The organism is Pseudomonas gingeri (genome assembly GCF_013385425.1).
Lineage (GTDB): Bacteria > Pseudomonadota > Gammaproteobacteria > Pseudomonadales > Pseudomonadaceae > Aquipseudomonas > Aquipseudomonas gingeri_D.
In genome coordinates, this window is record NZ_JACAQA010000002.1 from 288,176 (window position 1) to 345,846 (window position 57,671).

Annotated in this window: 44 protein-coding genes (2 of these 44 running past the window's edge); 20 read left to right on the forward strand and 24 right to left on the reverse strand. The window is 62.2% G+C overall.

Translation table 11 applies throughout. The annotated features are described in order from the left end of the window. The 8 genes in view from HX830_RS01860 to phnC are tightly spaced (at most 59 nt apart) and all read right to left on the reverse strand, a layout consistent with a single transcriptional unit that may run on beyond the window. Positions 1-132 carry the beginning of an alpha-D-ribose 1-methylphosphonate 5-phosphate C-P-lyase PhnJ gene (locus HX830_RS01860; protein ID WP_177098792.1) on the reverse strand. 741 nt of this gene lie to the left of the window's left edge, so only the first 132 of its 873 coding nucleotides appear in the window; the start codon lies at positions 130-132; the stop codon falls past the left edge of the window. Then, positions 125-1,201, reverse strand: a complete 1,077-nt coding sequence (locus tag HX830_RS01865; protein ID WP_177098793.1) for a carbon-phosphorus lyase complex subunit PhnI — start codon at positions 1,199-1,201, stop codon at positions 125-127. Before HX830_RS01865 ends, HX830_RS01860 begins: the two co-directional genes overlap by 8 nt. Then, positions 1,201-1,800 (reverse strand): phosphonate C-P lyase system protein PhnH, encoded by a 600-nt coding sequence (gene phnH, locus HX830_RS01870; protein ID WP_177098794.1) that lies wholly within the window; start codon positions 1,798-1,800, stop codon positions 1,201-1,203. The genes HX830_RS01865 and phnH overlap by 1 nt, the downstream gene beginning before the upstream one ends. Further along, complete coding sequence (gene phnG, locus HX830_RS01875) at positions 1,800-2,237, reverse strand: phosphonate C-P lyase system protein PhnG (RefSeq protein WP_177098795.1); 438 nt, start codon at positions 2,235-2,237, stop codon at positions 1,800-1,802. The genes phnH and phnG overlap by 1 nt, the downstream gene beginning before the upstream one ends. 14 nt (positions 2,238-2,251) lie before the next feature. Next, positions 2,252-2,956, reverse strand: a complete 705-nt coding sequence (gene phnF, locus HX830_RS01880; protein ID WP_177098796.1) for a phosphonate metabolism transcriptional regulator PhnF — start codon at positions 2,954-2,956, stop codon at positions 2,252-2,254. Between the two features lie 35 nt (positions 2,957-2,991). After that, positions 2,992-3,774: a phosphonate ABC transporter, permease protein PhnE gene (gene phnE, locus HX830_RS01885; protein ID WP_177098797.1), complete on the reverse strand. Its 783-nt coding sequence runs from the start codon at positions 3,772-3,774 to the stop codon at positions 2,992-2,994. Between the two features lie 59 nt (positions 3,775-3,833). After that, positions 3,834-4,838 carry a phosphonate ABC transporter substrate-binding protein gene (gene phnD / locus HX830_RS01890; RefSeq protein WP_177098798.1) on the reverse strand — a complete coding sequence of 335 codons (1,005 nt, stop codon included), beginning with the start codon at positions 4,836-4,838 and terminating at the stop codon, positions 3,834-3,836. Positions 4,839-4,883: 45 nt separating this feature from the next. Continuing rightward, positions 4,884-5,717: a phosphonate ABC transporter ATP-binding protein gene (gene phnC, locus HX830_RS01895; RefSeq protein WP_177098799.1), complete on the reverse strand. Its 834-nt coding sequence runs from the start codon at positions 5,715-5,717 to the stop codon at positions 4,884-4,886. Between the two features lie 315 nt (positions 5,718-6,032). On the opposite strand from phnC, the gene idi reads away from it, so the two are divergent. Continuing rightward, positions 6,033-6,632, forward strand: a complete 600-nt coding sequence (gene idi / locus HX830_RS01900) for an isopentenyl-diphosphate Delta-isomerase (protein WP_177098800.1) — start codon at positions 6,033-6,035, stop codon at positions 6,630-6,632. On the opposite strand, the gene HX830_RS01905 is transcribed toward idi, so the two are convergent. The 5 genes from HX830_RS01905 to HX830_RS01925 all read right to left on the reverse strand — a co-directional run bounded on the left by HX830_RS01905 (position 6,606) and on the right by HX830_RS01925 (position 15,220). After that, a complete protein-coding gene (locus HX830_RS01905) occupies positions 6,606-8,855 on the reverse strand; it encodes an ATP-dependent DNA helicase (RefSeq protein ID WP_177098801.1) in 2,250 nt (749 codons plus the stop codon). The two genes, idi and HX830_RS01905, sit on opposite strands and share 27 nt — an antisense overlap. Continuing rightward, positions 8,852-10,501 (reverse strand): VRR-NUC domain-containing protein, encoded by a 1,650-nt coding sequence (locus HX830_RS01910; protein WP_177098802.1) that lies wholly within the window; start codon positions 10,499-10,501, stop codon positions 8,852-8,854. Before HX830_RS01910 ends, HX830_RS01905 begins: the two co-directional genes overlap by 4 nt. 92 nt (positions 10,502-10,593) lie before the next feature. Further along, positions 10,594-12,012, reverse strand: coding sequence for an aminotransferase-like domain-containing protein (locus tag HX830_RS01915; RefSeq protein ID WP_152739519.1), 1,419 nt, complete (start codon positions 12,010-12,012; stop codon positions 10,594-10,596). A gap of 66 nt (positions 12,013-12,078) precedes the next feature. After that, positions 12,079-13,578, reverse strand: coding sequence for a hypothetical protein (locus HX830_RS01920; RefSeq protein ID WP_177098803.1), 1,500 nt, complete (start codon positions 13,576-13,578; stop codon positions 12,079-12,081). 619 nt (positions 13,579-14,197) lie between these two features. Next, positions 14,198-15,220, reverse strand: coding sequence for a zinc-dependent alcohol dehydrogenase family protein (locus HX830_RS01925; RefSeq protein ID WP_103494852.1), 1,023 nt, complete (start codon positions 15,218-15,220; stop codon positions 14,198-14,200). Between the two features lie 201 nt (positions 15,221-15,421). Here HX830_RS01925 and HX830_RS01930 point away from each other — a divergent pair, with 201 nt between their 5' ends. After that, positions 15,422-16,336, forward strand: a complete 915-nt coding sequence (locus tag HX830_RS01930; RefSeq protein WP_103494851.1) for a LysR family transcriptional regulator — start codon at positions 15,422-15,424, stop codon at positions 16,334-16,336. 34 nt (positions 16,337-16,370) lie between these two features. On the opposite strand, the gene HX830_RS01935 is transcribed toward HX830_RS01930, so the two are convergent. Continuing rightward, on the reverse strand, positions 16,371-16,796 hold the full coding sequence (locus HX830_RS01935; protein ID WP_177098804.1) for a hypothetical protein: 426 nt from the start codon (positions 16,794-16,796) through the stop codon (positions 16,371-16,373). Between the two features lie 315 nt (positions 16,797-17,111). Here HX830_RS01935 and mexE point away from each other — a divergent pair, with 315 nt between their 5' ends. The 9 genes from mexE to HX830_RS01980 all read left to right on the forward strand — a co-directional run bounded on the left by mexE (position 17,112) and on the right by HX830_RS01980 (position 31,473). After that, a complete protein-coding gene (gene mexE / locus HX830_RS01940; RefSeq protein WP_177098805.1) occupies positions 17,112-18,368 on the forward strand; it encodes a multidrug efflux RND transporter periplasmic adaptor subunit MexE in 1,257 nt (418 codons plus the stop codon). A 12-nt stretch (positions 18,369-18,380) separates the two neighbouring features. Continuing rightward, complete coding sequence (locus HX830_RS01945; protein WP_177098806.1) at positions 18,381-21,560, forward strand: efflux RND transporter permease subunit; 3,180 nt, start codon at positions 18,381-18,383, stop codon at positions 21,558-21,560. After that, a complete protein-coding gene (locus HX830_RS01950) occupies positions 21,557-22,984 on the forward strand; it encodes an efflux transporter outer membrane subunit (RefSeq protein ID WP_103494847.1) in 1,428 nt (475 codons plus the stop codon). The genes HX830_RS01945 and HX830_RS01950 overlap by 4 nt, the downstream gene beginning before the upstream one ends. A gap of 237 nt (positions 22,985-23,221) precedes the next feature. Then, on the forward strand, positions 23,222-23,365 hold the full coding sequence (locus HX830_RS01955) for a hypothetical protein (RefSeq protein WP_177098807.1): 144 nt from the start codon (positions 23,222-23,224) through the stop codon (positions 23,363-23,365). Between the two features lie 402 nt (positions 23,366-23,767). After that, a complete protein-coding gene (locus HX830_RS01960; protein ID WP_177098808.1) occupies positions 23,768-25,867 on the forward strand; it encodes a PTS sugar transporter subunit IIC/EAL domain-containing protein in 2,100 nt (699 codons plus the stop codon). Between the two features lie 112 nt (positions 25,868-25,979). Beyond that, complete coding sequence (locus tag HX830_RS01965) at positions 25,980-26,879, forward strand: bestrophin family protein (protein ID WP_152739526.1); 900 nt, start codon at positions 25,980-25,982, stop codon at positions 26,877-26,879. 88 nt (positions 26,880-26,967) lie between these two features. After that, a complete protein-coding gene (locus HX830_RS01970) occupies positions 26,968-28,020 on the forward strand; it encodes a tetratricopeptide repeat protein (RefSeq protein ID WP_177098809.1) in 1,053 nt (350 codons plus the stop codon). Between the two features lie 280 nt (positions 28,021-28,300). Next, complete coding sequence (locus HX830_RS01975; protein ID WP_177098810.1) at positions 28,301-29,803, forward strand: ATPase domain-containing protein; 1,503 nt, start codon at positions 28,301-28,303, stop codon at positions 29,801-29,803. After that, positions 29,800-31,473 (forward strand): ATP-binding protein, encoded by a 1,674-nt coding sequence (locus HX830_RS01980; protein WP_103494841.1) that lies wholly within the window; start codon positions 29,800-29,802, stop codon positions 31,471-31,473. Before HX830_RS01975 ends, HX830_RS01980 begins: the two co-directional genes overlap by 4 nt. Before the next feature lie 6 nt (positions 31,474-31,479). On the opposite strand, the gene HX830_RS01985 is transcribed toward HX830_RS01980, so the two are convergent. The 5 genes from HX830_RS01985 to HX830_RS02005 all read right to left on the reverse strand — a co-directional run bounded on the left by HX830_RS01985 (position 31,480) and on the right by HX830_RS02005 (position 38,024). Then, on the reverse strand, positions 31,480-31,857 hold the full coding sequence (locus HX830_RS01985) for a response regulator (protein ID WP_103494840.1): 378 nt from the start codon (positions 31,855-31,857) through the stop codon (positions 31,480-31,482). 77 nt (positions 31,858-31,934) lie between these two features. Then, complete coding sequence (locus HX830_RS01990; protein ID WP_103494839.1) at positions 31,935-33,116, reverse strand: hybrid sensor histidine kinase/response regulator; 1,182 nt, start codon at positions 33,114-33,116, stop codon at positions 31,935-31,937. Then, on the reverse strand, positions 33,110-33,715 hold the full coding sequence (locus HX830_RS01995) for a chemotaxis protein CheB (RefSeq protein WP_103494838.1): 606 nt from the start codon (positions 33,713-33,715) through the stop codon (positions 33,110-33,112). The genes HX830_RS01990 and HX830_RS01995 overlap by 7 nt, the downstream gene beginning before the upstream one ends. Then, positions 33,712-34,527, reverse strand: coding sequence for a CheR family methyltransferase (locus HX830_RS02000; protein ID WP_177098811.1), 816 nt, complete (start codon positions 34,525-34,527; stop codon positions 33,712-33,714). Before HX830_RS02000 ends, HX830_RS01995 begins: the two co-directional genes overlap by 4 nt. Further along, the gene (locus HX830_RS02005; protein WP_177098812.1) at positions 34,527-38,024 is read right to left on the reverse strand and encodes a response regulator; all 3,498 of its coding nucleotides are present in this window, start codon (positions 38,022-38,024) and stop codon (positions 34,527-34,529) included. The genes HX830_RS02000 and HX830_RS02005 overlap by 1 nt, the downstream gene beginning before the upstream one ends. 261 nt (positions 38,025-38,285) lie before the next feature. Between HX830_RS02005 and HX830_RS02010 the strand changes: the two genes are divergently transcribed. From HX830_RS02010 to HX830_RS02025, 4 genes are all read left to right on the forward strand, one after another. Then, a complete protein-coding gene (locus HX830_RS02010) occupies positions 38,286-38,642 on the forward strand; it encodes a response regulator (RefSeq protein ID WP_103494835.1) in 357 nt (118 codons plus the stop codon). 37 nt (positions 38,643-38,679) lie between these two features. Next, positions 38,680-39,105: a cobalamin biosynthesis protein gene (locus HX830_RS02015; RefSeq protein WP_152739530.1), complete on the forward strand. Its 426-nt coding sequence runs from the start codon at positions 38,680-38,682 to the stop codon at positions 39,103-39,105. A 62-nt stretch (positions 39,106-39,167) separates the two neighbouring features. Continuing rightward, a complete protein-coding gene (cobM, locus tag HX830_RS02020; RefSeq protein ID WP_152739531.1) occupies positions 39,168-39,914 on the forward strand; it encodes a precorrin-4 C(11)-methyltransferase in 747 nt (248 codons plus the stop codon). A 19-nt stretch (positions 39,915-39,933) separates the two neighbouring features. After that, the gene (locus HX830_RS02025; protein WP_103494832.1) at positions 39,934-40,359 is read left to right on the forward strand and encodes an NUDIX hydrolase; all 426 of its coding nucleotides are present in this window, start codon (positions 39,934-39,936) and stop codon (positions 40,357-40,359) included. 79 nt (positions 40,360-40,438) lie between these two features. Here HX830_RS02025 and nfuA read toward each other — a convergent pair whose 3' ends face one another. Continuing rightward, complete coding sequence (nfuA, locus tag HX830_RS02030; protein ID WP_100943656.1) at positions 40,439-41,023, reverse strand: Fe-S biogenesis protein NfuA; 585 nt, start codon at positions 41,021-41,023, stop codon at positions 40,439-40,441. Positions 41,024-41,080: 57 nt separating this feature from the next. Further along, positions 41,081-41,959: an EamA family transporter gene (locus HX830_RS02035; protein ID WP_177098813.1), complete on the reverse strand. Its 879-nt coding sequence runs from the start codon at positions 41,957-41,959 to the stop codon at positions 41,081-41,083. 116 nt (positions 41,960-42,075) lie between these two features. Between HX830_RS02035 and HX830_RS02040 the strand changes: the two genes are divergently transcribed. Next, the gene (locus tag HX830_RS02040) at positions 42,076-42,840 is read left to right on the forward strand and encodes an AraC family transcriptional regulator (protein WP_177098814.1); all 765 of its coding nucleotides are present in this window, start codon (positions 42,076-42,078) and stop codon (positions 42,838-42,840) included. A gap of 9 nt (positions 42,841-42,849) precedes the next feature. Here HX830_RS02040 and HX830_RS02045 read toward each other — a convergent pair whose 3' ends face one another. Further along, a complete protein-coding gene (locus HX830_RS02045) occupies positions 42,850-45,141 on the reverse strand; it encodes a fatty acid cis/trans isomerase (RefSeq protein ID WP_177098815.1) in 2,292 nt (763 codons plus the stop codon). Between the two features lie 154 nt (positions 45,142-45,295). Here HX830_RS02045 and metH point away from each other — a divergent pair, with 154 nt between their 5' ends. Together metH and HX830_RS02055 are read left to right on the forward strand one after the other, a co-directional pair. Then, on the forward strand, positions 45,296-49,006 hold the full coding sequence (metH, locus tag HX830_RS02050; RefSeq protein ID WP_177098816.1) for a methionine synthase: 3,711 nt from the start codon (positions 45,296-45,298) through the stop codon (positions 49,004-49,006). A 51-nt stretch (positions 49,007-49,057) separates the two neighbouring features. After that, on the forward strand, positions 49,058-49,276 hold the full coding sequence (locus tag HX830_RS02055; RefSeq protein WP_103494827.1) for a DUF2970 domain-containing protein: 219 nt from the start codon (positions 49,058-49,060) through the stop codon (positions 49,274-49,276). 7 nt (positions 49,277-49,283) lie between these two features. Here HX830_RS02055 and HX830_RS02060 read toward each other — a convergent pair whose 3' ends face one another. Then, positions 49,284-50,357, reverse strand: a complete 1,074-nt coding sequence (locus HX830_RS02060; RefSeq protein ID WP_177098817.1) for an ABC transporter substrate-binding protein — start codon at positions 50,355-50,357, stop codon at positions 49,284-49,286. Positions 50,358-50,997: 640 nt separating this feature from the next. On the opposite strand from HX830_RS02060, the gene HX830_RS02065 reads away from it, so the two are divergent. After that, positions 50,998-52,656 (forward strand): nitrite/sulfite reductase, encoded by a 1,659-nt coding sequence (locus HX830_RS02065; RefSeq protein ID WP_177098818.1) that lies wholly within the window; start codon positions 50,998-51,000, stop codon positions 52,654-52,656. Further along, positions 52,640-53,134, forward strand: coding sequence for a DUF934 domain-containing protein (locus HX830_RS02070; protein WP_100943648.1), 495 nt, complete (start codon positions 52,640-52,642; stop codon positions 53,132-53,134). Before HX830_RS02065 ends, HX830_RS02070 begins: the two co-directional genes overlap by 17 nt. A 41-nt stretch (positions 53,135-53,175) precedes the next feature. Here the strand turns inward: HX830_RS02070 and HX830_RS02075 are convergent, their stop codons facing one another. Then, positions 53,176-57,671, reverse strand: the 3' portion of a protein-coding gene (locus HX830_RS02075) for an NEL-type E3 ubiquitin ligase domain-containing protein (protein WP_256350370.1). The gene runs 358 nt beyond the window's last position; the window shows 4,496 of its 4,854 coding nt (coding positions 359-4,854); its start codon lies beyond the right edge, outside the window — the gene reads right to left on this strand; the stop codon is at positions 53,176-53,178.

Here is a 57,671-nt window from a genome sequence, read left to right on the forward strand (position 1 = left end):
AAAGGGCACCTGGTAACCGGGAATCGCCACGGCCTTGAGCAAGGCGCGGCGGATCATCCGTTTGGTCTGCTCGTCGAGGTAGGCGAAGTTGTACGCCGGGTCGCGCGCGGGCGCTTGGCTCAGGTCATTCATGGCGTTTCCCCTCGGCCGGTTGGCGCAGTTTGCGGATCAGTTCCAGTTCGGACTGGAAGTCCACGTAGTGAGGCAATTTGAGGTGCGAGACAAAGCCCGCCGCTTCGACGTTGTCGCAATGCATCAGCACGAACTCTTCCTGCTGCGCCGGCGACTGGATCTCTTCGTTGAACTCTTCAGCGCGCAGTGCACGATCCACCAGGGCCATGCCCATGGCCTTGCGCTCGGCATGCCCGAACGCCAGGCCGTAGCCGCGAGTGAACTGCGCCAGCTCCGTGGCCGAACCGACGAACTGGTTGACCATCTCGCACTCGGTCACTTCGATACTGCCCAGGCAGATGGGGAAACCCAATTCTTCCGGGTCGATCCACACCTCCACGTCACCGATCCGAATTTCCCCGGCGAACGGGTGGTTGCGGCCGTAACCACGCTGGGTCGAGTAACCCAGGGCCAGCAGGAAACCCTCATCGCCACGGGCCAGGGCCTGCAAGCGCTGGGCACGGCTGGCCGGAAACTCCAGGGGATCACGGGTGATGTCGGCGACGCTGTCGCTGTTGTCGGCCTCGTTCTTGATCAAGCCTTCCTTGGCCAGCAAACCCAGTACCCGTGGGCACGGTTCAAGACGAGCATCAGGCGTGACCCGGGGCCCCGGGTATTCGCCCTCGGCCAATAATGCAAAGTCCAGCAGGCGATGGGTGTAGTCGAAGGTCGGCCCCAGCAGTTGGCCGCCGGGCACATCCTTGAAGGTCGCGGACAAACGCCGACTGAGGAGCATCTGCGAGGTGTCGATCGGCAGGCTCGGACTGAAGCGCGGCAACGTGGTGCGGTAGGCCCGCAACAGGAAGATCGCTTCCACCAGGTCCCCCGCCGCCTGCTTGATCGCCAGTGCGGCCAGCTCTTCGTCGTACAGCGAGCCTTCGCTCATGACCCGGGCCACGGCCAGGGGCAGTTGCTGGCGGATCTGCTCGACACTCAGCTCGGTGATAGCGGTATCGCCCCGGCGCTTTTTCGCCAGCAGACGGTGGGCATTGTCGATGGCCTGTTCGCCACCCTTGACGGCTACGTACATCAGGCAAGCTCCTCTGCGATATGGGCGACCCGGGTGCTGCGGGGCAAGCCGATCAACTGCTCGCCGGCGGCAAACAGCACATCCAGACCTCGGGGAAAAACCTCACGGCGCTGGCGTTCCAGCCAGAAGCCTGGAGGCAACGGCAGACTGACCCGACGTGTGCTCTCGATGCCCGGGCCGCGCCAGTTCAACTCGCGGCCGGACTCCAGAGCGGGCAACTGGATCAGCAAGGTGCAGGACTGGTCCGGGTAACGATCATTGCCGTGGTCGAAACCGCCCAGGTCCAGCAGATCCGCTTCGCCGAGCAAGGCGAACGCGGCCTCCTCCCGGCGGCGGGTCAACGGACAGCCGCAGTGGAACGCCAGGTTGGCGCGGATCAACGGCGTATCGAAGGCCGGCGCCAGCCACAACGGCGTATCCACATCCAGCAGCGCCAGGCACAGCGCATAGGTGGCCGGCGCCAGGCCTTCCAGGCTTGGCGCGGTGGCCAGGGACTGGACCAGACCGGGCTCGGCCAGCGCCTTGAGGGCGGCGCGAAAGCCGCGCTGGGCATCCAGTACCGGGTCGACAAACGCCGGTTGCAACAACTGTGGATTCATCAGTTTTCTCCTCGAACCAGGGTGAAGAACTCCACCTTGGTGGCAGCGGTGTCCGCCTCTTTTTCCGCGCGGCGGGCGGCCTGGGCATCAGCCAGGGGGGTGATCAAGTCGCTGAGCCACTGGCTCCCTTGCGCACCCTGCAAATGCGCGTCGGCCAAGGCCGCCAGCTCGGCGTGCGCCTTGTCGCGACCGGCCAGATAGCTGTAACCGGTACGGCCATCCGCCAGGCGCACCACGCAACGGGTCACACTCATTTCGCCGACGTTGAACGGCGCACCGTTGCCGCCCATACGGCCACGGACCAGGGTCATGCCGATCTCCGGGGCTCGGATCAACTGGTAATCAACGTCGCGCAAGGCGGCTTCATGGGGGAGCAATTCACTGCGTCGGGCACGGGCAAGCACACCGATCCAGTGCTGACGTTGGGATGGGTTCATCAACGGGTTCTCCATCAGGTGACGACCTGGTACTGAAAGCGATCCGAACGACTGGTGGACTGGGCCAGCTCCACCGGGCGGCCGTCGCGATCGCGGGAAAGGGTAAACACGGTCAGGGCCGGCAAATGCCGGGGCATCATCAACAGCGCGGCTTCGTCGCGGTTGGGCAGACGGGCACCGATCAAGCTCTGGGTCCGCGTCAAAGGCAGGTCCCGCTCACGCAGGTACTGGCGCAGGGAACCGCCGTTGTAGTCCGCCAGCAGCGGCGCATGGCTGGCGCAGTAGCGATGGCGGATCAGGCTGACGGGCTGGTGGTCGAGTTTGCGCAGGGTCTGCAATTCGATCATCGGCGCCATCTCGGCAATGCCCAGTTGTTGCGCTTCGTCGCGACTGGCGTAGCAGTAGCGGCGTTTGAGCAGTATCGCCTCCACCCCGACACCCTGGGCCGACAATGACTGGCTGTAAGAGGTCTCGGCGCCCATCGGGTAGATCAGCGGTCGCTCCAACACCTGGGTGCCCTTGCCCTGCAAGCGCAGCAGGCTGCCTTCGAACACCAGCTCATCGATGGCCCGGCGCAGGGTGTGGCGGTTGACACCGAAGCGTTCGGCCAATTGCACTTCGCCCGGCAGGAAGTCGCCGGCCTGATAACTGCTCAGTTCGCGGCGCAGGATATCGGCCAGTTCGCGGTACACCGGCTCATCTTGTCTAGACAACTGCATCGTTAAAAAAAGCGCCCAGGGGCACCCCTCCGAAATCAGATGAACTGCTTGCGCAGGCGTTGGGAAAAGACATCGATCAGGCTGACGACGACGATGATCACCAGCAGCACCGCGCAGGTCTGGACGAACATGAAGGCACGGATGTTTTCCCAGAGGATCACTCCGATCCCGCCCGCCCCGACCATCCCCACCACCGTCGCCGAGCGCACGTTGGCTTCGAAACGGTAAAGCGCGTAGGAGACCCACAGCGGCATCACTTGCGGGATCACGCCGTAGATCACTTCCTGCAAGGCGCTGGCACCGGTGGCGCGAACGCCCTCCACCGGGCCCGGATCGATGGCTTCGACCGCTTCGGCGAACAGCTTGGCGAGTACGCCGGTGGTGCTGATCCACAGGGCCAGGACCCCGGCAAACGGACCCAGGCCGACCGCCACCACGAACAACATGGCGAAGACCATTTCGTTGATCGACCGGAACGCATCCATCACCCGGCGCAGGGGCTGGTGGACCCACCACGGTGTGATGTTGTCGGCGCAGAGAATCCCCAGCGGCACCGAACAGACAATCGCCAGCACCGTGCCCCAGAGGGCGATCTGCACGGTGACGATCATCTCCTTGAGGTAGGAGCGCCAGTCATGGAAATCCGGCGGGAAAAAGTCGGCGGCGAAGGTCGCCATGTTTCCCGAATCGCGGTACAGCGCCAGCGGGTTCATCTCGGCGCCGCGCCAGGCCCAGGCCAGCAGGACCAGGAACAGGCCCCAACCGACGTATTGCGGCCAGGTGTGCTTGCCGACAGCTTCAGCGTGCAGCGTGGTCATGATCGACTCTCATCAAGGCAGCTCAGAAAAGGCGCGGCGTGCTAGCGCCGCGCCGAGGATCAACCGGCGTTGGCCGCGGTCTTCTTGTCCAGCTCGGTGAGGCGCTGTTGCAACTTGGCCAGGTCGGCGTCGATAGCCGCCAGTTTCCTGGCCTTGTCGGCCGCCTCCAGGTGGTCGTCGGCGCTGACGATGGTGCGTTGCTTGAACAGTTCCAGTTGGCGGATCGGCAGCAATTGGTCATCGCTGGACACAAGGAACTTGCCCAGTTGCATGCCCTTGAGCACCGCCTTCTCTTCATCGGTGTTGCCGTAGCCGAGGATAAAATCGCGAATCCTGGCCTTCTCGCTGTCACCCAGGTTCTTGCTCCAGACCATCGGGTCGGCGGGAATCAGCGGCGACTTCCAGATCACCTTGAGCATGGCGGCCTTGTCCGGTTGGGTGACTTCCAGGCGTTCCCAGCTTTCGGTGTTGAAGGTGGCGACATCCAACTGCCCCTTGGCCACGCTCAAGGCGTTGACCTCATGGCTGGAGTTGAGCGTGCGCTTGAAGGCGGTGGCCGCGTCGACATGGTTCTTGGCGAACACGTAGTAGCCCGGCACCAGGTAGCCCGAGGTGGAGTTCGGATCACCGTTGCCGAAGGTCAGGTTCTTGGCGTTCTTGAGCATGTCCTCCACGGAATTGATCGGGCTGTTCTTGTTCACGATCAGCACGCTCCAGTAACCGGCCGCGCCGTTGGCGGCGGAGGTCTGGGCGAAGATTTCACCGTTGGAACGGTCCACCGCTTCCATGGCCGCCTTGTTGCCCAGCCAGGCCACGTCGACCTTGTTGAAGCGCATGCCCTGGATCAGGCCGGCATAGTCGGAGGCAAAGGTGGCGTTGATGGTCAGGCCGGTTTTCTTGTGCATGTCATCCAGGAACGGCTGCCAGATGCTCCGCAAGTTCTGCGAAGACTCGGTGGACATGATGCCGAAGCTGATGATCTTGTCGGCGGCCTGGGCGTGACCCATGACACCGGCGGCCAACAAGACGGCGGACAGACACACATGACGGATACGGTTCAACATTGAAGGATTCCTGTGGGTGGAATACTGCCGGGGGAACAAGGGTATTCAGAGGCTCGCCAACACCAGTCGGGGCGTGACTTCGGGGCGGCGGCTCTGGTCGGAAAACATCAGGCTGGTGTCGAGGTCGGCACCGTACAAATCGTTGAGGAACTGGCTGCTGAGATCACTGCCGCGCCCGTCGTAATGAATCCGCCCGCCTTTCAGCGCCACCGCACGGGGGCAATAACGCATGGCGTAATCGACTTGATGCAGGGTGACGACTACGGTCTTGCCGTCGCGGCGGTTGATATCGGCGAGGATTTCCATGACCTTGCGCGCCGACTCCGGATCGAGGGAGGCGATGGGTTCGTCGGCCAGAATCACCTCGGCGCGCTGGGTCAGGGCCCGGGCAATCGCTACACGCTGCTGCTGGCCACCGGACAAGGTCGAGGCGCGCTGCGCCGCGAGATCGGCAAGACCGACACGGGCCAGGGACTCCATGGCGAATTGCTTTTCCTCGGCATTGAACAGGCCGAGGCTACCGCGCCAGCGTGGCATCCGGCCCAGACAACCGAGCAGCACGTTGTCGAGCACGCTGAGGCGATTGACCAGGTTGAACTGCTGGAAGATATAACCGATGTCGGCGCGCAAACGCCGTACCTTGCCGTTCAAACGCCCGGACACCTGCACATCCCGCCCGAGCACCTTGACGCTGCCACCGTTGCTTTTGTCGCAACAGGCCAGGCCCGTGAGGTGACGCAACAAGGTCGACTTGCCGGAGCCGGAAGCGCCAATCAGCGCGACCATTTCACCGACCGCGATGGTGAGGTCGAGATCGACCAAGGCGCTCTTTCGCGCAAAGGTCTTGTTCAGATGTTCGACACAGATCGCTGGATGCATGGGCCGCTCTGTCTGGTTGAGCAGCCATCCCTGGCCACGTTTGAGTTCAAACGACTCTAGGCAGGCGGGGTGTCAGGTAGATGACCTGAACAAAACGTGGGAATAAACGTTTGATGAAGGTTTGATGAAAGGTTGAGCGGGGACGCCCGAAGGGCACACGCCAGCTTTAGACGAACGGCCAAGCCGAATGCCCGCAGCTCCTTGCACTTGGGCAAACGCGACCTATTGTCTCCCAATATCACTCAAGAAAACCTGAGCCCCCTATTCTGGTCGGCAGTACCGTCCAGTGACAACGACACCTCGGAGTCCGAGTCGATGGAAGAAACCCTCATTCTGGTGGATGAGGATGATTGCGAAACCGGCAGTGCGCACAAACTGTTCATCCATCAACAGGGCCTGCGCCATCGGGCTTTCTCGATCTTCATTTTCGACGAGCAAGGCCGCTTGCTGCTGCAGCAGCGCGCCCTCGGCAAATACCATTCGCAAGGCCTATGGACGAATAGTTGCTGCGGCCATCCACGCCTGGGTGAACAGACCCTCGCCGCCGCGCAACGGCGTTTACTCGAAGAAATGGGCTTGACCTGCCCCCTGAAGAACGTTGCCTCCCTGCTCTATCGGGAGCAGGTTTCGAACGACCTGATCGAGCATGAATTCGATCACCTGTTCGTCGGTACCAGCGACACCCCACCCGTCGCCAATCCCGATGAAGCCCTGGCCTGGGCCTGGTTGCCGCTGTCCGACATCCAGCGGCGCATTGCCGCCGAGCCGGAAAAGTACACGGTCTGGTTTCAAAAGATCTTCGACACCTACACCCTCGCGGGTCTGCGCGCCTGGCAAAAAATCGCTCTCGCGGCATCCTCGACCGGCCACGCCAGGGCCACGCAGTTGTCAGGCCAGCCACCAACGCGGCAATAGCTGCCGGACCTTGGCTTCGGCAAAACGATCGTCGATCAGCATCACCACGCCGCGATCCTGCTCGCTGCGAATCACCCGCCCCGCCGCCTGCACGACTTTCTGCACGCCCGGGTACAGGTAGGTGTAGTCGTACCCCGCGCCGAACAGCACGGCCATACGCTGCTTGATCTGCTCATTGACCGGGTTCAATTGCGGCAACCCAAGGGTCGCGATAAACGCGCCGATCAGTCGCTGACCAGGCAGGTCGATGCCCTCGCCAAAGGCCCCGCCGAGGACCGCGAAGCCAATGCCCTGGCTGTGCTCGGTGAACTGCCCGAGAAAGGCCTGGCGCTGGCTTTCCTCCATGCGTCGCGATTGCAGCCATAGCGGGATCTGTGGATGAGTCTCGGCCAACAGCCGCGCCACCTGCTGCAGATAGTCGAAGCTGCTGAAGAACGCCAGGTAGTTGCCGGGACGCCCGGTGAACTGTTCGGCCAGCAACTCGACAATAGGCGCCAACGAGGCCTGGCGATGGACGTAGCGGGTGGAAATCTGGCTGATGATCCGCAGGTCCAGCTGCTCGCGCTTGAAGGGCGACTCGACATCGATCCACGCGGTGTCCGCCGGCAGGCCCAGCAGGTCGGTGTAGTAGCGCCGGGGACTCAGGGTCGCGGAAAACAGCACGCTGCTGCGGGACGCCGTCAGTCGTGGACGGAGGAAGCCGGCCGGCACCACATTGCGCAGGCACAATTGCGAACTGCGGCGCTGGCCGTTCTCGCGCAGGCTGATGTCGAACAGGTAATGCTCGTCGAACAGCTCCCCTACCCGTGAGAACTGCAGCAGCTCGAAATAGAAGCCCTGGAGTTCGCCATCGACACCTTGCGGGTGTTCATTGAGGTAGTCGCCGATGGCCGACACGCACAAGCCAATGGCGTTCAGCAGCTTGGCGGGCGCCTGCCCATAAGCCTGATAGGGGCCGGCCTGCTCCTTGTGCAAGGCATTCCACTCACGGTTCAAACGCTGGAACGACTTTTTCAAAGCCTCGGGGATGTTGCGTCGGACGCTGCTCAGCACCTGCTGGTCGAGGCTGGCGCTGTACATCTGCCGTCCGCGCTCCACCAGGTTGTGGGCTTCATCCACCAGCGTCGCCACCCGCCACTGGTTGGCCTGGGCCAGGCCGAACAGCAGCGCGCTGAAGTCGAAGTAGTAGTTGTAGTCGGCGACCACCCAATCGCTCCAGCGGGCCATTTCCTGGCTCAGGTAATAGGGGCAGATATCATGGGCCAGGGCGACGCTTCGCAGCGCCTGCTGGTTGAGCAAGGGCACGCCGACCGCGGCCTGTCTCGCTGCGGGCAGCCGGTCGTAAAAGCCTCGGGCCAAGGGGCAGGACTCGCCGTGACAGGCCTTGTCCAGGTGTTCGCAGGCCTTGTCCCGGGCCACCAACTCCAGCACCCGCAGCGGCAACTCGGGTGAGCGCCCATAGAGGACCTGCGCCGCATCCAGGGCCAACTGACGACCCGGGGTCTTGGCCGTCAGGAAAAACACCTTGTCCAGTTGCTGCGGCGCCAGGGCCTTGAGCATCGGGAACAGCGTGCCGAGGGTCTTGCCGATCCCGGTCGGCGCCTGGGCCATCAGGCAGCGACCGGTGCTGACGGCCTTGTACACCGTCTCGGCCAGGGTTCGTTGGCCGGGGCGAAAAGCGTCGTGGGGAAAGGCCAGGTCCCGGGCTGCCTGGTCGCGGGCCTGGCGATGGCCGGCCTCCTGCTCGGCCCAATGCAGGAAACGTTCGCACTGCTGCACGAAGAACGCCTCAAGCTGCGCGGCGCTCCAGGTTTCCCGCAGCACGGTTTCCTTTTCGCTGACGATATCGAAGTAGACCAATGCCAGGTTCATTTCCGGCAGTTGCAACTGCTGGCAGAGCAGCCAGGCGTAGATCCGAGCCTGGGCCCAGTGCAGTTGGCGATGATTGGCCGGCTGGGCGGCAAGGTCGCCGCGATAGGTCTTGATTTCCTCCAGCAGGTTTTGCCCCGGGTCATAGCCATCCGCCCGGCCCTGGACCTTGAGGTGACGGTAATGCCCTTCCACCGCCAGTTCCGCCTGGTAACCCTCGGCCCGCCGCGAAGCCACGGTGCGATGGCCGAGCATGCCCTCCTGGGCCGTCGGCGACGGCGTGAAGCGCAGGTCCAGGTCGCCGACCTTGGCGGTGAACTCGCACAAGGCGCGCACGGCAACGCGGTAGGTCAAGGTTCCTCCACTGTCCATTGCACATAGCAGACGGCAATCGGCATCTGGTGCTGGCGGCAGAACTCCAGCCAACGCAGCTGGTTGTCCTGCAAGCGGTCACCCGGGCCTTTGACTTCGATCATCCGGTAGCGCTTATCCGCCGGCCAGAACTGGATCAGGTCGGGCATGCCGGCGCGGTTGGCGCGGATATCCAGCAGCAGGCGCTCGAACCAGTGTTGCAGATGTTCGGCGGGCAGGCAGTCGAGGGCCTGCTCCAACAACTCCGGGGTGAGGATATTCCAGAACACAAAGGGTGATTGCAGGCCCCATTTGGCGTTGAAGGTAGCGCGGATGCTGTCCCGGTAGCGACCGTCCTCCAGTTGTCCCAGGCACTCGGCGAACAGCTCGGCACGACGGGCGTGGAAGTCTTCGTCATGGAGGTCCGCCGGACCGCTCTGGAACGGGTGGAAAAAAGCCCCCGGCAGCGGCGCGAAGATCGCCGGCCAGCACAACAGGCCGAACAGCGAATTGACCAGGGTGTTTTCCACATAGTGCACCGGGGCCTGCGGTTCGTGCAGGTACCGGGCGACGCCTTCCTCGACGGACAGGGCCGGGTCATTGACCAGTACCAGGTCCAGCCGGGTAATCGCCACCGGCGCTATCGGGGCAATCGCCGGCAGGCCGAGCTTGCGCCGCAGCCGTGGCAGGATACGCAGCAGATGCTGTTGCTCTTCGGCGCTGCGGGGCGCGTCCTGTGCCTGCGACGCCAGGTCCATGGCCGACTGGAACTCGCCCAGGCGTTCGAGCACGCGGATCCGCCGCAAACGTGCCGGCGGGTGGCTGCAGCCGCTATAGATCGCCAGTGCGCCGGGCCAGTCCTGCAAGCGCTCGCTCTGCTGCCCGAGCTGGAACAGCAGTTTGCCCCGACGCCGTTCCAGCCAGGGGTTGTCGGTGTCCAACCGGTTGACGTGCTGGTGTATCAGGCCTGGCTCCTCGCCGGCCTCCAGGGCCTCGCGGGCTGCATGCAGATGCAGATAGCCATCGAGGTCGGCGCGGCTGCGCAGGCCGCGGGACGACGCTTGGAGTTCGACCTTTTCATAGGTAAAGATGCCCAGGTCCGCCAATACGAATTCGGACCAGTCCTGGTACAGGTTGCCAAAAAACATCAGCCGCAGGCGGTCGCACAGGGGCATCACCTGCAGGCTGTAAAGCGGTTCGGGAATGCTCGGGCACCATCGGGCAAACGACCGGTTCTCGTCGAAGCGCAGGGCCAGTTGCCCATAAAGCTCCGGTTTGTTGGCCCTGGGCTGGGTGATATCGGCCTTGAAACTGCTCAGCACCTCGGCCTTTTGCAGGACCGCGAACAACTGCGCCAGGCTCAGCGGCGCGTCATCACGTACCCAGCCCAGGACCAGCAACGGCCGCGCCGCCTGCTCGGGGTCGCCGATTTCGGCATAGTTCAGCTTGCCGGCGCGAAAGTGCTCGCCCTTGCGCATCACCATTCTTACCAGCAAGGCCCGGGAGGCCTTGGGCAAGCCGGCAAAATCGCGGATAAAGGCCTGCTCCCGAGCGTCCAACAGGTCGGCATAACGCGCGGCCAGCCAGTCGAGCACTTGCTGGAAGTTGTTCAGGTAGTAGAACGGATCGTCGAGGGGCTGGGTTGTCACAGGCGGGAAGGACCACGGTTATCGAATGCTGGTTATGCATACAGATAACAGGCCCTCCCGCCCCTGGCAAATACAAACGGACAAAGGGCGCCTCAGTCGAGCTGTTCCAGGCGCAAGGCATCGGCCAGCACACCCAGGGCCTGGTCCAGATGACGGTGGGCATTGGCGGTGCTGCACAGACGCAGGTGCTGCTGATGCAAGCCATGCAGGCTGAAGAGTTCGCCGGGGGCGATGACGATCTTCTGCTCCAGCAGTCGCTCGAACACCTTGCGCATGTCCACTGGCCGGGTCGCCTGCGCCCATACCGTCGCGCCCCCCTCTGGCGGCACGAACGCCAGGCTGTCGGCCAGACGTTCGCGTAGCAGACCGCCCATATGCGCCATGCGCTCCTGCAACAAACGGCGCAAGGTCGCCAGGTGCTGATCAATCCGACCGCTGCTGTAGAGCCGGGCAATCGCCTTCTGCCGGGTCGGCGACATGCGGAACGAACGCAACAGGAAATGCCGCTGCAACTCCGCCCCCAGGTGCCGGGACAGCAGGTAGCCGAAAGGCGCCTCGGCACCCATGATCCGCTCGAAGCTGGCGAACACCAGCAGGCGATCCGGGTCCACCAGGTCGCGCATCCGCGGTCCGCCAGGCTCGAAGGCGAACTCGCCATGGCTGTCGTTTTCCAGTAACCAGACGCCGAAATGCTCCAGCAACCGTGCCAGGTGCTCGCGCTGTACCAGGGGCATCAGGCTGCCACGGGGCACACTGAGCCCGGAAGACATCAGCAACAGCTTGACCGGCTGGGTCTGCAGCAAGTGCTCCAGGGCCATCAGGTCAAAGCCACCGTCGTCCAGTAGCGGCAACTCGACGATATTGACTCCGCCGGCCTGCAACAGCCGCAGAATCACCCAATCGCAGGGCGACTCCACCAGCACCGTGGCCTGTTTCAGGCTCATAGCGGCCATCAGGGTTTCCAGCACGCTGCGCAGGTCCGCGCCGATATAGACATCGTCGGCATGCCAGTAACGCTGGGCCGAGGTGGTGTAGCGCACGGCCAGGGCGGTGCGCAGCTCCAACTCGCCAAACGGCTGGAACTGTGGCGCCTGTTGGCGCGGGTACTGGCGCACCAGCTCGCGTTCGAGCAACAACAACGGATTGTCCAGCGACAACAGCAGCGCCGGCTCATCGCTGCTCAGCACCAGGGTACCGGGCCGCCGCGAATGCACATACAGGCGCTCCAGCACATCGGCGCTGCCACTGACAAACGACGCCCCGGAGACCGGTAGCGCGTAGTAACCCGACTTGGCGAGCGAGTACACCCGCCCCTCCTTTTCCAGCAGGGAATAGGCGTACTGGATGGTCGAAATCGAAACATTCAGGCGCTCGGCCAACTGACGCAGGGACGGCAACTTGACCCGGGCATCGGTCTCGACTTCGCTGATCAGGCTGACCAGATAACGGTAGACCGCCTGGTAGGCGAAGTCCGAGTGTTTACGCCCCTTGTCAGGTAAGGGTTGAGTCATGTCCTGGGGTACGGACGAATCCGCACCCGGCTTGGGAGTGTCTGAAACTATCAATACCAATCCTTTTTAACGTCCCGACAAGACTTCTTTGAATACTTCACCGTTGTCGGGATTGACGATGTCGATGCGGTACTTGTCCGGGTCGCTGGCGCGAACCCGGGCAATCAGCGAACTGACGCCGGAAAAGTCCACCTGGGCCTTGGTGTAGAGATCACCAAGCAAGGTCGGGGTCAGGCCGCTGACTTCGCTCAGCCATTGCCAGATCTGCTCGGGCACCCCCTGCCCCGACAGCGCCTTGTGCAAGTCCGGCAGCGCCACCAGCATGCCGGGGTGGCAACTGCGCAGGAACAGCTCGAGCCCATGGCCACGGTTGACGAAGGGCGCGAACAACAAACAGGTCAGTTGCACTTCGCTCAGGCCAAAGGCCTCTTGCGCGTAGGCACTGGCCAGCGCCCGTCGATCGAGGATCTTCTCGTCGCTGTCATAGGCCCCCATGGCCTGCTCCACCAACCGCGTCGGCATGCGCTTGCGGCGCATCATGGCGGCGGCCAGTTGCAGGTACTCGCCGATGCCACCCTCGTAGCTCAAACCCCGCACGTACTGCGCCTGCAAACCACGCATATGGGCCATCAGCAAGGGATTGGCGCAATCGGATTCGCTGAAGTGGAACGCCAGGTCATCGAACTGGAAACCGAGAAACTCGGTCAGCAACGGCCAGCGCTCCTCAAGGTCGCGACCGACCAGGTCATAGACGCTGACCAGCATCGGCGCCGAGGCCCGACTGGAACGACTGATGGCCGGGCCTTCGGGCTCCACCAGGGCCTCGCCATACAGCTCGCGGTAATAATCCAGGCCGAGGTCGTGACAGGTCTTGACCGCCTCGTCGAACTCCAGCGCCCGCCCTCCGGCCCAGGTTCGCTCCGGCGTCTCGGTCGCCCGCAGCAACCAGGTCATGTACTGCTTCTGCTCCCGGGGCGACTCGCCGCTGACCAGGGCATCGACGCCTTTATCCCAAGCACTGGAGCGCTCGTAGAAATCGGCCATGGACAGATAACAGCCATTGCAGAAGGTCGCGCGCCCGTCACCCGCGGTCAGGTGGCCGCTCATCAGCAGATTGCGACGGTTGATATCGCGATTGAGTTCCGACATCGGCAGGCGATGATTGAACGGTCGGACATGTTTGTTATCCACCATCAACAACTCGACCCGGGGGTCGTCATAGACAAACAAGGCACTGTAACTGCGGTGGATATTGTGCATGACCGTAGCCGTCACACCGGCATGGCGCAACGTGGCGACCCGCAGGTTGAAAGTGGCCGGCGAACGTCCGGCAATACTCAACTGCGCCGCCCGCAAGAACGCCAGCGTATAACTGCTGTCCTTGCCGCCGCCGTGGGCCACCATGACCTTGAATTCGCCAATACGCTCAATACCGCCCGCCGCTACGATCAGACGTTGAATCAACAACTGCAGTGCAATACGTTCAGCGCGCGTAAAGTAACTCATCAGACGCTGCAACACCTGCTGATAAACATAATTCATTGCCTGCTCATGAATGGAGCTCATAGCCTTTATACACCTGGTTTGAGTTCAGTGTCGGGCAAACAGCGCTCGCATTACCGGCAGCGGCCGGATCAGACGGAAGATTGCCTGCCCCATATAATCCTGAATGCGGACAAGCAACACCCGAAGTATTGCACAGGCCTGAAACACCCACGGCAAGAGCTTTCGAGCATGACCGACGTCACGGATTGCCAGTTAGCGCTGGGAGTCTGCGTGCCAATAAAAATATCTTAGGAATATTCTTACAATGACCTACAACTATTAACTACCCGCAAGAATTTAACGACATAAGGAAACCATCTTCGCCCGAGACCCTGAAGACGAGACATCCCACACGTTGCATTCAAAAGAGTTCGACCTGAAACTTCGAAAAACAACGAGACTCCGATACGGCGGCTGGTAGTGAACCATAACTCATTCCTTGAGCTGTAAGTGACGCTTCAATTATCAGCACTTAACCGGCGATTAACAGATACAGAATCCGGCAAAAAACCGGTTCAGTTGATGGTATTTTTCGGCGCGAGTAAACGCCTGGAAAGTTGTTAGAAAATATTTCAAGGCATTAATAAAAAACCCCGTATCGCAGAACGATACGGGGTTATGTCAAACCGCTTCAGTCAGCTCAACTGGGCTCAACTTGCAGCGCGACCCGACCGCGGCACGGGCAACCATCCATGAAACGGTGCGCCTCGACAAACTCGTCGAACGGGAAAGTCCGGATTTCCAGCGGCGGCAACACCCGGTCGGCCGTCAACTGGTTGATATCGCGCAAGGCCCTTTGCAGCGCCGCCTGATCCTGGACGATGCCCAGTTCCGGCTTGCCGGTGAAGTTGCCGATGCAGTGGACGAAGAACTGGATGTTCTTCTGGAACGCCGCACACGCCGGGAACGGGGTCTGGTTGCCGCCCTGCAGGCCGTAGAGCACCAGGCTGCCACGGGGCGCCAGGACATCGCCGAGCATCGACATCTGTGGGCCACCAAGGCCGTCGAAGACCATGTCGACGCCACGTCCATCGGTGTATTTGTTGACCTGCATCAGCAGGTCCTGCTCTTCGGTGACAATCACCTTGTCGGCACCCAGGGACAACAGGTACTCGCGCTCTTCCGGGATCTTGGTCGCGGCAATCACCTTGGCGCCCAGGGCCTTGCCCAGTTGCACGAAGGACGGCCCGGCACAGTGGCTGGCATCGGTGACCAGGGCGAACTGCCCCGGCTTGACCCGCGCCAGGTCCACATAAGCGAAATAGGCGATCAATAGCGGCGTGTAGTGCACGCTGGCCTGGACCGGGGTCAACACATCCGGGTAACGGGTCAGGGCCGAGCGTGGCAGGACGATCTGCTCGCCATAGACCGGGTAATCGTTGGGGCTCTGGGCCGGGAAGCTGGCGACCTTGTCGCCGACGGCCAGGTCATCGACGCCATCGCCGATGGCGGTGACCACACCGGCCATCTCATGACCGATACCGGCCGGCAGGCGGGCCTGGGACGACGCCAGGTTCTGCCGCCAGAGAACGTCATACCAACTGATGCCAATGGCCTCGACACGCACCTGCACTTCGCCCGGCGCAGGCAGGGTGGCCGTATGCTCTTCGCATTTGAGCACCTCGGCCGGGCCAAACTTGTGAAAACGGATCGTGCGGGACATCGCAAACCTCGTCAAATGAACCTCTAATGCCACGAACTCTATCCGGGCTTTTCGTGCAAGACCATCAGTGGCTATTAATAGTCGACATGCCTGTCATTGATTGGCGACCATTGTACACAGTTCAAATTTCCGTGCGAATCAACCACTTTTGCCCGTAAGATTGACCTTCCCCGCCAGTGAATATCCTGTGAAGCGAGCCCGATGAACCGTAACGACTTGCGTCGCGTCGATCTGAACCTGCTGATCGTATTCGAAACCCTGATGCACGAGCGGAGCGTGACCCGGGCCGCCGAAAAGCTGTTCCTAGGCCAGCCGGCCATCAGCGCGGCGTTGTCGCGCCTGCGCAGCCTGTTCGATGACCCGCTGTTCGTGCGCACCGGCCGCAGCATGGAGCCGTCGGCCCGTGCCGTGGAGATCTTCGCCCTGCTCTCCCCGGCCCTGGACTCGATTTCCACCGCGGTCAGCCGCGCCTCGGAGTTCGACCCGGCCACCAGCACCTCGGTGTTTCGCATCGGCCTGTCCGATGACGTCGAGTTCGCCTTGCTGCCGCAGTTGCTCAAGCGCCTGCGCGCCGAGGCGCCCGGCATCGTCCTGGTGATCCGCCGTGTCAACTATCTGCTGATTCCGGCCAAGCTGGGCTCCGGCGAGATTTCCATCGGCGTGTGCTACACCACCGACCTGCCGGCCAACGCCAAGCGCAAGGTGCTACGCCGCAGTTCGCCGAAATTGCTGCGGGCCGACACCATGCCCGGCCCGATGTCGCTGGATGACTTCTGCGCGCGGCCCCATGCCCTGGTGTCGTTCGCCGGCGACTTGAGTGGCTTTATCGATACCGAGCTGGAAAAACTCGGGCGCAAGCGCCACGTGGTGCTCGCGGTGCCGCAGTTCAACGGCCTGAGCACCCTGATCTCCGGCACCGACATCATTGCCACCGTGCCGGACTACACCGCCGATGCGCTGACGGCAGCCGGTGGCGTGCGGGCCGAGAACCCGCCGCTAGACACCCAGACCTTCGAACTGCACATGGCCTGGCGCGGTTCCCAGGACAACGACCCGGGCGAACGCTGGCTACGCTCGCGAATCCAGATGTTCTGCGGGGACCCTGACAGTCTCTGAAATCGATCCCGATGTTCTCAGCGTCAGGGCATCATCACGCGCTTCGACTCACTGACGAAAAGCCTTTCAGCAAGGCTGTCGCCGCAGTGTTGGCGCCCTCTGCTTTCGTGGAAAACCTGGGCACCTCAAGCAGCCGCACCTTGTTACCGCCGCCCTGGGCAGACCGAAACCGCGCCTTCATCTGCTGCGCGACCCTGAAGATGTCCTGCACGCACTGCCGATCAAAGGGACCGTGAAGCTCAAGGTGTTGGCCGCTCTTATCGTGGTAGATCTGCAACGAGTAATGGCGTGACCCCGACTGCCCGCCAATACCCAGCAATACGCAGGTAAACCCGCGTCCCAGGTAGCCGCGCAACTGATCCTGCAAGGCGTCTTGAATGTCGATGGGTGTTTCTTCGGCCCAACGCTGGGCGCTAAAAAAGGGAAATAGCGAATCCACTTCTCGTATGATGCTTTTCATCAATCACCTCGATGCGCACTCAGCGCTGTCGAGACAAGCTTACCCGGGTGTCGGACGCACGACCGTCAAGGCCCTGTAATCTTACGTAAAGATTGCCTGACACGGCGCTGACACGCGCAACGCTTTTTGCATTCCCAGCAACAGTGATTTGTCATTTCCGGAATAGATAGCAACCTAACGGAAAGCGCATGCTAGAGGGCTCGAGTCGGATTGATATCATTCCGAATGATAGTTACCTTCGCTTCATTCGATTCGTGCGCAACCACCCCGCCACAGCATGATCCGCCCATCTCAATAGATTGGCGGACTCCCCCCATGGAACAGTCACTTAAACTTTTGCGCTTCCCTCTGGCTGCCCTGGCGGTCGTGGTGATGAGCGCCTGCGGTAAAGCGCCCGTGGCGGCAGGTGGCGCGATGCCGGCAGCCAAGGTCAGCGTGGCCAAGGTCATCGAGCAGCCCGTCAATGAATGGGACGAGTTCACCGGTCGCCTCGAAGCCCCGGAAACCGTCGAGATCCGTCCGCGCGTCTCTGGGCAGATCGACTCGGTCGCCTTCACCGAAGGCGCCCTGGTGAAGAAAGGCGATCTGCTGTTCCAGATCGACCCACGTCCTTACCAGGCTGAGGTCCATCGCCTCGAAGCCCAATTGCAACAAGCCCGCGCCAGCGCCAGCCGCAGCGCCAACGAGGCCGAGCGCGGCAAGCGCCTGCTGACCAGCAACGCGATTTCCGCCGAACTGGCCGACACCCGCAGCAGCTCCGCCCAGGAATCCAAGGCCGCGGTCGACGCCACCCAGGCGCAGTTGGACCTGGCGAAACTGAACCTGAGTTTCACCCGCGTCACCGCCCCGATCAGCGGCCGCGTCAGCCGTGCCGAAATCACCGCCGGCAACATCGTCACCGCCGATGTCACCCCGCTGACCAGCGTGGTTTCCACCGACAAGGTCTACGCCTACTTCGACGCCGACGAGCGGGTCTACCTCAAGTACACCCAACTCGCGCGCCAGGGCAAACGTGGCCAGACCACCCCGGTCTACCTCGGCCTGTCCAATGAAACCGGCAACCCGCACCAGGGCGTGATGAACTTCGTCGACAACCAGGTCAACCCCAAGACCGGCACCATTCGCGGTCGCGCGGTGTTCGACAACGCCGACGGCGCCTTCACCCCGGGCCTGTATGCACGCCTGAAGCTGGTCGGCAGCGGCACCTACGCCGCCGTGCTGATCAACGACGAAGCCGTGGGTACCGACCTTGGCAAGAAGTTCGTGCTGGTCATGGACGCCGACAAGAAGACCGTTTACCGCTCGGTCGAGCTGGGTCCGAAAATCGAAGGGTTGCGCATCGTGCGCAATGGCCTGAGCAAGGACGACACCATCATCGTCAAGGGCCTGCAACGCGTTCGCCCTGGCTCGCCCGTGGATCCGGAAGTGATCCCGATGGCGTCCAAGGAAACCCTCGCGGCCCTGGCCCTACAAAAACAAGCCCTGGAAGCCAGCAACCTGCCCCAGGTCACGCCCGCCAAGAGCGCACCGGCACCGGCTACCAAGCTGGCCGTAGCGACTCCACGCGGTTAAGGGATACACACGATGAATTTTTCCCAGTTCTTCATATCAAGACCGATCTTCGCGGCGGTGCTTTCGCTGCTGATCCTGATCGCGGGCGCCATCTCGCTGTTCCAATTGCCCATCAGTGAATACCCGGGAGTGGTACCGCCGACTGTGGTCGTGCGTGCCAACTTCCCTGGCGCCAACCCCAAGGTCATCGGTGAAACCGTGGCCGCGCCGCTGGAACAGGCGATCACCGGCGTCGAGAACATGCTCTACATGTCCTCGCAATCCACCGCCGACGGCAAGCTGACCCTGACCATCACCTTCGCCCTGGGTACCGACCTGGACAACGCGCAGGTGCAGGTGCAGAACCGTGTGACCCGTACTGAGCCGAAACTTCCGGTGGAAGTGACGCGGATCGGTATCACTGTCGACAAGGCCTCGCCCGACCTGACCATGGTTGTGCACTTGACCTCGCCGGACAAACGCTACGACATGCTCTACCTGTCCAACTACGCCTTGCTCAATATCAAGGACGAGTTGGCGCGCCTCGGCGGCGTGGGTGACGTGCAACTGTTCGGCATGGGCGACTATTCCCTGCGGGTCTGGCTCGACCCGAACAAGACCGCTTCGCGCAACCTGACCGCCACCGATGTGGTCAACGCCATTCGCGAGCAGAACCGCCAGGTCGCGGCCGGCCAATTGGGTGCGCCCCCCGCCCCCAACGCCACCAGCTTCCAGCTGTCGGTCAATGCCCAGGGGCGCCTGGTCTCCGAGGAAGAATTCGAGAACATCGTGATTCGAGCCGGCGACGACGGCGAGATCACCCGCCTGAAAGATATCGCCCGGGTCGAGCTCGGCTCCAGCCAGTACGCGCTGCGCTCGTTGCTGGACAACCAGCCGGCGGTGGCGATCCCGATCTTCCAGCGTCCGGGCTCCAACGCCATCGATATCTCCAACGAAGTCCGCGCCAAGATGACCGAGTTGAAGAAGGACTTCCCCGAAGGCATGGACTTCAGCATCGTCTATGACCCGACGATCTTCGTCCGCGGTTCCATCGAAGCGGTGGTTCACACCCTGTTCGAAGCCCTGATCCTCGTGGTCCTGGTGGTGATCCTGTTCCTGCAGACCTGGCGTGCCTCGATCATCCCGCTGGTAGCAGTACCGGTGTCGCTGATCGGTACCTTCGCGGTCATGCACCTGTTCGGCTTCTCGCTCAACGCCCTGTCGCTGTTCGGCCTGGTACTGGCCATCGGTATCGTGGTGGACGACGCCATCGTGGTGGTGGAGAACGTCGAACGAAATATCGGCCTCGGCCTCAATCCGGTGGAAGCCACCAAGCGCGCCATGCGTGAAGTGACCGGTCCGATCGTGGCCACGGCGCTGGTGCTGTGTGCGGTGTTTATCCCGGCGGCCTTTATTTCCGGGTTGACCGGGCAGTTCTACAAGCAGTTCGCCCTGACCATCGCCATCTCCACCGTGATCTCGGCATTCAACTCGCTGACCCTGTCGCCGGCACTGGCGGCCGTACTGCTTAAAAGTCACGACGCACCGAAGGATGGTTTCTCCAAGGTCCTCGACAAACTGCTGGGCGGCTGGTTGTTCCGTCCGTTCAACCGCTTCTTCGACCGCGCCAGCCATGGTTATGTCGGTACCGTGACCCGCGTTATCCGTGCCAGCGGCATCGCCCTGGTGCTGTACGCCGGCCTGATGGTCCTGACCTGGTTCGGTTTCGCCAGCACCCCGACCGGTTTCGTCCCGGCCCAGGACAAGCAATACCTGGTGGCCTTCGCCCAACTGCCGGATGCGGCGAGCCTGGACCGTACCGAAGACGTGATCAAGCGCATGTCCGACCTGGCCCTGAAACAGCCTGGCGTGGAAAGCGCGGTGGCCTTCCCTGGCCTGTCGATCAACGGTTTCACCAACAGCCCGAACGCCGGTATCGTGTTCGTGACCCTGAAGCCTTTCGACCAGCGCAAGGACCCGAGCCAGTCCGCCGGTGCCATTGCCGGTGCCCTGAACGGCAAGTTCGCCGGGATCCAGGAAGCCTACATGGCGATCTTCCCGCCTCCGCCGGTACAAGGCCTGGGCACCATCGGCGGCTTCCGCCTGCAGATCGAAGACCGTGGCAACCTGGGTTACGACGAGCTGTACAAGGAAACCATGAACATCATCGGCAAGAGCCGAAGCGTGCCGGAACTGGCCGGATTGTTCACCAGCTACACGGTCAACGTGCCGCAGGTCGATGCCGCTATCGATCGGGAAAAGGCCAAGACCCACGGCGTGGCCGTCAGCGACATCTTCGACACCCTGCAGATCTACCTGGGTTCGCTGTATGCCAACGACTTCAACCGCTTCGGTCGCACCTATCAGGTCAACGTCCAGGCCGAACAGCAGTTCCGCCTCGAGTCCGACCAGATCGGCCAGCTGAAAGTGCGTAACAACAAAGGCGAGATGATCCCCCTGGCGACCTTTATCAAGGTCAGCGACACCTCGGGTCCGGACCGCGTCATGCACTACAACGGCTTTATCACCGCGGAAATCAACGGCGCCGCCGCACCGGGCTACAGCTCCGGCCAGGCCCAGCTGGCGGTCGAGAAACTGCTCAAGGACGAACTGCCCAACGGCATGACCTACGAGTGGACCGACCTGACCTACCAGCAGATCCTCTCGGGCAATACCGCGCTGTTCGTGTTCCCGCTCTGCGTACTGCTGGCGTTCCTGGTACTGGCCGCCCAATACGAAAGCTGGAGCCTGCCGCTGGCGGTGATCCTGATCGTACCGATGACCCTGCTGTCGGCGATTACCGGGGTGATTGCTTCCGGTGGCGACAACAACATCTTCACCCAGATCGGCCTGATCGTACTGGTGGGCCTGGCGTGCAAGAACGCGATTCTGATCGTCGAGTTTGCCAAGGATAAACAGCAGGAAGGCCTCGATCCGCTGAGCGCGGTACTGGAAGCCTGCCGCCTGCGTCTGCGGCCGATCCTGATGACTTCCTTCGCCTTCATCATGGGTGTGGTGCCCCTGGTGTTCTCCAGCGGTGCCGGTGCCGAGATGCGTCATGCCATGGGTGTGGCGGTGTTCTCCGGGATGCTCGGGGTGACCTTCTTCGGTCTGCTGCTGACGCCAGTGTTCTACGTATTGATTCGCCGCTTTGTCGAGCGCAGCGATGCTCGCAAAGCCGCCCGGGCCCTCAAGCTGGAGGCGCAACAATGAGCAGTCTGAAGGCCTTTCTACCGAGCCTGCTGGTGCTGGCGCTGGGCGCCTGCACCGTCGGCCCGGACTACAAGACCCCGGCCACGGAGAAGGCGAACATCACCGCCGCCACCGATGGCAGCGCCGGTCAGAAGAACTATGACCGTGCGCACTTCCAGGGTATCTGGTGGCAGCAGTTCGACGATCCGACCCTGAACCAGCTGGTGACCCAGTCACTGGCCGGCAACCGTGAATTGCGCGTGGCCTTCGCCCGCCTGAAAGCGTCGCGGGCGATCCGCGACGATGTCAGCACCGAAACCATGCCGACCATCACCAGCCGTGCCAGCGCCGACCTCGGCAAGGGCCAGGTGCCGGGCACCACCGAGCAGCGGGTCAATAGCGAACGCTATGACCTGGGCCTGGACATGGCCTGGGAAGTCGACCTGTTCGGCCGTATCCGCCGCAACCTGGAAGCCGCCGATGCCGACCAGCAGGTGGCCGAAGCCGACCTCTACCAACTGCAAGTCACCATGATTGCCGAACTGGTGGATGCCTACGGTCAACTGCGTGGCGCGCAACTGCGGGAAAAGATCGCCCTGGCCAACCTGAAGAACCAACAGGAATCCAAGGGCATCACCGAAAGCCTGCGTGACGCCGGTGTCGGCGATCAGCTCGACGTGGTCCGTGCCGACGCCCGCCTCGCGGCGGTCGAAGCCACGGTGCCGCAATTGCAGGCCGAACAGGCCCGTGAGCGCAACCGTATCGCGACCTTGCTCGGCGAGCGTCCGGACACTTTGACAGTGGACCTGGGTCCGAAAGACCTGCCGGCGATTTCCAAGGCCCTGGCCATTGGCAATCCGGGCGACCTGCTGCAACGCCGTCCGGATATCGTCAGCGCCGAACGCAAGCTGGCCGCCGCCACCGCGCGGATCGGCGTGGCCAAGGCCGACCTGTTCCCCCGGGTCAGCCTCAGCGGCTTCCTCGGCTTTACCGCCGGGCGCGGTTCGCAGATCGGCTCGCCGGCCGCCAATGCCTGGGCCCTCGGCCCAAGTATTACCTGGCCGGCGTTCAACCTCGGTAGCGTCAGGGCCCGTTTGCGCGGTGCCAACGCCGAGGCCGAAGGCGCCCTGGCCAGCTACGAGCAGCAAGTGTTGCTGGCCCTGGAAGAAACCCAGAACGCCTTCAGCGATTACGGCAAGCGCCAGCAACGGCTGATCTCGCTGATCCGCCAGAGCGAATCGAGCCGTGCCGCCGCCGATCTGGCTGCGATTCGCTACCGCGAAGGCACTGCCGACTTCCTGGTCCTGCTCGACGCCCAGCGCGAACGCCTGGCCGCCGAAGACAGCCAGGCCCAGGCCGAGACCGATCTGTATCGCGGCATCGTGGCGATCTACAAGTCCCTCGGTGGCGGCTACGAGCCGCAGACGGTCGCCAGCAGCAACTGATTCAAGACCTCCCGGGGTTGGATGCCCTCCGACCCTTTTTCAGCCCCGCGCCACCTTGGTCGCGGGGCTTTTTTTCGTCCGCGAATAAGCCCTGGCAATAGCGTTGCTGGATATTTCAGCAGCTTCGAATTGCTCTAACGAACTGTCATTTCTGACAGTTACCGGTGGAGTGGGCCCAGGGGTACGGTAAGTGCGCGCACAGATCGTGCGTTCACACTCATCGCAAGGAGAAGCGTTATGAAACTCCCCTCTCGTCTTGTTACTTCACTTGGATTGGTTATCGCGGGTGTCAACCTGGCCACGACGGCCCAGGCTGTCACCTGGACCGACAACATGTACAACGTCACAGTTATGCCGTTGGTGTCACTAACAATCATCTGACGATTGCCAACTCCATTGGAAAGGACTTCGTCCACTACGCCGTTTCAGATCTCAATTCAGGCGGGGCCACTATCCTGCCGTCGTTGTTCACCTCCAGCGCCGGAGTCGCAGGGGCCTGCGCCGCGGGCGAGGTCACGCCGGTAGTCTGGACCGCCACCGGGACAGCGAACAGCCTGCTCCCGCCACTGCTCGGCTCGGTCACCAACTGCAATCCGGCGGACATCAGTGACGCCGCCATTTTTCGCCCGCACACCCATCGACCGGCCCCGAGTGCCTTTGGCCTCGGGGCTTTTTCAAGCAGCGACTTGGCCTTTTCGGGCCATCTCGGGATATGCTCGTCGCCAGGGGCCGAACTGATAGCTATTTGCCCCGAAAGGACTGAAGGTCTAAAGGGGTTGGGCAATGTCACAGTCAGTCTTCCAGTTGTTCCTGACCCAGCGCCTGGCCGCGCTGGCCGGGGCCGATTCGCTGCGGGCCATCCGCGAAGGCCTGCTGTGGCTGCTGCCCTGCCTGCTGGTGTCGACGGCGTTCCTGATCCTGTCGGCCTGCGCCCGCCTGGCCGGGCTGCCCGACGACTGGGTGAATTTCCTCGCCGGATTGCACGAGAAGATCAGCGGCATCCTGCCCTTGCTGGTGGCCGCCTCCATCGGCTATATGCTTGCCATCCGCTATCGCCTGCCCCAGGTGCCGGTGGCCTTCCTGTGCCTGGCCCATGTGGAAATCGCCATCTACCTGCTCAGCGACTTTCCCCGGGCCGCGGCCACCCTGGTGCTGTTTATCGCCATCGCCTCGCCGCTGATCAACGTACCGATCATGGCCTGGCTGTACCGACAATCCTGGACACGGCTGGTACGGGAAAACGTGGTCGGCTTCAATGTCCGCGACAGCATCAACGCGGTGCTCCCCGGCCTGATCGCCACCGCCCTGCTGGTCACCGTGCTGTCGCTGCTGCTGGAGATCCCCCTGATCGCCCAGATGCAGGTGCCCTTCGACCGCGGGGCGCTGGACCATCCCTACCGCTACGGCGTGCTGATCAGTGCCACCAACTCGGTCCTGTGGTTCTTCGGCATCCATGGCCTGCACGCCATGCAGCCGGTGTTCAGCGTCCTCGACGAGGCGGTGACTATCAATCAGATCAACCTCGCCGCCGGGGAGCCGCACCGCTATATCCTCAACAGCGGCCTGCTGGGCTGTTTCGCCTTTATCGGCGGCTCCGGAGCCTCGCTGTCACTGATCGTCGCCGTGCTGCTGTTTACCCGTGACCGCTCCCTGCGCCTGCTGGCCCTGGCCGCGGTGCCGCTGTCGTTGTTCAACGTCAATGAAGTCCTGCTGTTCGGCTTGCCGATCATTCTCAACCCGCGCCTGTTCATCCCCTTTCTGATCACCCCGGTGCTCAACGCGCTGATCGCGGTGGCGGTGACCCAGGCCGGCTGGGTGGCACCGATGGTCACCGGCATGCCGCTGAATTCGCCGGTGCTCCTCAACGCCTACCTGAGCACCAACGGCGACTGGGCCGCGGTGGTCCTGCAACTGGTGCTGCTGGGTATCGGCAGCCTGATCTACGCCCCCTATGTGATTGGCCTGCACCGTCACCAGGACGCCGACAACGGCATCTATATCAAGTCCTTCGACACCACCTTCCGCAGCCTCGAGGAAAAGGGCCGGCTGTTCGAACTCGACCCGGTGGCGGCCTCGTACAAGAACGACGCCCGTCGTGCCCGGGAAGTAGACCGTATCCGCCAGATCAGCGAATACGAGTTTTACCTGGAGTTCCAGCCGCAAATCTCCAAGACCACCGGCCTGTGCACCGGTTGCGAGGCCCTGATGCGCGCCCGCGACAAGGATGGTAACGCCCAGCAGCCCTGGGAGTTCCTCAAGTGGCTGGGCCAGGCCAACCTGATGCCGGATGTCGATCTGTGGGTGGCCTCCCAGGCGCTGGAGCAATATCGGCGTTGGCACAAGGCCGGCTTTGAACTGCCGATGACCATCAACGTGACCGGCGCTACCTTGTGCATGCCGGAGTACGGCGGGCGCCTGCTGGAGATCCTCGCCCAGGCCCAGGGCATGATTTCCGTCGAACTGACCGAGGACGCCCTGGTCGGCGATGTCCAGGTGATCAATCGCCTGATCGAGCGCCTGCACGGTTTCGGCGCCAAGCTGTATATCGATGACTTCGGCACCGGTTATTCGGCGTTGAGTTACCTGCACCAGTTCAAGATCGACTGCATCAAGATCGACCGCAGCTTTGTCGTCGCCCACTGCCATCCCGAGGGCGCGCGGGTCTTGAATGGCATGCTGCGGCTGTGTGAAGCCCTGAACCTGGGGATCATTGTCGAAGGCGTGGAAACCCAGGAGCAGTACGATGCCCTGCACTCGTCGACGGAACTGGTGATCCAGGGTTGGTACTTCAGCAAGGCGATCCCCGGCGAGCGCATGGCGGAATTCGTCCACCAGCGCCAGTCATTGACGCGGGAGACCAGCGGCTTGATGCTGCCCGGCTAATGCCGTCATAGAGCCCTTCGATCATCTTGTCGGCCAGGGTGATTGGACAACGGCGGGCAGCGGCGCTTAAGGTGGAGTACCGTCATTTTTCCCAAGCCCCAAGACCCTCGCCATGATCGTCCGCTCCAAGCCGAACCTGATCGCCATCCTGTTTTCCCTCAAGGGCTCGATTGCCAAGCGCATTGCCCTGCGCTGCCTGCTGGTGACCGTGCTGGCCTCGGTCATCGTGCTGGTGGAGACCTGGCATCCGGCCTATTTCTCCAAGGTCAATGCCACGCCCTTCACCTTGCTCGGCTTGTCCTTGTCGATCTTCATGAGCTTTCGCAACAACGCCTGCTATGACCGCTGGTGGGAAGGTCGCAAGCAGCTGGGGCAATTGATCATCGACGTGCGCTCGTTGATTCGCGAAAGCCAGGTGCTCGGCGATGGGCCGCAACGGACCGCGCTGCTGCGCGAGCTCTGCGGTTTTGCCCACGGCCTGATTGCCCGTCTGCGCCTGGAGGACGAACGCCAGGCCATCGAACCCTGGCAACAGGAAACGCCCGCCGCCGGCCATCCGAATGCCACCGACCAGTTGCTGCAACGGATCGGCGCACGTTGCTCCGGGTTCGCGGCACAAGGGCTGATCAGCGAGTACCGCTATACAATCTTCTCGGCGCTGCTGCTCAGCCTCAGCCAGGTCCAGGCCAGTTGCGAGCGGATCAAGCACACGCCACTGCCCTTCCCCTACAACCTGCTGCTGCACCGCACCATCTACCTGTTCTGCATTCTCCTGCCCTTCGCCATGGCCGAACCGCTGGGCTGGCTGACGCCGGTGTTCACCGCCATCGTCAGCTACACCTTCCTCGGCCTGGACGAGATCGGCGACGACCTGGAGGACCCGTTCGGCTTCGATGAAAACGATCTGCCGTGCAATGCGATCCTGCGCAGCGTGGAACGCGAAGTCCTCGCCAGCCTCGGGCACAGCGAACTGCCACCGGTGCTGGAACCGGTGGACTATGTGCTGACCTGAGGCGGGCTGATCGGTGGCGCGGGTTTGACTCCTGAGCGCGGCTGACCGAAGCTGGTACATTCAACGCTCGCCAGCTCACGGACCCTGCATGACGAAGCCTCGCCGCTACCTGCTTACCAGCCTGTCGCTCCTGCTCGCCCTCGGCCTTGTCTGGCACTGGCTGCCCGGCAAGCCTGTCGCTCCCCAGGCCCCGCATATCAATTACGGCCAGGCGCTGAAGCAAGCGCATAACGGCCTGCCCGGCGCGGCGCGGGTGCTCTACCAGCAGCTGGCGCGCAAAGACCTGACGGATGCCCGCCGCGCCGCCCTGCATGCCGAACTGCCCAACTACCCCAGCCCCCTGGCCCTGAAACTGGCCGATGCGGACCTGCAGAACTCCTCGCCGATGGTTCGCGAAGCGGCGATCCAGAGCATTGTCGGCCTGGTACCCGGGGCCCAGCGCAGCCTGTTGCTCGGTCCGGTGCTGGAAGACCACGAGCAAGCCGTGCGCTTCGCCGCCGCCAACGCCATGCTCGGTTTGTCACCGGACGACCAGGGCTTGTATTACGGCCCGCTGCAACAGGTGGTGGACGAGTACGAACGGACCCTGGCGGCCCAGCCGGAAAGCGCCGAGGCGCAGTTCCAGCTGGCGCGCTTGTATTTGCATGAGGGACAGCTGGACAAGGCGCAGGCAGCGCTGGAGCATGTCTCGCGGCTGGAACCGGACAACCTCAAGGCGCTGGTGGCCCAGGTCGAATTGCTGGACAAGCGCAACCAGCCGGACCAGGCCCGGCAACTGCTGGCCAAGCAGCTGCAGGTGCAGCCGCAATCGGCCTATCTGCAACATGCCCTGGGGGTCTGGCTATTGCGTCACGGCCAGACCGAACTCGCGGTGCTGGGGTTGGCCAAGGCGGTGGAACTGCAACCGGAGAACGCCGAGTACCGCTACAAGCTGGCCACCACCCTGCATGACTTGCAGCAGGTCGAGGCGGCCCAGCGGCAGTTGGAGGAAATCGTCCAGCGCCAGCCGTCGAACCGCAAGGCGCGGGTGCTGCTGATCAGTTACTGGAAGGAAACCGGGCAATTGCAGAACGTGCAGATCCTGCTGGCCCAGTTGGAGCAGCAGAACCCGGATGATCCGGCGTTGCAGCAGGGGTTGTAAGTGCTCGTCCGAGAGACTTTTGGCGGGTTCGAGGGCCTCTTCGCGGGCAAGCCCTGCTCCTACAGTATGGCGTCGTTCACCGATTGTGTGTACGGCACAACGTTGTAGGAGCAGGGCTTGCCCGCGAAGCTTCTGGCTATCTTGCAGCCCCCATCGCCGGCAAGCCGACACCCACAGGGAGAGATCGTGTTCAGCCGGCTGAGTCGCTCAATAATTTTGAACCCCGATAAATGCCCAAGGTCCAGTACAAGACCCCTCCTAGGTAACAAGAGGTCTGGACTTGACTACATCACTTGCCCCCATCACTCCCAAGGCAGCGACCGGCATTGAAGGGCTGGACGATATCCTCTGCGGCGGCTTGTCCCGCGGCCATGTCTTTCTCCTCGAAGGAGAACCCGGCACCGGCAAGACCACCGTGGCGCTGCACTTCCTGCTCGCCGGTGCCCAGGCCGGCGAACGCTCGCTGTATATCACGCTCTCGGAAACCGAACGCGAACTGCGCCAGGGCGCCGCGTCCCACGGCTGGGAACTGGACGAGAACATCAGCCTGTTCGAGCTGACCCCGCCGGAAAGCCTGCTCAACGCCGACCATCAGCAAAGCCTGCTGTACTCCTCGGACCTGGAACTGGGCGAAGCCACCAAGCAGATTTTCGAAGTGGTGGAACGGGTCCAGCCGACCCGCGTGGTCCTCGACAGCCTGTCGGAGATTCGCCTGCTGGCCCAGAGCTCGCTGCGCTATCGCCGGCAGATCCTGGCGATCAAGCACTACTTCGTGCGTTATGACGCCACCGTCCTGCTGCTCGACGACCTGACCACCGAATCCCTCGACAAGACCGTGCACAGTGTCGCCCATGGCGTGATCCGCCTGGAGGAACTGACCCCCAACTACGGCGCCGAACGACGCCGCGTGCGGGTGGTGAAGTACCGTGGGCAGAAATACCGTGGCGGTTTCCATGACTTCACCATCATGAGCGACGGCCTGCATGTCTTCCCCCGGCTGGTGGCGGCCGAACACCGTGGCCGTTATGTGCGCCAGCAACTCACCAGCGGCATCGCCGAGATGGACGCACTGCTCGGCGGCGGTATCGAAACCGGCTCCAGCACCCTGATCCTCGGCCCGGCCGGCACCGGCAAATCGCTGATCGCGATGGTCTTCGCCGCCGCGGCGGTGGCCCGCGGCGAGAAAGCCGCGTTATTTATTTTCGATGAAGAGCTCGGCTTGCTGTTCGAACGCATGCGCAATATCGGCATTGATCTCCAGGCCCTGCAAGACACTGGCAACCTGTTGATCGAGCAGGTCGACGCCGCCGAACTGTCACCCGGTGAGTTCTCCCATCGGGTGCGCCGCTGCGTGGATCAGGGCGGCATCAAGACCGTGGTGATCGACAGCATCAACGGCTACCAGGCCGCGATGCCGGAAGAAAATGCGCTGATCCTGCATATGCACGAGTTGCTGCTCTACCTCAATCGCCAGGGCGCGGCGACCTTCATGACCGTCGCCCAGCACGGGCTGGTGGGCGACATGCAGGCCCCGGTGGACATCACCTACCTGGCGGACACCGTGATCCTGCTGCGTTACTTCGAAGCACTGGGCAAGGTCCGCCGGGCCATCTCCATCATCAAGAAACGCACCGGCGCCCACGAGTCGACGATCCGCGAATACCGCATCAATGCGCGGGGCATCACCATCGGTGCGCCGCTGGAGGCGTTCCAGGGAGTTTTGCGTGGCGTACCGACCTACCTCGGTGAAGGCCCGCCCCTGCTCAAGGAAGAAGGTTTGTGACTACCCCCGACGTGGTCTCCGAACGGGCCATCATCCTCGCTCCGCTGGGGCGCGACAGCCAGATTGCCCTGAGGATTCTCGCCGAGGCCGGTTTTCCCGCGGTAATCGCCCGGGACCTGGCGGCACTCGGCGCCGAGTTGGAACAAGGCGTGGGTTTGATCATCATCGCCGCCGAGGCCCTGCGCGAAGCGGACCTGGGCGCCCTGCAGGCGTACCTGCAACAGCAGCCGGCCTGGTCCGACCTGCCGATCGTGCTGCTGACCCATCACGGCGGCCCGGACCAACCGCCCTCTTCCCGGCTCGGCGCGCTGCTGGGCAATGTGACCTTTCTCGAGCGCCCGTTCCACCCGGTAACCCTGATCAGCCTGGTGACCGCCGCCATTCGCGGACGCCGCCGCCAGTATGAAGCCCGCGACCGGCTGTTCGACCTCAGCCAAAGCGAACTGCGCCTCAAGGACACCCTCGAAACCCTCGAACAACAGGTTGAAGAGCGCACCGCGCAACTGCGTCACAACGAGGAAGCCTTGCGCCAGTCGCAGAAAATGGAAGCCGTCGGCCAACTCACCGGCGGCATCGCCCATGATTTCAACAATATGCTCACCGGCATTATCGGCAGCCTCGAGTTGCTCAAGCGGCGGCTGGCCCGTGGTCGCCTCGAGGACCTCGACAGCCTGATCGACCTCGGCGTGACCTCGGCCAACCGCGCCGCCGGCCTGACCCACCGCCTGCTGGCCTTTTCCCGGCGCCAGTCGCTGGACTCCAAGCCCGTCAATATGAACGAGCTGGTGACCTCCATGGGCGAGCTGCTGAACCGCAGCCTCAATGAAAGCATTCGCCTGGAAATGGCCCTCGGTGAAAACCTGTGGACCGCCGAAGCCGACCCCAACCAGTTGGAAAGCGCCCTGCTCAACCTGGTGCTGAATGCCCGCGACGCCATGCCGGACGGCGGCAACCTGCTGGTCAGGACCTTCAACCAATCGCTGGACCTGGCGTTTACCGAAGCCCAGGCCAACCTCGAGCCCGGCGACTATGTGGTACTGCAGGTGCGCGACAGCGGCAGCGGCGTACCGCAAAGCATCATCAACCGGGTCTTCGATCCGTTTTTCACCACCAAACCCATCGGCCAGGGCACGGGCCTGGGCCTGTCGATGATCTATGGTTTCAGCAAACAGTCCCGAGGCCATGTGGCCATCGACAGCACCGTCGGCCAGGGCACCACGGTCAGTCTGTACCTGCCGCGCTACCAGGGTGCCCCGGTGGTCCAGGACGAAGCGCTGCACTCCGGCCATGCGCCCCATGCCGAAGACGGCGAAACCGTACTGATCGTCGAGGATGATCCGGCGGTGCGGGTGCTGGTCAGCGAAGTGCTCGGTGAGCTGGGTTACCGTTTTGTCGAGGCCTGCGATGCCAATGGCGCGATACCGATTCTTGACTCCGGCCAGCGCATCGACCTGTTGATCAGTGACGTCGGGCTGCCAGGGATGAACGGCCGGCAACTGGCGGAAATCGGCCGGCAACTGCGGCCCGGACTGAGGATCCTGTTTATCACCGGTTACGCCGAACACGCGGCGGTGCGCGGCGGCTTCCTCGACCCGGGTATGCAAATGATCACCAAGCCCTTCACCTTCGAGCTGCTGACGGCCAAGGTTCGCGAGATGATCAGTGTGTGACGGGGGTCAGGCCAACAGCTTGCGGATCTGCTCCTGGAGGACATCCAGGTCGAACGGCTTGGCCAGGATCGGCGCGCTATGGGCAATGGGACTGTGGGACTCGCGGATTTCCGCCGGGTAACCACTGATGAAGATCACCTTGAGGTCCGGGCGCAGCTTGACCGCGGGCTCGGCGATCTCTACCCCGGAAACACCACCAGGCAAACGAAAATCGGTGATCATCAGGTCCAGGTTGGGTTTGCTCGCCAGGATCGCGAACGCCTGCTCGCCGTTTTCCGCTTGCAGTACCCGATAGCCCTCGCTGGAAAGGTAGGCCGAAAGGACCATCAGGATCGAGGCATCGTCCTCGACGATCAATACGACGTCTTGTGCATCTTCACTCATGGGAAGCCTTTATTCCTGAAATTGCTGCCAATACGACCATCGGCTCAGCCAGAGGTTGCGTCTGATGTCGGCTTTTCCTACAAGGGCAGGCAAACGCAGAACAAGGCCCCCTCGCCAAGGGTACTCTCGACGGTGATGCGACCACCATGGGCCGCGACAATCTGCTCGGAAATAAACAGGCCCAGACCCAAGCCGGCGGCGACATGACTGCCGGACACCCGCTCGAACTGCTGAAAGATCCGCGCCTGGTCATCTTCGCCGATGCCGATGCCGCGGTCACGCACTTCAACCCGGGCCTCGTTCGCCTGGCGGTACACACGCACCTCGATCGGGCTTTTGGCGCCATAGCGCAAGGCGTTGGTCAGCAGGTTGGAGATCACCTGTTCGATGCGGAACTCATCCCACTCGCCCACCAGTGACGCCTCGCCCGAATAGCTGATCGTCGACCCGGCCGCGTCCACCTGCGCAGCGAAGCTCTCCAGCAATTTGCTCACCAGTTGCACCAGGTCCAGGCGTACGGGGCGGATCGACAGCTTGCCGGTGCGAATGCGCGAGACATCGAGCATGTCTTCGATCAGGCGAATCAGGCTCTGGATCTGCCGCTCGTCCCGCGCGACCATGCTGCGCATCTTGTCCAGGCTGAAGGCGTCGGCATTGTCCCGGGCCAGGTGCATCTTGCGCAGTTGGGTCTCCAGGATCAGCCCGTTGAGCGGCGTGCGCACCTCATGGGAGACGATCGACATGAAGTCATCGCGCATGCGCACGGCGTGCTGCAACTCTTCCTGGGTTAGCTGCAGTTGCTGCAACAACAGCCCCTGCTCGCGGCGACTTTGCTCCAGGGCCTCGACTTGCAGCTTCATCGCCTTGCTCTGTCGATAGAGCTCGACAAAGATGCTGACCTTGCTCTTCACCGCATGGGTGTCGAGGGGTTTGTGCAGAAAGTCCACCGCGCCGCTCTCGTAGCCCTTGAAGGCGTAGTTGCGCTCGCGGCCGGCGGCGCTGACAAAGACGATGGGAATATTCTTGGTCTTCTCGGTGCCGCGCATCAACTCGGCCAGTTCGAAACCATTCATGCCCGGCATCTGCACATCGAGAATGGCCATGGCGAATTCGTGCTGAAGCAGCAGCGACAGCGCCTCATCCGCCGAGAGCGCCTTGTAGACAATGCGGTCCTCGCGCCTGATCAGCGCTTCCAGCGCCAGCAGATTCTCCGGCAGATCGTCGACGATCAGCAGTTTGGCCTGGATAGTACTCAGCATGTGATTCGTTCCAGCTCGACAAGCAGGCGGCCGATGCCCTGCAAAGAAAGAAGGTAGTCCGGCTGGTGCAACGCCAACGCGGCTTCGGGCATGGTCGCGACCCGAGCGTCATTCGGGTCTTGCACCACGGTCAAGCCACCCTGGCGTTGGATCTGTACCAGACCCGCGGCGCCATCCTGATTGGCGCCAGTCAAGAGTATGCCCATCAGCCGCGAACCATAAGCGTCCGCCGCCGAAGCAAAGAGATAATCGATCGAGGGCCGGGAATAATGCACCCGCTCTTCGCGACTGAACGAAAAGCTGCGGTCCTGCTCGATGGACAGGTGGTACCCGGGAGCGGCGAAATACAAAGTACCCGGCACAATGCTTTCCTTGTCGTCCGCCTCTTTCACCGGCAGCGCCAGGCGCCGCCCGAACACTTCGGCCAACTGGCTACGGTGCCCGTCCGGCATGTGCAGGACGGTCACGATCGGCAGGCTGAAACGCGTGGTCAGCGAGCCGAGCACGGTCATCAGGGCCTCGACGCCACCCGCCGAGGCCCCCACCACGACCGCTTCGACCCGCTGGCGGTCGATGCTTTGCAGTAACGGGTCGTTCATGATTTACGGTAGATCCGTTCTTGTTTGACCAACGCCTCGAACCGCTTGCCATAGGCTGAAAAGTCCAGCGTCTCCTTGCTGCCCAGCACCAGGAAGCCCCGATGACACAACGACTCATGGAACAGCCCAAAGGCTCGATCCTGGAGTTTTTTATTGAAATAAATCAATACGTTACGACACGAAATCAGCTGTGTTTCAGAGAATACACTATCCGTCGCCAGGCTGTGGTCGGCAAAGGTCACGTTTTCCCGTAGGGTCTTGTCGAATATCGCGTAGCCGTAGGCCGAGTTGTAGTACTCGGCAAAGTCGCGCTCGCCGCCGGACGCCCGGTAGTTATCGGCGTAGGTGCGCACGTTGTCCAGGGTAAAGATGCCCTGCTTGGCCTTTTCCAGCGAATGGGGGTTGATGTCGGTGGCGTAGATGATCGTGCGTTCGAGCAAACCTTCTTCACGCAGCAGGATCGCCATGGAGTACACCTCCTCACCGGTGCTGCACCCGGCGATCCAGATCTTGATCGATGGATAGGTCTTGAGCAGCGGCACCACCTCCTGGCGAATCGCCAGGAAATGCCCGGGATCGCGAAACATCTCGCTGACCGGAATGGTCAGGTACTGCAGCAACTGCATGAACGCCGCCGGATCGTGCAGCACCCGCTCCTGCAGCGCCGAGATGGTTGCGCAATCGAGCTGGAGCAAGGCATGGTGAACCCGGCGCTTGATCGACGCGCCGGAGTAATCGCGAAAATCGTAGCTGTACTTGAGGTAGATCGCCTCGATCAACAACCGCAACTCGATGTCGGTACTTCGATCCACTAGATCCGTTCCATCTTCGGTAGCCAGACACGGATCAACGAGAACAGTCGATCCAGGTCTATCGGTTTAGCCAGGTAGTCATTGGAGCCGGCCTGCAGGCAGCGCTCCTGGTCATCCTTCATCGCCTTGGCCGTGACCGCAATGATCGGCAGCTTGCGCCAGCGCGGATCCTTGCGGATCTCCAGCGTGGCCTCGTAACCATCCATCTCCGGCATCATCACGTCCATCAACACCAGGTCGATGTCCTCCACTTCGTTGAGTCGCTGAATCGCTTCGCGGCCATTACGGCCGATTTCGACAATCGCGCCCTTGTGTTCCAGCGCGCTGGTCAAGGCGAAGATATTGCGCACATCGTCGTCCACCAGCAGGATCTTGCGCCCTTCGAAGACCTTGTCGCGGCTGCGGGCGGTCTTGAGCATGCGCTGTCTTTCATGGGACAGCTGGGATTCGACTTTGTGCAGAAAGAGTGTCACTTCATCGAGCAGGCGCTCCGGCGAGCGCGCGCCCTTGATGATGATCGAGCGCGAGTACTTGTGCAGCTCGGCCTCTTCGTCGCGGGTCAGGTTGCGCCCGGTATAGACGATCACCGGCGGAAAAGCGCGGATGTCTTCGCTGGCCATGCGCTTGAGCAACTCGTTGCCGAGCATGTCCGGCAGCTTGAGGTCGATAATCATGCAGTCGAAGACCGTATCGCGCAGCAGATCGAGGGCCTCCTGGGCAAACCCCACGGCGGTGATCTCGATATCGTCGTCGCCGATCAGGCGGGCGATGCTGTCGCGTTGCAGGTCATCGTCTTCCACCAGCAGTACGCGCTTGAGCTTCTGGGTCAGCTTGGCTTCCAGGCGCGTGAAGATCTCCTTGAGTTCGTCGCGGGTGGTCGGCTTGAGCGCGTAGCCCATGGCGCCCATGTGCATGGCGGCCTCGACGCGGTCCTCCACGGAAATCACATGCACCGGGATATGCCGGGTCGGTGCCTGTTCCTTGAGGCGCTGCAGCACCGTCAGGCCGGAATGATCCGGCAGGCGCATGTCCAGCAGGATCGCGTCGGGGATGAACTGCGCGGCGAGCTCGAAGCCCTCGTCCGCGCCATGGGCCACCAGGCACTGGTAACCCAGCTCATGGGCCAGGTCGTAGAGAATCTGGGCAAACTTCTGTTCATCTTCGATCACCAGGATACAGCGGCTGCTGAACGGGCCTTTTTCACGGTCATCGGCAAAACGCTGGATCGGCGTTTCCATCACCACCACCGGCGCCAGCTTGCGCGGCGGATCCAGGGACTCCAGCGGTGCCGGCGGCGCTACCACCGGCGCGGGGCCCACGCCATCGTGGCGCTCCACATACCGCTCCGGCATCACCAGGGTAAACACACTGCCCTGGCCGGGCTGGCTGGCCACATTGATGGAGCCGCCGAGCAGCGCCGCCAGGTCGCGGGAAATCGACAGGCCGAGGCCGGTGCCGCCATAACGGCGGTTGGTGGTGCCGTCCGCCTGGCGGAACGCCTCGAAAATGCTCTCATGCTGTTCGGCGGCGATCCCGATACCGGAGTCGCGGACGGCAAAGGCAATCCCGACACCCGGCTGGCGCGACACGCTCAGGCTGACCCGACCGGTCTCGGTGAACTTGATGGCGTTGGACAGCAGGTTCTTCAACACCTGTTCCAAACGTTGGCGGTCGGTGAACAGCGTCGTCGGCAGATCGCCGCGCAACTCGATCTCGAACCCCAGCTGCTTGTCGCTGGCCAGTGGCTGGAACATGTTGCGCAACCCCTCCACCAGACGTTCGATACTGGTGTTTTCCGGGCGCACCTCCAACTTGCCGGCCTCGACCTTGGAGATATCGAGGATGTCGTTGATCAGATTGAGCAGATCGTTACCGGCGCTGTAGATCGATTCGGCGAACTTGACCTGTTCCGCCGTAAGGTTGTCCTCGGGGTTCTCCGCCAGCAGCTTGGACAGGATCAGCGAACTGTTGAGCGGCGTGCGCAGCTCGTGGGACATGTTGGCGAGGAATTCGGACTTGTACTTGCTCGAGCGTTGCAGCTCCTCGGCGCGTTCCTCGAGTTGGACCTGGGCCAGGTTCAACTGATTGTTCTTGAGGTCCATCGCATCACGCTGCTCGGCCAGGGCCAGGGCCTGCTCGGCCAACTGCTCGTTGGTCTGTTCGAGTTCGCTCTGCTGGCTTTCCAGATGAACCTGGGACTCCTTGAGCACCTGGGACTGTTCTTCCAACTCTTCGTTGGCGGTCTTGAGCTCTTCCTGCTGGACTTGCAACTCTTCGTTGAGTTGTTGGGTCTCGGCCAGCACCTCCTGCAAGCGCTGGCGGTAACGCGCGGCTTCGATGGAGGTGCCGATATTGTCGGCAATCAGTTCCAGCAGCTCGATATCACGGTCGTTCAAGGGTCGCAGGAAACCCAGCTCGATCACCCCGTTGATCCGCTCATCGTTGGTGGTCGGCACCACCAGCACGCTGCGCGGCGAGCCGTTGCCCAGGCCCGAACTGACCCTGAAGTAATCCACCGGCACTTCGTCCAGGCGGATCAGGCGGCCCTGGCCCGCGGCCTGGCCAACCAGGCCTTCATCGCTGAAGATCGCCTGCTCCTGCTGCTCCTGCTCACGGGAAAAGCCATAGCTGGCGACACGGGTCAGGCCACCATGCTCTTCGCGCACATACAACGCCGCCACCGCACTGCCCATGTACTGGGCGCAGAATTGCAGGATATTGCGCCCCAGCAATTGGAGAGTCAGTTGGCCGAGCACCTGCTCGGCCAGTTCGGTCTGGCCGCTGCGCAGCCAGGCTTGCTGCTCCAGGCGCTCCGCACTCTTGAGTTGTGACGCGAGGTTTTTTGCATAACTAGCTGAAAGTGCTAATAAATCTCGTCGACCAATAAAGGCCAACAAGGCGCTCAGACCCAGCACAAAAATGAGATAGAGGACGATGCTCCAGATCGTGGTGCGGCTTACGGCATCATTGCGCGCGAGTCGCAGTTGCTGCTCCATGTCGATGGCGTTTTCAAACTCGCTACGGATCTCGTCAACCAGGCGCTTGCCGCGCCCCGACAGGATCGCCCCCTGATAGTCGCCGCCGGAACGCCGCAGTCCGATCATCGCCTGAGCGTATTCGCTCCAGGAGCTCTGCAAGGCTTCGATACGCTTGAAGCGGTCGACCTGCTGCGGATTGTCCGCGACCAGTTCCTGCAAGCCACGCAGGTCGGCAATGATTTTCGGCTTGGCGACTTCATAGGGGTCGAGGAAATGCTCGTCACCGGTAATCAGGAAACCGCGCATGCCGGTTTCCAGATCCACCGAGAGCTTCATCGCCTCGTTGCTGTTATTGATCACCCGGTCGGTATGCTCGACCCACTGGATCACCGACAGCAGGTAGGTGATCAGCGAAACGAAAAAGATCGCGCTGAGAACCCCGACAGCCAAGGGCAGGCTGATGTTGCGGCTCAATAACTTGCGAAAGCTTTGTTCATCCACCGAAGACAACGAATTCATTTCAGGGCCCGGATTAAAGTTATTGATTATCAAGGAGTCTGCCGTATATACGAATAAAAGACCGACTTTTTTCTCACAGCTTAGAATGCAATTTCCCAGGCCGCACTGCCGTGACGTGATGACTCACCTTAGCCTATCATCTTGTACACTTTGTTTTTTTTGTACAAGTGTGGGAACTTGTCCGACCTGGTGGCTTACTGATGCAGAAGGCAGAGCATTTCAGCGGCCTTGATCCACCCTTCACTTTTGGGATACCCCCTTATGCCAGCAGCCACCTCCACCATCCTTGTTGTCGAAGACGATGCCATTGTGCGCATGCTGATCGTCGACGTCCTGGAGGAACTGGAGTTCCATGTCCTGGAGGCCGACGGCAGCGACAAGGCCCTGGATATTCTCAGACAGGCCGATACCCGTATCGACCTGCTGATGACCGATGTCGGACTGCCCGAAATGGATGGCCGCGAGTTGGCCAAGGCCGCCTGCCAGATGCGCCCCGGGCTGCCGGTGCTGTTTGCCAGCGGCTACGCCGAAAGCATCGAGCTGGCGCCCGGCGTGCAGGTGATCGGCAAGCCCTTCTCCATCGATCAGCTGAGACTCAAGATCAAAAGCATTCTATAACTCACTCCAGCCCCGCCATCCCCCCCGAGCCTCACCCATGACACAAACCCAGACAACGCCGATCCTTGCGATTGGCCTCGGCTGCCGCCAGGGCTGCAGCGCTTCGACCCTGCAGGCGTTGCTGGAGCAGTCGTTACAGGCCCATGGAATCGACCTCAAGGCGATCAAGGGGCTGGCGAGCATTGACGGAAAAAAGGCTGAGCCGGGCCTGCTCGAACTCGCGCAGCGCCTGAACCTGCCGCTGGTGTTCTTCAGCGCGACCGAGCTGGCGCCTTACGAACCACGCCTCAGCCATCGTTCCCGCCTGGCCTTCGAGCAGACCGGCTGCCATGGCGTGGCCGAAAGTGCCGCGCTGGCCCTGGCCGAACAGTTGGGGCAAACACGGGCGAACCTGCTGGTTTCACGGCAGAAGAACCCCATGGCGACCTTTGCGCTGGCCTGGACCGGGCAAAACCCTAGATAATCCCCTCCTCCTGCATGAACATCGTTCATGTGAGGCCCTGTGCAGTCCGTCCAGAGAGTGTCATGACCGTCTATTTCATTGGCGCCGGCCCCGGCGACCCGGAACTCATTACCGTCAAGGGCCAACGCCTGATCCGCAGTTGCCCGGTGATCATCTACGCCGGCTCCCTGGTGCCCGAAGCCGTCCTGCAAGGCCACTGCGCCAGCCAGGTGGTCAACAGCGCCGAACTGCACCTGGAACAGATCATCGACCTGATCAAGGCGGCCGATGCCCTGGGCCAGGACGTGGCGCGGGTGCATTCCGGGGATCCGTCGCTCTACGGCGCCATCGGCGAGCAGATCCGCCCCCTGCGCGAACTGGGCATCGCCTATGAAATCGTCCCCGGCGTGACCGCGACCGCCGCCTGCGCGGCCCTGCTCGGCGCCGAGCTGACGCTGCCGGATATTTCCCAAAGCGTGATCCTGACCCGTTATGCCGACAAGACCGCGATGCCGGCCGGAGAAGAGTTGGCCAGCCTGGCCCAGCACCGGGCGACCATGGCGATTCACCTGGGGGTCAAGCATCTGGCTAAAATCATCGAGGAGTTGCTGCCGCATTACGGCGCGGACTGCCCGATCGCGGTGATCCATCGCGCCACCTGGCCCGATCAGGACTGGGTTGTGGGGACGCTCGCGGATATTCAGGCCCAGGTCGAGGCCAAGGGCTTTCGTCGCACGGCCCTGATCCTGGTGGGGCGCGTGCTGGGCAGCGACCACTTCAGCGAATCTTCGCTGTATCGGGCCGGCCATGCCCACCTTTATCGACCTTGATCATTTGGGGGATAACACCATGTCCGAACCGCTGTTCTCCGGCGCCAAGCTGGCCCTGCTCTGCGGCGACGAGCTGCTGACCTATCTGCGTGACATGAAGGACAGCATCCCCTATCCCGGGCATTGGGACTTTGCCGGCGGCGGTCGTGAAGGTGAGGAAACACCGAGCGAATGCGCGCTGCGGGAGCTGGACGAGGAGTTTTCCCTGCGTATCGGGGCTGAGCGCATCGAATGGGCACGGCGTTATCCCAGTGTCACCCAGCCCAATACCCATTCGTGGTTCCTGGTGGGGCAACTGAGCCGCAAGGAAATCGAGGCGATCCGGTTTGGCGACGAAGGCCAGTATTGGCGAATGATGTCGATTGTCGAGTACCTGGAGCACCCGTTGGGTGTGCCCTATCTGCAGGAGCGGTTGCGTGACTATCTGGAGAATACAGCCCGCTGAATGACCTCCATAGAAAAACGGTGCTCACGGGCACCGTTTTTTTATCCAACCGGACACAGCGAACGCCCTGCTACCGAACTCAGTAGTAGGCGTTTTCTTTCTGCGTATGGTCAGTCACATCACGTACGCCCTTGAGCTCGGGAATCCGCTCGAGCAAGGTGCGCTCGATGCCTTCGCGCAAGGTCACGTCGGCCTGGCCGCAGCCCTGGCAACCACCGCCGAACTGCAGCACGGCGATGCCGTCTTCAACCACCTCGATCAGGCTGACCTGACCGCCGTGGCTGGCCAGCCCCGGGTTGATTTCGGTTTGCAGGTAGTAGTTGATACGCTCGTTGACCGGGCTGTCGGCATTGACCATCGGCACCTTGGCGTTTGGCGCCTTGATGGTCAACTGGCCGCCCATACGGTCGGTGGCGTAATCGACCACGGCATCATCGAGGAAGGCTTCGCTGAAGGAATCGATCCACGCGGTGAAGCTTTTCAGCCCCAGCGCGGTGTCTTCAGGTTTTTCTTCACCCGGCTTGCAGTAGGCAATGCAGGTTTCGGCGTACTGGGTACCCGGCTGGGTAATGAAAACGCGGATGCCGATCCCCGGGGTGTTCTGCTTCGACAGCAGATCAGCCAGATAATCGTGGGCGGCATCGGTAATGGTTATGGCGCTCATGGAATCTCCTCACAGACTTGCCGCCAGTTTACGCCAATCGAGCCGCCGGACAAAGTCCTAGTATTTTTGTCGGGAAAGCAGGGCTCGCCAACGGATCGCCCCCACCAGCAACGCCGAGAAAATCAGCGCGCTGGCGATCCAGCCCGCCGGGCTTGGCCAGGTGCCGAGCAACAGCATCGAGCCGACAATGGCAAATACCGGAATCAGCAGAGACAGCGGTGCTACCCGCGACAGCGGGTATTCGCGCAACAACAGGTTCCAGCCCCAGTAACACAGGTGCGTGGCGCCATAGACCTGGAACGCCAGGGAGAACAGCAGGCCCGGCCCGACCTGATCCGGCAGCGCGACGAAGGGCGCCGCGCCGTGCTTGAGCCAGGTGAGCAGGAACAGCGGCAGCGGCGCGAACAGACTGGCCCAGACCACGAAGGCGAACACCTCCTTGACCCGGGACAGCTTGATCAGCACATTGCCCAGGCTCCAGGCGACGGCGCTGAGCACGATCAACAGCAACCCGGCGCGGCTCTCGCCCGCCGGGCTGTCGCACAGCACGCAGGCCAGGCCCAGGGCCGCCAGCAGTGCGCCGAGCAGCTGGGACCCGCTCAACGACTCGCGAAACAGCAACACGCCCCAGCCCAGGGTGAAGAAGGCGCTGGTCTGGATCAGCAGCGCCGCCGTTCCGGGGGGAACCCCCAGGCTGATGCCGAAGTTGATCAGGCCCCACATGGCGACCCCGAAAATCAGACCGTAGGCGACGATCCAGGACATGGCCACTTGCGGCCGGCGAATGAAAAACACCCACGGCAGAGCGGCCAGGGTAAAGCGCAGCGCCGTCAGCAGCAGCGGATCGATGTGGGTCAGGCCCAGCTTGGTGATGGGAAAGTTCAAACCCCAGACAGCCGTGACCAGCACGGCGAGCAACAGGTGTTTTTTCTGCATGGCAAACCATCCGGATAGTCAGGAACGGCGATATGACTCGCCGGTACCCGACTACTTTGCCGATGCCCGTACTGGCCCGCTTGCAATGCAAGGTCAACTTCAATTAAAAATGGGCCATGCCTATTCTCACCACCGACTTTTATCCCAGCACCTCACGCGAGGTGGTCGTCACCCGCCACGACTATGCCGACAACCAGGGATTCGACCACCATAACCACGAACGCGGCCAGTTCGCCTATGCCGCCTGTGGGGTGATCACGGTATTTACCGACCAGGGCGACTGGGTCGTGCCGCCGGGGCGCGCCATCTGGGTTCCGGCCGGACTCCCTCACGCCATGTGCATGCGCGGCCCGGTGACCATGCTCAACGCTTATATTCTGCCGGCCGCCCAGCAACGTCTGGCGCTGGCCGAAGACTGCCAGGTACTGGGGGTTTCCGAGCTGCTGCGGCAGTTGCTCGAGCAGGCGGCGCAGGTCCCGGCCCCGCTCAGCGAGCGCGACGAGTACCTGCTGGGCCTGTTGCTCCACGAAATCGCCAGGATGCCGAAGCTGGCACTGAACGCCCCGCTCCCCAGGGAACCGCGCCTGGCCAGGATCTGCCGCCGCTTGCTCGACCAGCCATCCCTGGAAATCGCTATCGACGAGATGGCTCAAGGCGCTGGCATGAGCCGGCGTACCTTCACCCGGCTGTTCCGCCAGCACACCGGCGTCAGCTTCGTCGAATGGCGCCAACAGGCATGCCTGCTGGCGGCGATCGTCCGCCTGGGCAATGGCGAAGCGGTGACGCGAGTAGCCATGGAACTGGGCTACAGCAGCCCGAGCGCCTTTGCCACGGCATTCCGCCGGGCGCTGGGCGAATCGCCCAGTCGCTATTTCCAGTGACCCCTGCCCTCAAAGGTTCTCGTAGCGGTTCATATCCAGCACCCCGGCGTTGACCGGGTCGGTTTCCTGCAGGTAAGTCGTCAAATCATGGAAATACTGCCAGAACTGCGGATGACTGCGACGAATCCCCCAGCGCTGGACGATCTTTTCGAAGTTCGCGGCGTCCTTGGACTGCTCCATGGCATCGACAAACTCAGGCACCTGATCGGCGGGAATATTGAACATGAAATTCGGATAGCTGCTGAGGATCCCGGGATAAATGGTCACGGTGTCCAACCCCGGCTGATAGCGAGAAGCCTCGCCAAGCATAAAGGCCACGTTGCTGTGGGCACGGTTGCGCAACAGGCTGTAGATCTCACGCTTGCCGCTACGGCTTTCAATGCGCAGCATCGTGGCCTCCGGCAACTGTTCGACAACCTTGAGCCCGGCCGCCGGCCGCGAAGTCAGGCGACTCAGTGACTGTTCGGCCTCCTGCAATCCCGGGTCGATGTTCGGGCGCGAACAGTACGCGCCCTCACATCGGTTGATCGGGTCCGGGTGCGCATTCAGATCGCCGTAACGCACCAGCAGTTGCCTGACGAAGTCGCCCTTCGGATCCTTTTCATCCAGCTTCAGGGCGCTCGGCTTGCTGTCGTCGATACGCTCGTAGTCCAGCCACATCTTCAGCTTGCCGCCGTTCTGGTACCAGTCGTCGAGGTAGCCGTCGCGGGAATCCGCCGGCATCAGGCGCAGGAAGTTCTGCTCGGCACCGTTGCGGATCAGGTCGAAGTACAGCCGGGTCTGCGCCTGATGGGACACATTGCCGAACACGTCGAAGTTCACCACCAACTGGTAATAGGTCCGCTCCAGCAGCGGGTAGTCGAACAGCCACAGGGTTTGCGGTACCTCGCCGATCAGGCCCTTGCTCACCGTGGCGCTGTCAAAATGGCGGAAAATGCTCAGCAAGGCATTGTCGTTGCCGGCCCACAAGCTCGACCAACTCGGGGCCCGGACAGTGGCGTAGACATCCCTGCGCAAGGCCTCATACTCGTTGCGCTTGTCGCGATAGGCCAGCCACAGGCTCAACACACTGCCGACATCGTCATTCTGCCCCGGCGTCGCCAGCAGCGGCGTCGCGGCCCCGCGATAAACCGCATCGGTGATGTACAGATCATGTTCCGGGGCCTGGAAAAATACCCAGAAGTTGTCACGAATCACGTCGGTAGCAATCTGCCCGCGACAGACCGGCCCACGGATAAAGGTGTCGACGAAGTATTCGGCGTTATCGAGCATGAACTGATAACGCGCCGCCACCGGGATCGCCTCGAAGGTTTCGAAGGGGTTGGCCCGTCGCTGCGGGCCGTAGCCCGGCGAGGCCGTGACCTGCCAGTTGCCGCTGTAGAACAGGGTCTTGATCCGCGCCATCTTCGCCGCGCTCAGGGCATAGGTGATATGGGTCTTGTACACGATCACGCCCTGCACCGGCCATAACCGGTAATACACCTGGATGCCCGGGTCATCGTTCGGCTGGCGGGTGTTGATCAGTTCGATCGGCTGGCCGCTCGGCGTGCGCGAACGCACCCACTGGAAAAAGTGTCCCGGCTCGCCCCCCTCGAAATAGATGTGCGCCAGGAACCAGTGTTCATAGAGCCAGCGCCCCACCAGGCTTTCCCGGGCTCCCGGAGCGTTGAGCAGGTTTTCCCATTGGGTAATCTGCAACGACTCCCTGGCACTCGGTGCCAGGGCCTGTTCATCCATCGGCGCGCCGGAGGCCAGCCAACGTTGCAAGGTCTGGTACTGCTGATCGGTCAGCCCGGTCACGGCCAGCGGCATGCCCTCTTTCGGGTGGGCATCGGCATAGACCTCGAACTCGCCGGGCATCGGACACATATTCTCGCGGTTCAGGCCCAGTACGATGTCTTCCGGCAGCTTGGCATTGGGCTGCAAGGGCGTACGATGACCCAATTCCAACATGCGCGACATCAGGGCGGCCTGGCTGCCCTGGGCATCCAGCACGGAGTAAAACTGCTTCTGTTGCCATTGGCGCGGGGTATGGGCGTCGATATACAGGCGCGTGGGCTGGGAGGCCTCGCTGCGGTTGCCGTTATACACCGGAATCTTCGACGCACCGCGCGCCGCGCCCTCGGCGCTGCCCAGATTGAGCTGGCACGCCGCGTCGTAGCACGCATGGCAAGCCACGCACTTCTCGGCGAAGATCGGTTGAATGTCGCGGGTATAGGAAATCGCCGGAGCCGAATCTTGCGCCTGGGTGATACTGCTAAGTACCAGCAGTAGGAAAGCGCTGAAAAAACGGTACGGCATGGCTCTGATCCTTGAAGTAAAAACACGACGATTCTACAGCCTCATTGCGCCTTAAACATGAGCGATATTCATGAAAAACCTTGGAATGCTCTAAAAGCGCACAGGTTTGCTATCATCGCGGCTCTTCTGTATCCGTCCTTTCCAGGTAGTTTCCATGTCCGATCGCAGCGTTCGCCTTCAAGCTCTCCAGAAAGCTCTCAAAGAGCGCATCCTGATTCTCGACGGCGGCATGGGCACCATGATCCAGAGCTACAAGCTCGAGGAACAGGACTATCGCGGCAAACGTTTCGCCGACTGGCCCAGCGATGTAAAGGGCAACAACGACCTGCTGGTCATCACCCGCCCGGATGTGATCGGCTCGATCGAGAAGGCCTACCTGGATGCCGGCGCGGATATCCTGGAAACCAACACCTTCAACGCCACTCAGGTGTCCCAGGCCGACTATGGCATGGAAGCGCTGGTCTACGAACTGAACGTGGAAGGCGCGCGCCTGGCCCGCAAGGTGGCCGACGCGAAAACCCTGGAGACCCCGGACAAGCCACGTTTCGTCGCCGGCGTGCTCGGCCCGACCAGCCGTACCTGCTCGCTGTCGCCGGACGTGAACAACCCCGGCTACCGCAACGTGACCTTCGATGAACTGGTGGAGAACTACACCGAGGCCACCAAGGGCCTGATCGAAGGCGGCGCCGACCTGATCCTGATCGAGACCATCTTCGACACCCTCAACGCCAAGGCCGCGATCTTCGCCGTGCAAGGCGTGTATGAAGAGCTGGGCTTCGAACTGCCGATCATGATTTCCGGGACCATCACCGATGCCTCCGGCCGCACCCTGTCCGGCCAGACCACCGAAGCCTTCTGGAACTCCGTGGCCCACGCCAAGCCGATCTCGGTGGGCCTGAACTGCGCCCTCGGCGCCAGCGAGTTGCGCCCTTACCTGGAAGAGCTGTCGAACAAGGCCGGCACCCACGTGTCCGCGCACCCCAACGCCGGCCTGCCAAACGAATTCGGCGAGTACGACGAACTGCCGGAAGAAACCGCCAAGGTCATCGAGGAATTCGCCCAGAGCGGTTTCCTGAACATCGTCGGCGGTTGCTGCGGGACCACCCCCGGCCATATCGGCGCCATCGCCAAGGCGGTGGCCGGTTACGCGCCACGCCCCATTCCGGATATCCCAAAGGCGTGCCGCCTGTCCGGCCTGGAGCCGTTCACCATCGATCGCCAGTCGTTGTTCGTCAACGTCGGCGAACGGACCAATATCACCGGTTCCGCCAAGTTCGCCCGGCTGATCCGCGAGGACAACTACACCGAAGCCCTTGAAGTCGCCCTGCAGCAGGTGGAAGCCGGTGCCCAGGTGATCGACATCAACATGGACGAGGGCATGCTCGACTCGAAGAAGGCCATGGTCACCTTCCTCAACCTGATCGCCGGTGAGCCGGATATCTCCCGCGTACCGATCATGATCGACTCCTCCAAGTGGGAAGTGATCGAAGCCGGCCTCAAGTGCATCCAGGGCAAGGGCATCGTCAACTCCATCAGCATGAAGGAAGGGGTCGAGCAGTTCATTCATCACGCCAAACTGTGCAAGCGCTACGGCGCCGCCGTGGTGGTGATGGCCTTCGACGAAGCCGGCCAGGCCGACACCGAAGCGCGCAAGAAGGAAATCTGCAAACGCTCCTACGACATCCTGGTGAATGAAGTCGGCTTCCCACCGGAAGACATCATCTTCGACCCGAACATCTTTGCCGTCGCCACCGGCATCGAGGAACACAACAACTACGCCGTCGATTTCATCAATGCCTGCGCCTATATCCGCGACGAGCTGCCCCACGCACTGACCAGCGGCGGCGTGTCCAACGTATCGTTCTCGTTCCGCGGCAACAACCCGGTACGCGAGGCGATTCACTCGGTGTTCCTGCTGTACGCGATCCGCAACGGCCTGACCATGGGTATCGTCAACGCCGGCCAGCTGGAGATCTACGACCAGATCCCGGCGGAACTGCGTGACGCCGTCGAGGACGTGATCCTCAACCGCACCCCGGAAGGCACCGACGCCCTCCTCGCCATCGCCGACAAGTACAAGGGCGACGGCAGCGTCAAGGAAGCCGAGACCGAAGAGTGGCGTGGCTGGCCCGTCAACAAGCGCCTGGAACATGCGCTGGTCAAGGGCATCACCACCCACATCGTTGAAGACACCGAAGAGTCGCGCCAGTCCTTCAAGCGCCCGATCGAAGTGATCGAAGGCCCGCTGATGTCCGGCATGAACATCGTCGGCGACCTGTTCGGCGCCGGGAAGATGTTCCTGCCCCAGGTGGTGAAGTCCGCCCGGGTGATGAAGCAGGCGGTGGCCCACCTGATCCCGTTCATCGAACTGGAAAAAGGCGACAAGCCGGAAGCCAAGGGCAAGATCCTCATGGCCACGGTCAAGGGCGACGTCCACGACATCGGCAAGAACATCGTCGGCGTGGTCCTCGGTTGCAACGGCTACGATATCGTCGACCTCGGCGTAATGGTCCCGGCGGAGAAAATCCTCCAGGTGGCCAAGGAGCAGAAGTGCGACATCATCGGCCTGTCCGGGCTGATCACCCCGTCGCTGGATGAAATGGTCCATGTCGCCCGGGAAATGCAGCGCCAGGACTTCCACCTGCCGCTGATGATCGGCGGCGCGACCACCTCCAAGGCCCACACCGCGGTGAAGATCGAACCGCGCTACAGCAACGATGCGGTGGTCTATGTCACCGACGCCTCCCGCGCCGTCGGCGTGGCGACCCAGTTGCTGTCCAAGGAACTCAAGCCCGGCTTCGTCCAGAGGACCCGCGAGGAGTACGTCGAGGTCCGCGAGCGCACCGCCAACCGCAGCGCCCGTACCGAGCGCCTGAGCTACCCGGTGGCCGTCGCCAAGAAGCCGCAGTTCGACTGGAGCACCTACCAGCCGGTCAAACCGACCTTCACCGGCACCAAGGTGCTGGACAATATCGATCTCAGGGTCCTCGCCGAATACATCGACTGGACCCCGTTCTTTATCTCCTGGGACCTGGCCGGCAAATTCCCGCGCATTCTCGAGGATGAAGTGGTCGGCGAAGCCGCGACCGCGCTCTATGCCGATGCCCGGGAAATGCTCGACAAGCTGATCAACGAGAAACTGATCAGCGCCCGCGCGGTGTTCGGCTTCTGGCCGGCCAACCAGGTGCAGGACGATGACCTGGAAGTCTACGGCGCCGATGGCCAGCCACTGGCCAAGCTGCATCACCTGCGCCAGCAGATCATCAAGACCGACGGCAAGCCGAACTTCTCCCTGGCCGACTTCGTCGCGCCGAAAGACAGCGGCCTGACCGACTACGTGGGCGGCTTTATCACCACCGCAGGGATCGGCGCCGAAGAAGTCGCCAAGGCCTATCAGGACAAGGGCGACGACTACAACTCGATCATGGTCAAGGCCCTCGCCGACCGCCTGGCCGAGGCCTGTGCCGAGTGGCTGCACCAACAGGTGCGGAAAAACTACTGGGGTTATGCCAAGGACGAGCAACTGGACAACGACGCGCTGATCAAGGAGCAGTACAGCGGCATTCGCCCGGCGCCCGGCTACCCGGCCTGCCCCGACCACACCGAGAAAGGCACCCTGTTCGCCCTGCTCGACCCGGCGGCCAGCGAAGGCAAGGCCGGCGACAGCGGCGTGTTCCTCACCGAGCACTACGCGATGTTCCCGGCGGCGGCGGTCAGCGGCTGGTATTTCGCCCATCCGCAGGCGCAGTACTTCGCCGTCGGCAAGGTCGACAAGGACCAGGTCGAAAGCTACACCGCGCGCAAGGGCCAGGAGCTGAGTGTCAGTGAGCGCTGGCTGGCACCGAACCTGGGCTACGACAACTAACGGGAGAATTGTCTATGCTCTCCACACACAACCTTGTGTGTGGAGGACTCCATGGACGATCCGCTCGACAACAAGCCGCCGACCTTCTGGCAAATGCTCCATAGCGTCATGGCGGCGGCCTTTGGCGTACAAAGCGGGAAAAACCGTGCCCGTGACTTTACCCATGGCAAACCGAGCCACTTCGTGATGATTGGCATCCTGTTCACCGCGATCTTCGGTCTGACGCTCTACGGGGTGGTCAAGCTGGTGCTGCACTTCGCCGGGGTCTGAGCCCGTCTCAGGGCAGTACGGTTTTCAGAGAGAACGGATAGCGGTAGCTGTCTGGCTTGCCCCGGGCACTCAGGGCCTTGAAGTCGACGTGGTAATCTTCGCCGGCACTGAGCTGCAACAGCTTCCTGGCTTGGGCCTTGTCGATCAGTTCAAGTGCCGGGAGCAGCCGCTCGCGGCCACCATAGCGGGTAAAGTCGATCCCGTCGGCATGGTCACGCAGCAACACCATTGCCCAGCCGCCCAGGGCGAAATGCCCGGCCACCAGCACGCTCAAGCGCCCGTCGATGCGCGCCCGGAGAACCTCCGGGGAGCTGTTGACGGCACTGAACAGGACATCCTGCCCGGGCCGGCGGCCGGCCTTTTCAAAGGCGGCCATGGCGCCCAGGGCCATTTCATCGTTGGCCGCCCAGACCAGTGACGTCTGCGGATAGCGCCGAATCATCTGCTCGGCTTGATCAAAGGCGCGGGCGCGACTCCACTCGCCGTAGACCAACTGCCGCAGATGCACCTGCGGGAACTCCGCCAGCGCCCGACGCAGGCCTTGCTCGCGCAGTTGCGAGGCCGGAGTGAGCTTCATCCCGGCAAAGGCCAGCAGGTCAATGGGCTGGCCGGGCGCCTGCAACGAGCGTTGCCGGACTAGCTCCTTGAGCATCAGGTAGCCGCCCTGTTCGTCGTTCTGCACCATGCTGCCCAGCAGCTCCGGTACGTCACCGAGCCGCTCGCTCTGCTCCGCGGTCAAGCGGTTGTTGACAATGAACAGCTTGACCCCGCGGCCCTGGGCCATCCGCAGGATTTGCGGGGCCACGGACTGCTCATTGACGAATATCAGGTAATCGGGAGGGTGCGTGGCCTGCAGGGTTTCGTAAGCCTGGGCGAGACTGGTTTGCGGGTCGCGCTCGCCATAACGCACCGTCAGGTCCATGCCGAGATTGCTCGCGGCCGCCTGCATGAAATGGGCATAGCTGACCCAGAACGGCTCCGTGGAATAACCAGGATTGAGAAACACCACCGTGGTGGCCTGGGCCACCATCCAGAACGGCAGGCTCAGGATCAGCAAGCCTTTGCAGAGAGTCTTCAGCATGTCACCGCGCCCCGGAAAATAGCGGCGTATCATACAGGCAAATTGCCTGTACCTTGCGGCAGACCATCGGAATTGTCCGACAACTCTCACCATAAAAACGCTACGGAATGTAGGAGCGAGCTTGCTCGCGATGGACGTCAACGATAACGCGGGGCCTCGGATAAGCGCAGTGCCCTTGCGTTCATCGCGAGCAAGCTCGCTCCTACAGTTACGGCAGATTGTGCATCCGTGTGACGGCAGGTGCCGCCTTATTTGTGACTGACCCAGAATACAGCGGTGGCCACCACCAGGATGATCAGGAACAGGATCGCCCAGGCATCAACCGTGCTGTCGCTTTTCCTTGCTTTGACTGGATTGCTCATCGCATCGCCTCTTGTCGGTTTTATCGGTGATTGCTGCAAACTCGCTGATAGTTAAGTAGAGAATTGCCCATACCACAAACAGGGTTATGGTTCGTCGACGAACGTTAGTCGTTTTGGTTCTGTGCATATACTCAAACATCACTTTTACGCATAACTGCAAACTGCTATCGTGCGCCGGCTCCGTCAATGGAGTGCGCGGCCGTGCGCGCAGAATTGTTGAGATACCCCGGGGGCCTGGAGCGCCGGGGGTATTTATGAAGCCTGAGAACAGGATCTATATGTACGTATACGACGAGTACGATCAGCGGATCATCGAGGACCGCGTCAAGCAGTTCCGTGATCAGACCCGACGCTATCTGGCAGGTGAGCTGAGCGAAGAAGAGTTCCGCCCGCTGCGTCTGCAAAATGGCCTGTATGTCCAGCGTTTCGCCCCGATGCTGCGGGTTGCCGTGCCTTATGGTCAGCTGACATCGCGCCAGGCGCGAATGATGGCGCGGATCGCCCGCGACTACGACAAGGGCTACGCCCACGTCAGTACCCGGCAGAACGTGCAGTTCAACTGGCCGGCGCTGGAAGACGTGCCGGAGATTCTCGCCGAGCTGGCCACCGTGCAGATGCACGCGATCCAGACCAGCGGCAACTGCCTGCGCAACGTCACCACCGATCAGTTTGCCGGTGTCGCCGCCGACGAGTTGATCGACCCGCGCCCTTGGTGCGAGATTGTCCGCCAGTGGACCACCTTCCACCCGGAGTTCGCCTACCTGCCGCGCAAGTTCAAGATAGCCATCAACGGCTCGACCTCGGACCGCGCGGCCATCGAAGTCCACGACATCGGCCTGGAGCCGGTGCATAACGCCGCCGGCGAACTGGGCTTCCGGGTCCTGGTCGGTGGTGGCCTGGGCCGTACCCCGGTGGTCGGTGCCTTTATCAACGAGTTCCTGCCGTGGCAGGACCTGTTGAGCTATCTCGATGCCATCCTGCGGGTCTACAACCGCTACGGCCGTCGCGACAACAAGTACAAGGCGCGGATCAAGATCCTGGTCAAGGCCTTGACCCCGGAAGTCTTCGCCGAGAAAGTCGACGCCGAGATGGTCCACCTGCGCGGCGGCCAGACCACCCTCACCGAGGCAGAAGTCCATCGCGTCGCCAAGCACTTCGTCGACCCGGACTACAAGGTCCTGGACAACCAGGTCGCTGAACTGGCCGAACTGGACCAGCAGCACCCGGGTTTCGCCCGCTGGCGCACTCGTAACACCCTGGCCCATAAAAAGCCCGGCTATGTGGCCGTGACCTTGTCCCTCAAGCCCACCGGCGTAGCCCCGGGCGACGTGACCGACAAGCAATTCGATGCCATCGCCGACCTGGCCGACCGCTACAGCTTCGGCCAACTGCGCACCTCCCACGAGCAGAACATCATTTTCGCCGACGTGGAACAGAGCCAGTTGTTCACCCTCTGGGGCGAACTGCGCGAAAACGGTTTCGCCACGCCGAACATCGGCCTGCTGACCGATATCATCTGCTGCCCGGGCGGCGACTTCTGCTCCCTGGCCAACGCCAAGTCGATCCCGATCGCCGAGTCGATCCAGCGCCGCTTCGACGATCTGGACTACCTGTTCGATATCGGCGAACTGGACCTGAACATTTCCGGTTGCATGAACGCCTGCGGCCACCACCACGTCGGCCATATCGGCATTCTCGGGGTGGACAAGAAAGGCGAAGAGTTCTACCAGGTGTCCCTCGGCGGCAGCGCCAGCCGTGACGCCAGCCTGGGCAAGATCCTCGGCCCGTCCTTCGCCCAGGAGGCCATGCCCGACGTGATCGAGAAACTGATCGACGTCTACGTGGAAAAACGTACCGAAGACGAACGCTTCATCGACACTTACCAGCGAATCGGTATCGACCCCTTCAAGGAGCGCGTCTATGCAGCGAATCATTAAGAACAACGCCGTTATCGACGAGACCTGGCACCTGCTGCCCAAGGACGCGTCCTTCGACGGCATCTCCAACTGCGACGACCTGATCGTGCCGCTGGCCCTGTGGCGCGAGCACGCCCACGCACTCAAGGCCCGCGACGGCGGCCTGGGCGTGTGGCTGGACGCCGATGAAGAAGCCGAGGAAATCGGCGATGACGTGCAACACTTCCAGGTCATCGCGCTGAACTTCCCGGCCTTCACCGACGGCCGCAACTACTCCAATGCCCGCCTGCTGCGTGACCGTTACGGTTACAAGGGCGAGCTGCGGGCGATTGGCGATGTGCTGCGCGACCAGTTGTTCTACCTGCACCGTTGCGGTTTCGACGCCTACGCCCTGCGTGCGGACAAGGACCCCTACGAAGCCCTGGAAAGCCTCAAGGACTTCTCGGTGACCTACCAGGCCGCCACCGACGAACCGCTGCCGCTGTTCCGTCGCCGCTGAAGCTTGTCCGGCCGGGTGCCTCCAGGCACCCGCGCCGGGCTTCAAGCATCCAGCTCCTGCGCTGGGATTCTCTCGAGCACCTCTTCGGTCAACGCCAGCGTCTCCCTGGCCTGGGCTTCCCGCCAAGCCCTGAGTTGATCCCCCATCTGGGCCTCCAGTTCGATATCGATGAACTCATGCCAATGGGGATCACTTCTGCTCGTACGCCGGGCATCCAGCGCGGACACAGCAGCCTGGTGCTGCGCATCAATCCCCTTGAATCGCGAAGGGTTATGCTCCTTCAGGTAGCTGGCCCAGAACTCGCGATCGGCCAAGGCCCGCGCATACGCCGGGGTCCGCTCCCGGGCCAGGACCTTGGCATAAGCCGCGTCCAGATGCTGCTCCGTCACCCGGGCCAACTCAGTAAACGTCATGTGTTTGGGCTGTCCCGGCAAGCGAAGTCGCTCCGTCAGACCGATGCGGTAGGCCAGCCTCACCTCCACCGGGTCGACCCCTGACGCATCGGGCAACTTCAACCGCGCCTCGATATCCGTCTGAGCCAGGCTCTCGACTTCATCCAGGCGCCACAATCCCCGGGACAGCTTCAACAGATTCAGTTCGGTAGTCGCCGGGGTGCCCACGACCATGGCCCTCGCCTGATTCACCAGGACCCGGATCTCCATGTCGCTGAAGATCAGTTCCGCACCATCGGAGCAGGTCTGCGGATGGGACGCCGAGACAAACAGCTCCTCGCGCAGTTCACTGTATTGACTGACCGCCTCCACGACCTGCCAGACCCGCAGGCTCAAATCCTCGCGCGCCTCGCGATATTCGGCGGTGACACTCAGGTCCGCCAGCAGCTTGAAAAAGTCCGCGGAACCTTGCTGCCGATGCAGCAACTGCCATTGCTGTTCTTTCAGAACCTTCTGCTCGGCGGATATGGCCCCCAGCCAGTTGTCGCACTCGCGAAGCGACGTGGTTCGACGCAGGGCATGGGGGTGCCGCCGGCCCGGCATATCGATGCCGAAATTGATGCCGGTTTCGCGTTCGTAACGCTGCAACCGCAGCATGCCCTCGACCGAAAGCGCCGGGTTGTCATGAAGGTGGGTAATCCGGTTGATGGAGACCGGCCCGGAGTAAACCGCCTCGGGGATGGTCGAAATCCGATTGCCCCGCAGATCCACACGCTGCAGGTTGCTCAACCCCGGCAGCCCGACAGGCCAGCGATCCAGCTCGGTATGACGCAACAACAGGGTCTCCAGCTGGCTCATCTGGCTGATATCGGGGGGCTGGACCAGAGGGTTATCCGAAAGATTCAGGAATTTCAGCCGGGTCAGCCGGGTCAACACCTCCGCGCTCTGGCGGTTCAGCACAATCTGGTTGCCTGGCAGGTGCAGATGGATCAGTTCGGACATCTGCCCCAACTCCACCGGCAGGCTACCCAGATGGTTGAAGCCCATGGACAACCAGCGCAACTGCCTGAAGCAGGATAAAAATGAGACTTCGGTGCTGGCGACGGCCATATCATTCATGAACAGAAAGCCCACATGACTGAAGTCGGCGCTGATCGCCGGCAAGTCTCCGACCCGCATGCCCAACAGGTCCAGTTCGTAGAAGTACTGTCCACCCAACCGATTGCGGTTGGACTGTTTTCTCCAGCAGGCCAGGATCGCATCGGCCACCCGCTGCTTGTTGTCGAGGGCCACGGGAGCGACTTGCAAGGTGCCCCGCACACGCCTCCAGGTCTGGCGCTGCACCCATTTATCCAGTGTGGTGAACAACACCTCATACTCCCCCCGCAGGCGCTCGAGCTCCACCAGGCAGGCAGACTCGGGCAGGTGGAGTGAAGTGAGAAAACGACCCACCTCTTCCGAGGAGAACCCCGGATACAAGTCACGCACACGCCCGATCAATCGCTCGGAATACCCCAGGACCCTGCCGACATCGCTCATCGGGTAACCGATGCGCCCGGAGGCCAGGCGCATCGGTGGCCTGAACCTGCGACTGAAAGGCGACAGGCCCAGCGTATCCTGGGCGGCATAAGGATCTCGGGCAACCTGGGCGACAATCTGTTCTTTCAGCCAGGCGCCTCGCTCCGCACCGCGGAATCCGAGGGCAACGCGATCAGGCTCCGGCAAGGCACGCACCATCGCGTCGAATATGTTATCGGCCCTGCCCAGGAGCGTCCCCGAGTGATCGAAGGCGTTGTACTGTCGACCGACCTTGAGAATCACCCGGGGCGTGGTGATATCCGGATCCCCCGCCGTTTCCAGCGCCTCACTGGTAAAGCGCTGTTCTCGCAACTCAATCCGCAACCCCTTGGCCGGCCAGCCGGGTAATCGCCCAAGCGTATGCAGTGCAAGACGGTCTGCCAGGGCGTATTGCGGGGCCAGCAAATACCAGCTCTCGCACACCCGGTTAAGCCGCAACTGCTTGAGGTACCAGCTAATTTCCTCCGAGAACCGTAGCGGCACCCGCTCGCTCAAGAGATCGAGTTCGGCGCTGTTGGCATGGGCGATCAATTCCCGGGCGACACTTCCCGGTAAGCCGGGGAACACCCCGAGAATACGATTGACCCTGTCGTCGTCGGTTTTCTCGCTCGCCGCGTACAACTCGTCGAACAACCATTGCCTTCGCTGCCCGGCCCATTGCCTGAGGCGTTGGCTCAGTACCCGGACACGCCGCCCATTGTCCGTCAGCTCCGCACCGAACAGCGTTTGACGCTCAGGCTCGCTCAACATGTTCAGCGTCGACTGGAGCAGGTTGCCATTCTTGAGCTGCGACTCGATGATCTGCAACGAGGAGAACTGCTCGCCCGTGCGCCGACCGTACTCCTGCATGACTTCACCCAACCCATTGAACACCTGGACGACCCGGTTTTCCGGCCAGTCGGGCAACGATGTCAGTACCCGCAAGCGCAGATCGCCCTGCTCCAGCGTTCGCGATAGGGCGTCGGGCACCTCGCCGATAAAATCGCTGATGGCCTGGTCGATCCTGAAGCGCTTGATCGTATCGAGCAGCAGCGCGGGCACCGGCTGATTGTCCGCCAGGGCTTTGCGCAAGACATTCTCCTGAGCGGAACAGAACTGGCGGATCTTCAAACGCAGCTGGTTGCCGAGTCCGACCATGGGCTCGCCGAGGCGGCGGAACAATTGCTCCACGGGCCAGTCAGCGACGCGCTCGTAAATCGTTTGCCAGACACCCGTACGGTTGAACCTGAGCGGCACGGCGTGAAACGCTTCGCCTTCCGGGTGCTCAATCTGCCATTGCAGGCGAGCCCGGTCATACCTCACGGCATATACTTTCCCTTCCAGCGGCAGATAGAGGTTGTCCTGGAGCGGATAAAGCCCCATCGCGTCGGCCTCGAGATCCTCAGGCAAACGGATATCACGCTCATAGGGGGCAAGATCGGCTCTCCACAAGCGGCGCCGACCTCCCGGCGCTTCAACGGGAATCAAGGCATCGACTGAAGACGGGGACAGCGTCTTGAACAGGGCCTTGCCGCCCTTCACCACCACCGCCCCGGCCGCCAACAGGGCGAGGTCTTCGACCACCCCCAGCAGATAGCCGAGGGCCTCGCGTTTTTCCCCGAGTTGCCAAGCCGCGAATCCGTCATAGACCTCCACGACCATCTTCACCGCCGCCGCCGCCAGGATGATCTGACCGATTACCGGCACGAACGATAAAGCCAGCGCCAACAGGCTCAGACCGGCTTCGCGGTAGGCGTCCAGACGCGCCTGGCGCACCCGGGCGTCGACGTCGGCCGTGGGCACCGCCAGCAGCCGCGCGTGCGCCTTGATCTGACGGTAGCGTTGCTGCTGGAAACTTTCGAACAGATCGCCTTCGATGGGTACTTCGGTCAGCGGGATATATTGGAAAATCGCCGGCACGGGCGGCCAGGTTCGATCCTGGGAAAGCAATCTGGTATTGAGGGTTCGCAGGAACCGCAGCCGGTGCTCCTCGGGGACGAAACGGGCGAAAAACTGCCGATAAGACGGGTCCCGAAGTTTCAGCGTCAAATCATGTTCAAAGAGGAGAAAATGCCGGTAGTACTTCAGTGGACCACGCGGGTCATCCGGAATATAGGCAATACAGGGTAAGGTCGAGTCCTCCGCCAGTTTCGCGCCGATGACCACCCATCCGCTCAACTCGATATCGAACATTTTCATCCGACTGTGATGCAGGAGTTCGCCACCCAACCTCAAACCTGCCTGCCCCTTGACCAACTCCAGCAGTAAAGCGTAGGTCGTCGCGGTGATCTCCCCCTTCATGTAGGCGATATCGGCGGTCACCGCCAAGGTCTGCTTGTCATACTCGGCAAAGTGCTGTTTTACCGACAAAGCTCCGTTGGCCGACGGCTGACCGGGAGGATTGAAAACACTGTCGATATGCGCCTGGTACAAGGCCCCCAGGTTCAGCGTTCGACAAGCCCAGGCAAAGTCTTCCGGTGCAAGCGCAGTGTTGATGCCCGCAGCGCCAGCGGGAAACTGGATAACCGCCTTGCCTGACAACGCTCCCGACAAGGTCTCGCCAGCCTCGAAGTTCTGCAAGGCCGCCT

What these genes read in the sequence shown, in the direction of transcription:
- HX830_RS01865 (WP_177098793.1), bottom strand. Translation starts at nt 1,201, where the DNA reads ATGTACGTAGCCGTCAAGGGTGGCGAACAGGCCATCGACAATGCCCAC.
- phnH (WP_177098794.1), bottom strand. Translation starts at nt 1,800, where the DNA reads ATGAATCCACAGTTGTTGCAACCGGCGTTTGTCGACCCGGTACTGGAT.
- phnG (WP_177098795.1), bottom strand. Translation starts at nt 2,237, where the DNA reads ATGAACCCATCCCAACGTCAGCACTGGATCGGTGTGCTTGCCCGTGCC.
- phnF (WP_177098796.1), bottom strand. Translation starts at nt 2,956, where the DNA reads ATGCAGTTGTCTAGACAAGATGAGCCGGTGTACCGCGAACTGGCCGAT.
- phnE (WP_177098797.1), bottom strand. Translation starts at nt 3,774, where the DNA reads ATGACCACGCTGCACGCTGAAGCTGTCGGCAAGCACACCTGGCCGCAA.
- phnD (WP_177098798.1), bottom strand. Translation starts at nt 4,838, where the DNA reads ATGTTGAACCGTATCCGTCATGTGTGTCTGTCCGCCGTCTTGTTGGCC.
- phnC (WP_177098799.1), bottom strand. Translation starts at nt 5,717, where the DNA reads ATGCATCCAGCGATCTGTGTCGAACATCTGAACAAGACCTTTGCGCGA.
- idi (WP_177098800.1), top strand. Translation starts at nt 6,033, where the DNA reads ATGGAAGAAACCCTCATTCTGGTGGATGAGGATGATTGCGAAACCGGC.
- HX830_RS01915 (WP_152739519.1), bottom strand. Translation starts at nt 12,012, where the DNA reads ATGACTCAACCCTTACCTGACAAGGGGCGTAAACACTCGGACTTCGCC.
- HX830_RS01920 (WP_177098803.1), bottom strand. Translation starts at nt 13,578, where the DNA reads ATGAGCTCCATTCATGAGCAGGCAATGAATTATGTTTATCAGCAGGTG.
- HX830_RS01925 (WP_103494852.1), bottom strand. Translation starts at nt 15,220, where the DNA reads ATGTCCCGCACGATCCGTTTTCACAAGTTTGGCCCGGCCGAGGTGCTC.
- HX830_RS01930 (WP_103494851.1), top strand. Translation starts at nt 15,422, where the DNA reads ATGAACCGTAACGACTTGCGTCGCGTCGATCTGAACCTGCTGATCGTA.
- HX830_RS01935 (WP_177098804.1), bottom strand. Translation starts at nt 16,796, where the DNA reads ATGAAAAGCATCATACGAGAAGTGGATTCGCTATTTCCCTTTTTTAGC.
- mexE (WP_177098805.1), top strand. Translation starts at nt 17,112, where the DNA reads ATGGAACAGTCACTTAAACTTTTGCGCTTCCCTCTGGCTGCCCTGGCG.
- HX830_RS01945 (WP_177098806.1), top strand. Translation starts at nt 18,381, where the DNA reads ATGAATTTTTCCCAGTTCTTCATATCAAGACCGATCTTCGCGGCGGTG.
- HX830_RS01950 (WP_103494847.1), top strand. Translation starts at nt 21,557, where the DNA reads ATGAGCAGTCTGAAGGCCTTTCTACCGAGCCTGCTGGTGCTGGCGCTG.
- HX830_RS01955 (WP_177098807.1), top strand. Translation starts at nt 23,222, where the DNA reads ATGAAACTCCCCTCTCGTCTTGTTACTTCACTTGGATTGGTTATCGCG.
- HX830_RS01960 (WP_177098808.1), top strand. Translation starts at nt 23,768, where the DNA reads ATGTCACAGTCAGTCTTCCAGTTGTTCCTGACCCAGCGCCTGGCCGCG.
- HX830_RS01965 (WP_152739526.1), top strand. Translation starts at nt 25,980, where the DNA reads ATGATCGTCCGCTCCAAGCCGAACCTGATCGCCATCCTGTTTTCCCTC.
- HX830_RS01970 (WP_177098809.1), top strand. Translation starts at nt 26,968, where the DNA reads ATGACGAAGCCTCGCCGCTACCTGCTTACCAGCCTGTCGCTCCTGCTC.
- HX830_RS01985 (WP_103494840.1), bottom strand. Translation starts at nt 31,857, where the DNA reads ATGAGTGAAGATGCACAAGACGTCGTATTGATCGTCGAGGACGATGCC.
- HX830_RS01990 (WP_103494839.1), bottom strand. Translation starts at nt 33,116, where the DNA reads ATGCTGAGTACTATCCAGGCCAAACTGCTGATCGTCGACGATCTGCCG.
- HX830_RS01995 (WP_103494838.1), bottom strand. Translation starts at nt 33,715, where the DNA reads ATGAACGACCCGTTACTGCAAAGCATCGACCGCCAGCGGGTCGAAGCG.
- HX830_RS02005 (WP_177098812.1), bottom strand. Translation starts at nt 38,024, where the DNA reads ATGAATTCGTTGTCTTCGGTGGATGAACAAAGCTTTCGCAAGTTATTG.
- HX830_RS02010 (WP_103494835.1), top strand. Translation starts at nt 38,286, where the DNA reads ATGCCAGCAGCCACCTCCACCATCCTTGTTGTCGAAGACGATGCCATT.
- HX830_RS02015 (WP_152739530.1), top strand. Translation starts at nt 38,680, where the DNA reads ATGACACAAACCCAGACAACGCCGATCCTTGCGATTGGCCTCGGCTGC.
- cobM (WP_152739531.1), top strand. Translation starts at nt 39,168, where the DNA reads ATGACCGTCTATTTCATTGGCGCCGGCCCCGGCGACCCGGAACTCATT.
- HX830_RS02025 (WP_103494832.1), top strand. Translation starts at nt 39,934, where the DNA reads ATGTCCGAACCGCTGTTCTCCGGCGCCAAGCTGGCCCTGCTCTGCGGC.
- nfuA (WP_100943656.1), bottom strand. Translation starts at nt 41,023, where the DNA reads ATGAGCGCCATAACCATTACCGATGCCGCCCACGATTATCTGGCTGAT.
- HX830_RS02035 (WP_177098813.1), bottom strand. Translation starts at nt 41,959, where the DNA reads ATGCAGAAAAAACACCTGTTGCTCGCCGTGCTGGTCACGGCTGTCTGG.
- HX830_RS02040 (WP_177098814.1), top strand. Translation starts at nt 42,076, where the DNA reads ATGCCTATTCTCACCACCGACTTTTATCCCAGCACCTCACGCGAGGTG.
- HX830_RS02045 (WP_177098815.1), bottom strand. Translation starts at nt 45,141, where the DNA reads ATGCCGTACCGTTTTTTCAGCGCTTTCCTACTGCTGGTACTTAGCAGT.
- metH (WP_177098816.1), top strand. Translation starts at nt 45,296, where the DNA reads ATGTCCGATCGCAGCGTTCGCCTTCAAGCTCTCCAGAAAGCTCTCAAA.
- HX830_RS02055 (WP_103494827.1), top strand. Translation starts at nt 49,058, where the DNA reads ATGGACGATCCGCTCGACAACAAGCCGCCGACCTTCTGGCAAATGCTC.
- HX830_RS02060 (WP_177098817.1), bottom strand. Translation starts at nt 50,357, where the DNA reads ATGCTGAAGACTCTCTGCAAAGGCTTGCTGATCCTGAGCCTGCCGTTC.
- HX830_RS02065 (WP_177098818.1), top strand. Translation starts at nt 50,998, where the DNA reads ATGTACGTATACGACGAGTACGATCAGCGGATCATCGAGGACCGCGTC.
- HX830_RS02070 (WP_100943648.1), top strand. Translation starts at nt 52,640, where the DNA reads ATGCAGCGAATCATTAAGAACAACGCCGTTATCGACGAGACCTGGCAC.